Here is a 56,343-nt window from a genome sequence, read left to right as displayed (position 1 = left end):
CCAGCGTGTCCAGCGGCGGAATGTCGCCCAGGATGTAGCGCACCACCATGCCGATGCTGCCGCGCTGCCAGAACATGTTCACGCGGAAATTGCCCAGGTCGCGGCGACCGAAGGACAGGTTCAGTTCGCGCGTCTTCTCGAACCGTTCCTGCTGTTCGGGCGTGAGCATTTCGTAGGCCATGCGCTGGATGGTTTCCGGATCCATCACGCGCTGGTTGATCGGCACCGTGGTGCCCTGGATCTTGATCGCGATCGGCGCGCCCGCCGAAATGAAGATGTCGGAGGCGTTCTTGTCCGCCATCACCTGGAACAGCTTGTCGAGGATCATGTTGCCTCCGGTTGCCATCGAAGCGCCGGGCGAGCCTGACGCTTCGATATTCTGGCGTGCTTCGCGCGATCACGCATGCGATTTTGTGCCGCTCGCATGCACGAGCGGACCGCTGCCTGGCGGGGGCGCAGGGGCAGGGCAGCGGACGGGAGCGGGGGCGGGCGGCGAGCGCCGCCCGCGCGACGGCGTCAGGCGCGCAGCAGTTCGTTGATGCTGGTCTTGGCGCGCGTCTGCGCATCGACACGCTTGACGATCACCGCGCAGTAAAGGCTGTACTTGCCGTCGGCCGACGGCAGGTTGCCGGAAACGACGACCGAACCTTCGGGCACGCGGCCGTAGATGACTTCGCCGGTAGCGCGGTCATAGATCTTGGTGCTCTGGCCGATGTACACGCCCATCGAAATGACGCAGTTGTCCTCGACGATAACGCCTTCGACCACCTCCGAGCGGGCGCCAATGAAGCAGTTGTCGCCGATGATGGTCGGGTTGGCCTGTACCGGCTCCAGCACGCCGCCGATGCCGACGCCACCCGACAGGTGTACGTTCTTGCCGATCTGGGCGCAGGAACCGACGGTGGCCCAGGTGTCCACCATGGTGCCTTCGCCGACATAGGCGCCGATGTTCACGTAGGACGGCATGAGCACCGCGTTCTTCGCGATGAAGGCGCCGCGGCGCACGGTGGCGGGCGGCACGACGCGGAAACCGCCGGCGCGGAAGGCGGCCTCGTCATAGCCGGCGAACTTCATCGGCACCTTGTCGTAGTAGCGGGTTTCGGCGCCATCCATCACCACATTGTCTTCCATGCGGAAGGACAGCAGCACCGCCTTCTTGATCCACTGGTGGGTGACCCAGTCGCCGTCGATGCGCTCGGCCACGCGCAGCGCGCCGCTGTCGAGCTGGGCGAGCACGTATTCGATGGCTTCGCGCACCTCGCCGGGGAAATTGCCGGGCGAGTACTGGGTGCGGTTTTCAAAGGCGGTTTCGATGATCTGCTGAGCGGCCTGCATGAAAGGTTCCGTATCGGTTTTCAGTGGATGGAATGGGTCGTGTCCGCGCTCACAGGGCGCGGCAGAACTGTGCGATGCGTTCGGCGGCCTCGCTGCATTCGCCGGCGGGTGCCACCAGCGCAATGCGGACGAAACCGGCCCCCGGATTGATGCCGTGGGCGGTGCGGGCGAGGTAGCTGCCCGGCAGGACCGCAACATTATATTCGGCCAGCAGGCGGCGGGCGAATTCGTCGTCCGGCAGCGGTGTGCGCGCCCACAGATAGAAGCTCGCATCCGGCAGCGGCGCCGGCATGACCGCGTCGATCACCGGCTGCACCGCGGCGAACTTGGCGCGGTACTGGTCGCGGTTGTCGCGCACATGCGACTCGTCGCGCCAGGCCGCGATGCTGGCCCGCTGTACCGCCAGGCCCATGGCGCCGCCGTGATAGGTGCGGTAGAGCAGGAAGCGCTTGAGCAGGCGGGCGTCGCCGGCGACGAAGCCCGAGCGCAGGCCGGGCACGTTGGAGCGCTTGGACAGGCTGGAAAACACCACCAGACGTTCGAAACCCTGCCGCCCCAGGGCCTGGGCGGCTTCCAGACCGCCCAGCGGCGGGGCCGATTCGTCGAAATAGATTTCCGAATAGCACTCGTCGGAGGCGATCACGAAGCCGTGCCGGTCGGCCAGCTCGAACAGCGTGCGCCACTCGTCCAGCGTCATCACCTTGCCGCAGGGATTGGCCGGCGAACAGACGTAGACGAGTTGCACGCCGGCCCAGTCGGCGCTCGGGATGCGGTCGAAATTGCAGGCGAAACCGTCCTCCGGCAACTGGTTGTAGAAGCCGATCGCGGCGCCTGCCAGCAGGGCCGCGCCCTCGTAGATCTGATAGAAGGGATTGGGGGCCAGCACCTTCGCGCCCGGCCGGCTGGCGTCGATCACGCTCTGCGCGAACGAGAACAGCGCTTCGCGCGATCCATTCACCGGCAGCACCTGGGTCGCCGCATCGACGCGGGCGAGCCGGTAGCGGCGCTGCAGCCAGTCGGCGATGCATTCGCGCAGCGCGTCGATGCCGGCGGTGGTCGGATAGACCGACAGCCCGTCGAGTGCGCCGACCAGCGCATCCTTGATGAGCTGCGGCGTCGCATGCTGCGGCTCGCCGATGGACAGCCGCACCGGCGGCAGGTGCGCCGGGCCGGTCACGCCGGCGGTCAGTTCCTTCAGCCGCTCGAATGGATAGGGTTGCAGCAGGGCGAGGCGGGGTGTGGCGGGCAAGGCGTCGTTCAGCATGTGGAATCCGTCTGTCGTCCGGTGCCCGCATCCAGCGCGGTAACCGTCCAGAAGCGCGCGAGTATACGTGAGCGCGGGTTCACAGTAGATTCGCGCGCCGCTTTCCGCCTCCCTCGCATGCTCGCCTCCCGCATTCCGAAATCGCGCCGTCTGCCGTCCGCCGCCTTGCTGGCCGGCGCCGTGGTGTGGGGCCTGATCTGGTATCCCTACCGCGTGGTCGAGGCGGCCGGCATGGGCGGCGTGACCGCCACCCTCATCACCTACGGCCTGGCCTTTCTGCTGGGACTGCTTCCGCTGTGGCCGGTGCTGCGCCGCACGCGGCCCAGCATCTGGCTGTTCGCGCTCGGCCTGATGGCCGCCGGCACCAATCTGGGCTATGTGCTGGGCGCACTCGATGGCGAGGTGATGCGGGTGCTGCTGCTGTTCTACCTGTCGCCGCTGTGGACCGTGCTGCTGTCGCGCGTCATGCTGGGCGAACGCCTGAGCCGGACCGGTGCCGGCGTGATCGCGCTGTCGCTCGGCGGCGCCATGGTCATGCTGTGGCAGCCGGCGCTCGGCCTGCCCTGGCCGCAGGGCCGGGCGGAATGGCTGGGACTGATGGCGGGCGTGTGCTTCGCCGCGGTGAACGTGATGGTGCGCCGCACTGCGCACATCGCGATCGAACAGAAGGTGATGGCCGTGTTCCTGGGCGTGGTGGCGGTCGCGCCGGTCGCCGCCTGGCTGCGCGGCGAATCGCCGCTGGAACAGATGGCGCAGGCGGATGCGCACACCTGGGCCGTGCTGTTCATCCTGGGCGGCGTGCTGCTGCTGGTGAATCTGGTGGTGCAGTACGGCATCACCTTCCTCGCCGCGAATGCGGCCATCGCGCTCTTCCTGTTCGAACTGGTGGTCGCCGCGATCTCGTCCTGGTGGCTGGCGGGCGAGATGATGGGCGTCAAGGAATGGATCGGCGGCGCGATGATCATCGCCGCCAGCCTGTTTTCCGGGCATCTGGAGACGGCCACACCGGACCGCGGGTCCGCATGTTCGCGAGGAATGTGAGCGCGCAGGTAAATCCTGTGTAAATCCCGCGGGCGACCTGTACACCGGCTTGCGGCGGCCGATAAGAATCGGGACACCCCACTTGCCCCCGGACGCCATGAACCACTCACTGCGCTCGCTTCTCGCCTTCTGCGGCTCCGCCGCACTGGGTTTCCTGTCGCTGCCGGCCCATGCCATCGTGGCCAGCGACACCTTGCTCAGCGGTGATGAGGTGAGCTACCTCGATGCCATCGCCCATCTCACGCTGACGCGCAGCGACGGTACCTTCGCCTGCTCCGGCAGTCTGCTCGCCGGTGGCGCCTATGTGCTGACCGCCGCCCACTGCGTCAGCGGCGGTGACGGCGATGAAACCACGAGCAAGATCACCCTGTCGTGGAACGGCGGCGAAGTGACCGCGACCAGTTCCACCTATTACGTCGCGCCCGGCTGGGACGGAGATCTGGCCGAAGGCAACGACCTGGCACTGATCGCGCTGTCCACGCCGGTCACCGGCATCGACGGTTACCAGCTCTACCTGGACAGCGCGCTGGGCAGCACCGTGCTGGTCGCCGGTTACGGGCTGACCGGCACCGGCGAGGAGGGCGCGACCGGCAGCGCCGGCCGCCTTTACTACGGCTACAACCAGTACGACGCGGGTCTTCGCTACTACAGCAGCCGCGGCATTTCGAGCGCCGTCTATCTGTACGATTTCGACGACGGCACGCGATCGACCAGCCAGTTCGGATCGACCGGTCTCACAAGCCTGGAAGAGGTGATCATCGCGCCGGGCGATTCCGGCGGAGCCAGTCTGCTCTTCAGCGAAGAGGACTGGTATCTGGTGGGCGTGCACTCCTTCATCGCGTGCTCCGGCAACGGCTGCGCCACCGACAGCAGCTTTGGCACCTATGCTGGCGACAGTTCCGTCTATGGGCAGCTCGGTTGGCTGCAGAGCTATCTGGTCACCGCGGTGCCGGAACCGGGCAGCTATGCCATGCTGCTCGCCGGTCTGGGGCTGCTGGGTCCGTTCAGGCGCCGCCGCGCCACGGCCGTGCCGTCGCGCTGACGGGTGTGGACGGGAAGGCCCCCGCCGCGATCATGACCGCGGACGGGCGCTGGCGGTGCGACGTTCATACCGCCGGGCGGAGGCATGTGTCATGCGGTACCGGCGAAACGCTGTCCCGGCTTCTCTGCCGGTCGGGGTCGGCACACGGCCCCGGTGCTATCATTCGCCCCGTTTCTCGCCCCAACCCATCCCTTCCGCCGCCGTCCCGTGCGACTGTCCAAACTCAAACTCGCCGGTTTCAAGACCTTCGTCGATCCGACCTCGATACAGATGCCCGGCCAACTGGTGGGCATCGTGGGTCCGAACGGCTGCGGCAAATCCAACATCATCGACGCGGTGCGCTGGGTGCTCGGCGAATCCCGGGCTTCGGCGCTGCGCGGCGACGCGATGACCGACGTCATTTTCAACGGCTCCGGCACGCGCAAGCCGGTCGGGCGTGCCAGCGTGGAACTGGTGTTCGACAACGCGCAGGGCAGGGCGGCCGGACAGTGGTCGCAGTACGCCGAAATCGCGGTCAAGCGGGTGCTGGAGCGCGACGGGCAGTCGGATTACTTCATCAACAACACACGCGTTCGCCGACGCGACGTGATCGACGTGTTCCTGGGCACCGGCCTGGGCCCGCGCGCCTATGCCATCATCGAGCAGGGCATGATCACCCGCATCATCGAGGCGCGGCCGGAAGAGCTGCGCGCCTTTCTCGAAGAGGCGGCGGGCATCACCAAATACCGCGAGCGGCGCAAGGAAACCCAGGGGCGGCTCGACGATGCGCGCGACAACCTGACGCGCCTGGATGACATCGTCGGCGAGCTGGGCAACCGCATCGAACGCCTGCAGAAACAGGCCGAGGTTGCGGCGCGCTACACCGAACTGAACCGCCGCCTGGCCGAGCGCCAGGCGCTGCAATGGGCGATGAAGCAGCGCGCTGCCTCGGTCGAGGCCGAGTCGCTGGCGCAGGACGCCGCTCGTCTCGAGAACGACATCGAGCGTGACACCGCGGCGCTGCGCCATCACGAAGCGGCGCTCGAGCGGCTGCGCGCCGAGCATTACGCCAGTTCTGAGGCAGTCCATGCGGCGCAGGCCGAACTGCTCACCGCGAATGCCGAAGCCAGCCGGCTGGAGGACGATCTGCGTCGCGCCGGCGAGAACCGGCTCAAGCTGCAGGCGCGCATCGCCCAGCTCGAGGAGGACATGGCGACCTGGCGCGCGCGCATGGACGGTCTGCAGGGCGATGCCGAACGCTGGAACGAACTGGCCGAGCACGCGGCGCATCGCATCGAGCAGGCCGAGGCGCGGCACGAAACGACCAGCGCACTGCTGCCCGAGGCGGAAGCCGCCTTCCGCGAAGCGGAACAGCAGGCGGATCTGGCGCGGCGCGAACTGGCCACGGTCGAGCAGCTGCTCAAGGTCGAGGAAACGCATCGCGCCAACGCGGGGCGCACGCTGAATTCGCTGGCCGGCCGGCGCGAGCGCATTGCGCATGACGAAGCGCAACTGCTGGAGCCGGACCGCGAAGCGCTGGCGCTGGCGCAGGACAAGCTCGAATCTCTGCAGATGGCGCAGGAGGCTGCGCAGCAGCGCCTGCTTGCGGCACAGAACTCGGTACCGGCACTGCAGGGCTGCCTGCGCGAGGCGCAGGAAGCCGAGCGCACCGCGACGCGTGCACTGACCGAGCTGCGCGCACGTCGCGATGCGCTGGTCGAGCTGCAGCGCAAGACGCAGAGCGACGGCAAGCTCGCGCCCTGGCTCGCCGCACTGGGCCTGCAGGACGCCCGCCCGCTGTGGCAGGCGCTGCAGGTCGAGCCGGGCTGGGAACAGGCGGTCGAGGCGGTGCTGCGCGAGCGGCTCGGCGCGCTCGAGGTGCCTGCCGATGAGGTACTGGTGGCGGCCTGCGCAGCAGGGAATGCCCCGCAGAACATCGCGCTCGCCTTGCCCGGCCGCGACCTCCCCACAGCCGTCGTGCCGGACGACAGCCTGCGCCATCGCGTGCACACCCACGACGCACGCTGGAATGCGCTGCTCGACCTGTGGCTGGGTCCGGTCGCGGCGGTAGACAGCCTGGATTTCGCCCGCGCCGGCGCCAGCGTGGATAGGCAGGGGCGCCTGTCGCAGGGGGCCTCGCTCACGCTCTACACGCCGGATGCACGCACCCATGGCGTGCTCGAGCGTGCGCGCGACATCGAACAACTGGCGGCGGCGCTGGACGATGCCGAGGCCCGGCTGGGCGAGTCGCGCGACGCGCTGCGCGACGCGGAGGCCGCGCTCAATGCCGCGCATGAAGAACAGGCGGCGGCGCGGCGCGAACAGCAGTCGCTGACGCAGGCGGCGCACGCCGCCCAGGTCGAGCAGATCAAGCTCGCCCAGGCGGTATCGCGTTTTGACGAACAGAAGGCGGCGCTGGCGCGCGACCGCGCCGAGGTCGAACATGCGGAACAGACGGAACGGGCGCACCTCGAACGCGCCGACGCCGAGATCGAGCGCGCGCGCGAACTGATCGAGGTGCAGCGCGCGCGGCTGGATGCCGCGCTGGATGCACAGAAGAACGCCGACATGCAGTTGCGCGAGGCACGCTTCGCCGACCAGACCGCCGCGCGCGAGCTGCAGGAAGCGAATTTCTCGCAGCGCGAATGCGCCAGCCGGCTCGCCGATCTGTCCGGCAATCTCGACATGGCGCGCAGCCAGCTCGCCAACGCCGAACTCGAACACGCGCTGCGTCGCGACGAATTCGCACAGATCGACGAAGCGAGCATCGACGGCCGGCTGCAGCAGGTGCTGGACAACCGGCGCGCGCGCGAACAGGTGCTTGCCACCTGCCGCGATGCGCAGGAAGTGCTGGCGGCACAGTTGCGCGAACTCGAGTCGCAGCGCGCGCAAACCGAACAGCAGCTTGCGCCGGCGCGCGATCGTCTGGCCGAACTGAAGCTGAAACAGCAGGCGGCGGAACTGAATGCCGAACAGTATGCGCAACGACTGGCCGAAATCGAGCTGCCGGAAGGGCGGCTCGATGCGCTGCTGGCGGAGGCCGACGCCGAGCGTGTGCGCGAGGCCAGCCTGAATGCCGAGATCGGCCGGCTCGGCCGTGACATCGCGGCACTGGGCGCGGTGAATCTCGCGGCGCTGGATGAGCTGACCCAGGCCAGCGAACGCAAGGGCTATCTGGATGCGCAATCGACCGATCTGCGCGATGCCATTGCCACGCTGGAGGACGCCATCCGTCGCATGGACCGCGAAACCCGCGCGCTGCTGAAGGACACTTACGAAAAGGTGAATGCCGAATTCGGGCGCATCTTTCCTGAACTTTTCGGCGGCGGCGAGGCCCGTCTGGTGATGACCGGCGAGGAAATCCTGGATGCCGGCCTGCAGGTGTTCGCGCAGCCGCCGGGCAAGCGCAATGCATCCATCCAGTTGCTGTCCGGCGGCGAAAAGGCGCTCACCGCGACCGCGCTGGTGTTTGCCTTCTTCCAGCTCAATCCGGCGCCGTTCTGCATGCTGGACGAAGTCGACGCGCCGCTGGACGATACGAATACCGAGCGATTCTGCGAAATGGTGAAGCGCATGTCGGCTTCGACGCAGTTCGTATTCATCAGCCACAACAAGATCACGATGGAAATGGCGCAACAGCTGGTCGGCGTCACCATGCAGGAGCGGGGCTGCTCGCGCGTGGTGGAAGTCGATATGGAAGCGGCGCTCAAGCTGCGGGACGAGGCGCTCAGCGTCTGACCCGGCCATCCGTGTACAGAGGACAGCATTCATGCAACTGACAGAACTGCAGATGGGACTGATCGCGCTGGGCGTGGTGGGCGTTGGCGCGGTGATCGGCTACAACATGTGGCAGGAGCGCCGGCATCGGCGTACCGCCGAGCGTGCGCTGGGCGAGGCGCGGCCCGACGTGCTGATCGACCCGCTGGCGCCCGCAGCGAAGCGGGTGGAGCCCACGCTGGACATCGATCTGGGTGAGCCGATCGCACCGGAACTGCCGCCGGCGGTCGAGCCGCCCGCACAGGACGCGCTTGCGTCGGCACAGCGCGAACCGGTCGTGTCGCCACGGTCCGGGGATGCCGCGTCGCCCCTCAGCGTGGACCGCTGGCTGGACGAGCGCATCGACGAACGCATGGTGGTCGAGTTCGGCTCGCCGGTCGCCGCCACGGAGTTCCATCGCGCCTGGCGCGAGCTGGCGCACAACGTCGACGCGACGGTGCGCGTGCGCGGCCGCGACGAGCAGGCGGATCGCTGGCTCGATCTGGGGCCGGAGACCGCCGGCATGCTGTCGCGACTGGAACTGGCGCTGCAGTTGGCCGACCGGCGCGGCCCGGTGAGCGAGGCAACGCTGGAGGCGCTGATGCAGGCGCTGCAGGCGGTGGCCGACCGTTTCCTCGCCGTGGTGCACTTGCCCGATGCACGCGAACTGCTGAACCGTGCGCGCGAACTGGATGGGTTCGCCGCTGCGGTCGACGTACAGATCGGCCTCAATCTGGTGGCGGGCGAACAGGCCCTCAGCGGCACCAAGCTGCGTGCCCTCGCCGAGGCGCAGGGTTTGGTGCTGGACGGCGGCCAGTTCCATGCACGCGACGATGCCGGGGCCACGCTGTTCACGCTGGGCAATCTCGATGCCGCGCGCTTTTCGGCCGACACCATGAAAACCCTGCAGACCCAGGGCGTCACCCTGCTGCTCGATGTGCCCACGGTGGCCGATGGCGCGCGCCTGTTCGATCGCATGGTGCATCTGGCCGAACAGTTCGCGCACACGCTGGGCGCGCGCGTGGTCGATGACAACCGGCAGCCGCTGTCGCCGGCATCGCTCGGCCTCATCCGCAACAAGATCGCCGAATTCCAGGCGCGCATGGCCCAGTTCGGCGTGCCGCCCGGCAGTGATACGGCGCGCCGGCTGTTCAGCTGATGACGGCGGACCTTGCCGCGCGCGCGGCTGAACTGCGCGCGCTGATCACGCGTCACGACCGCCTGTATTACGAGCAGGACGCGCCGGAAATTCCGGACGCCGAGTACGACCGCCTGTTCCGCGAACTGCAGGCGCTGGAGGCAGAGCACCCGACGCTGCGCACGCCCGATTCGCCGACGCAGCGGGTGGGCGGCCGGCCACTGGACGCCTTCGCGCCGGTGCGTCACGCCGTGCCCATGCTGTCCATCCGCACCGAAACCGATACCGAGGCGAGCGGTGCCCTCAATTTCGACGCGCGCGTACGGCGGGAGCTGGCGCTGCCCGAGGATGCACCGCCGGTGGAATACGCCGCGGAACTCAAGTTCGATGGCCTGGCGATCAATCTGCGCTACGAGAACGGTGTGCTGGTGCAGGCCGCCACACGCGGCGACGGCGAGACCGGCGAGGACGTCACGCAGAACGTGCGCACGCTGCGCGACGTGCCGCTGCGCCTGAGCATGCCGCCCGGTCAGGGGGCGTTGTTCGATGCGCCGCCAGTGCCGGAGGTACTGGAAGTGCGCGGCGAGGTCTACATGCGGCGCGACGATTTCGAGGCGTTCAATGCGCGCGCCATCGCGGCAGGCGAAAAGACCCTCGTCAATCCGCGCAACGGCGCGGCGGGCAGCATACGCCAGCTCGATCCGGCGGTGGCGGCGAAACGTCCGCTCTCGTTTTTCGTCTACGGGCTGGGCGAGGTGCGCGGCTGGGCGGTGCCGGAAACGCATGCCGGCGTGCTCGATGCGCTGGCCGCCTTCGGCCTGCCGGTGTGCGCGCACCGCGAGATATGTGCCGGTGCTGAGGCGCTGGCCGCCTTCCATGCGCGCATCGCCGAAGCGCGGCCGACGCTGCCCTTCGACATCGACGGCGTGGTGTACAAGGTGAACAGCCTCGCGCTGCAGCAAAGGCTGGGCTTCGTCACGCGCGAACCGCGCTGGGCGGTGGCGCACAAATACCCGGCGCAGGAGGCGCTCACCACGGTGCAGGACATCGAGGTGCAGGTCGGCCGTACCGGCAAGCTCACGCCGGTGGCGCGGCTTGCGCCGGTGTTCGTCGGCGGCGTGACGGTCACCAATGCCACCTTGCACAATGAATCGGAAATCCGGCGCAAGGATGTGCACATCGGTGACACGGTGGTGGTGCGCCGCGCCGGCGATGTCATTCCCGAGGTCGTGTCGGTGCTGTCGGACAGACGCCCCGCCGATGCGCGGGCATTCTCAATGCCCAGCCACTGTCCGGTCTGCGCTTCCGACGTGGTGCGCGAGGAAGGCGAAGTGGATCATCGCTGTACCGGCGGGCTGTACTGCTCGGCGCAGCGCAAGCAGGCGCTGCTGCACTTCGCGCAACGGCGCGCGATGGATATCGAAGGACTGGGCGAGAAACTGGTCGATCAACTGGTGGAGGGCGGCCTGATACGCACATTGCCCGACCTGTACCGGCTGGGTGTGCTGAAGCTGGCCGAGCTGGATCGCATGGCGGAGAAATCCGCCGAGAATCTGGTGGTTTCGCTGGAAAGGTCGAAGCGGACGACGCTCGGACGTTTCGTGTTCGCGCTGGGCATACGTCATGTGGGAGAGGCGACCGCGAAGGATCTGGCGCGGCATCTGGGCAGCATGGACCGCATCATGGATGCCTCGGTCGAGGAGCTGTCGCAGGTGCCGGACGTGGGACCGGTCGTTGCCGCCAGCATCCACACTTTTTTCGCGCAAGCGCACAATCGGGAGGTGGTCGAGCAATTGCGCGCCTGCGGCATCGTCTGGGAAGAGGGCGAGGCGCGGGTGGCCAGTGGCCCGCTGGTCGGCAGGACAGTGGTGCTGACCGGTACCTTGCCGACGCTCACGCGCGATCAGGCCAAGGACCTGCTCGAGGCCGCCGGGGCAAAAGTGGCTGGAAGCGTGTCAAAAAAGACCGATTTCGTGGTGGCTGGCACGGATGCCGGTTCCAAGCTCACAAAAGCGCAAGAACTCGGCATTAATATTCTCGATGAATCCGGGCTGCTGTCGCTGCTCGGCAACAGGGAGCTGTAGAAAGATGAAATCCGTACGCAAAGCCGTGTTTCCGGTCGCCGGTCTGGGCAGCCGATTCCTGCCCGCCACCAAGGCCAACCCGAAGGAAATGCTGCCGGTGGTCGACAAGCCGCTGATCCAGTACGCCGTGGAAGAGGCGGTCGCCGCCGGCTGCACCGACCTCATTTTCATCACCGGCCGCACCAAGCGTTCGATTGCCGATCATTTCGACAAGGCCTACGAGCTCGAGCACGAGCTCGAAATGAAGAAGAAGCACGATCTGCTGGCGCTGTGCAACACGGTGCCCAAGCATGTGAACTGCATCTACATCCGCCAGTCCGAGCCGCTGGGCCTCGGACATGCCGTGCTGTGCGCGGAGCCGGTGGTGGGCGACGAACCGTTCGCGGTCGTGCTGGCCGATGACCTGATCGATGGCGAGCCCCCCATCCTGAAGCAGATGACCGACATCTTCGACCGCTTCGGCCGCTCCATCCTGGGCGTGCAGCAGGTGCCGCGCAGCCAGACCGGCAGCTACGGCATCGTCAGCACCGACGCCGACGTCGGCGGCCTGTATGGTGTGACCGGCATCGTCGAGAAACCCAAGCCCGATGTTGCGCCCTCCACGCTGGCGGTGGTCGGTCGCTATGTGCTGACCCCGCGCATCTTCGATCACCTGCGCTCGGTCAAGCCGGGTGCAGGCGGCGAACTGCAACTGACCGATGCGATCGCCGCTCTGCTCGGCGACGAAGCGGTGCTCGCCTATCCGTTCAAGGGCACGCGCTACGACTGCGGTTCCAAGCTGGGCTATCTGCAGGCCACGGTTGCGCTGGCGCGCAAGCACCCGGATGTGGGCGCGGACTTTTCCGCCTGGATGGATGCGCAGGAACAGGAAAAGAAGTCAGCCGCTCCGGCCAGGCAGAAAGCCGACGCGGCGTGAGCCAGGTGGCGCAGGCGAGGGCGCTGCTCGACCAGTCGGACCTGGTCTGCGACGCCGACGAGGTGCAGGCGGCGGTGGACCGCCTGGCCTGCGACATCACGGCGCAGCTTGGCGACAGCTATCCGCTGCTGCTCACCGTCATGGGCGGTGCCGTGGTATTCGCCGGCCAACTGCTCACCCGCCTGCCTTTCCCGCTCGACGTCGATTATCTGCATGTCACCCGCTACGGCGATGCCACGGCGGGTGGCGAGCTGCGCTGGATCAGCGAGCCGCGCACACCGTTGGCCGGACGCACCGTGCTGGTGATGGACGACATCCTGGACGAGGGCATCACGCTCGCCGCGATCCGTCAGCATGTCCTGTCCAAGGGTGCGGCGCGCTGTCTCACCGCAGTGTTCGCCGACAAGCGCATCGGGCGCGACAAGCCGATACAGGCCGATTTCACCGGCCTTGCGCTGCCCGACCGCTATGTGTTCGGCTTCGGCATGGATGTGCGCGGCGCCTGGCGCAATCTGCCGTCCATCCACGCGCTGAAGGAATGAGGACGACGCTGCCATGAGCCGATCGCTGCCGGTGTTCCTGGATGTCGAAGCTTCGGGTTTCGGTGCCGGCAGCTATCCGATCGAGATCGGCTGCGTGCTGGACGATCTGAGCGCGCACTGTTTCCTGATCCGCCCGATGGAGGGGTGGACGCGCTGGGACGACAGCGCGGAGTCGGTGCACGGCATCAGCCGCGAACTGCTGGACCAGCGTGGTCGCGATGCGCGCGAGGTGGCGCACCTGCTGAACGACCTGCTGGCAGGCCGCACGGTGTACAGCGACGCCTGGGGCCAGGACATGGCCTGGCTGAACCGGCTGTATGACGAAACCGGGGTATTGCAGCGCTTCCGCGTCGCCAGTCTGCGCGAACTGCTGGACGAAGCCCAGGCAGCGCGCTGGCATGACGCGAAATCGGCCATCCAGGCCTCGCTGCAACTGATGCGCCATCGCGCCAGTTCGGACGCCCGGGTGCTGCAAGCCACCTTCGCGCATCTTTCCGGGTTCGAGCCGCTGGCGGCCTGAGCCGCCGCGCGGGCGGCGCACCGTCACGCACGCGAAAAAAAGGCCGGCTGAGCAGCCGGCCTTCCTGTCCTTGCCTCTTCGCTGCGCGTCGATCAGGCCTCGTCGCGCGATGCCCGCTTGCGTTCGTGTTCCTTGAGGAAACGCTTGCGCAGGCGGATGTTCTTCGGCGTGATTTCCACCAGTTCGTCGTCGGCAATGAATTCGATCGCCGATTCAAGCGTGAGCGCGATCGGCGGCACCAGACGCACGGCTTCGTCGGTGCCCGATGCGCGTACATTGGTGAGCTGCTTGCCCTTGATCGGGTTCACCACCAGATCGTTGTCACGCGAATGGATGCCGATGATCATGCCTTCGTACAGCACATCGCCCGGATTGACGAACATGCGGCCGCGGTCCTGCAGATTCCACAGCGCATAGGCCACCGCCTCGCCATCGTTCTGCGAAATGAGCACGCCGTTGCGGCGCTCGGACATCGCGCCCGCCATCGGAGCGTAGTCGTCGAACACGTGACTCATCAGGCCGGTACCCCGCGTCAGCGTCAGGAACTCGCCCTGGAAGCCGATCAGGCCACGCGCCGGAATGCGATATTCGATGCGTACGCGGCCCTTGCCATCCGGCTGCATATCGACCATTTCGCCGCGACGGCGGCCCAGCTCTTCCATCACGCCGCCCTGATGGTTTTCCTCGACGTCGACCGTGAGCATTTCGTACGGCTCGCATTTCACGCCGTCGATGTCCTTGAACACCACGCGCGGACGTCCGACCGCCAGCTCGTAGCCTTCGCGACGCATGTTTTCCAGCAGGATGGTCAGGTGGAGTTCGCCGCGGCCCGACACCAGGAACACATCGGAATCGTCGGTGTATTCGACGCGCAGCGCCACGTTCTTCAGCAATTCCTTTTCCAGTCGCTCACGGATCTGGCGGCTGGTGACGAACTTGCCCTCGCGGCCCGCCAGCGGCGAACCATTCACCATGAAATTCATGGTCAGCGTGGGTTCATCCACCGCAATCGGCGGCATCGGGCTCGGGCTGTCCGGGTCGCACAGCGTGACGCCGATATTGACCTGATCGATGCCCGACACCAGCACGATGTCGCCCGCGCTGGCGGATTCGGCGGGCGTGCGATCCAGCCCCTTGAACGTGAGCACCTGGCCGACCTTGGCTTTGCCGCGGTTCTCGTCACCGTAATAGACGGCGATTTCCTGGTTCGGCTTGATGCGTCCACGCTTGATGCGTCCGATGCCGAGCTGGCCGATATAGGTGGAGTAGTCGAGCGAACAGATCTGCAACTGCAGCGGCGCGTCTTCATCCACCTCGGGCTGCGGCACATGCCTGAGGATGGCTTCGAACAGCGGGCGCATGTCCTTGCGTTCGTCGTTCTCGTTGAGCACCGCGAAACCATTCAGGCCGGATGCGTACACCACCGGAAAATCGAGCTGTTCCTCGCTGGCGCCCAGCTTGTCGAACAGATCGAAGGTCTGGTTGATCACCCAGTCCGGGCGGGCACCCGGACGGTCGATCTTGTTCACGACGACGATGGGCTTGAGGCCCTGCGCCAGCGCCTTGCGCGTGACGAAGCGGGTCTGCGGCATCGGACCTTCCTGCGCATCGACCAGAAGCAGCACGGAATCGACCATGGACAGCACGCGTTCGACCTCACCACCGAAGTCGGCGTGACCCGGGGTATCGACGATGTTGATGTGCGTGCCTTCGTACTCGATCGCGCAGTTCTTGGCGAGGATGGTGATGCCGCGTTCTTTTTCGATATCGCCGGAATCCATCACCCGCTCCGACACCTGCTGGTGCGATGCAAAGGTGCCGGACTGGCGCAGCAGCTGGTCAACCAGCGTGGTCTTGCCATGATCGACGTGGGCGATGATGGCGATGTTGCGTATGGAGCGGGACATGGTGGTTTGGCGAGATTCAGAACAAAACCCACTATCGTAACACGCAAGCCTGACGTTTTTGCTGTGTTGCACAAGGGTCATCCAGAAGGATGATTCGTCGATTTGTCATCGACATGACGCAACCATCCCCTCAGAATTCTCATATCACCTTGACCTGAAAGTACTTTCGTCGGGTGATCCAGCGTGCGGAACCGACTGTCGCAGAACAGTCCGGACACAATCCTGGCGGTCCCCGGCCACATCGTTTCGCCGGCGCGGGACGAAGCCTGAAGACTGACCCCGAACGGGCGCCGAGCCTTGTGCGGCAGCCCCGGGGACATCCTCATCCCTTGCTTCAGGAGATTTCAATGCATAAAGAGGTCAGGAAAGCACTGTGGGTCATCGCGGCGATGGCCGCATCCGGCGCTGCACAGGCCGGTTGTTCGGCCGGCGAGCTCGGCCTGAATCCGGCCGGCGGATCGGTGTACGCGCAGTTGAAGTCCGCGCTGACGGGCGCGGTGGCGGCGGAAGCCGAAGGACTGGATTTCGACATGTGGGCCACGCTGGTCGACCGCGACGGCATCGTCTGTGCGGTGGCATTCTCGGGTGGCGATCGCGGCGCGCAGTGGCCGGGAAGCCGGGTCATTTCTGCGCAGAAGGCGAATACTGCGAATGCCTTCAGCCTGAACGGGCTGGCCCTGTCCACCGCCAATCTGTATTCGGCGGTGCAACCCGGCGGCAGCCTGTACGGGCTGCAGCACAGCAATCCGGTCGATACCGAAACCGCCTATCGGGGCAATCCGGCCAGCTACGGCCAGATCAACGACCCGATGATCGGGCGTCGCATCGGCGGCGTGAACGTGTTCGGTGGCGGACTCGGGTTGTACAAGGGCAATGTGGTCAAGGGGGCGGTCGGCGTGAGCGGCGACACCTCGTGCGCCGATCACAACATCGCCTGGCGCGTGCGCGCCCTGCTGGGTCTCGACCAGCTCGCGGCCGTCGGTGGCGTGTCGGGCGACGCGACGCGACCGGACAACATCGTTTTCGACATCGATCCCGGCACCGGCAAGAGCAGTGGCGGTTTCGGTCATCCGACCTGCCTGAATACCGGCAGCAATCACACCAGCCTGCCGGTTGTCCAGTAAGACACGCCAGCACCACCTGCGGGGCGAACGGCAAGCGGTCGCCCCGCGACTGACGGAGAACGCTCATGATGAAACACAGAACGCTTATCGCAGCATGGCTGACCGGCACCCTCATCGGCGTGGCCGGAGCCGCGCAGGCCGCAACCGCGACGGCGACGCTGGACTGGTTTTCGCTCGAGTTCCAGCACCTTTCTCTCGATCCCGATTCAGGAATCACGCCGTCCTTCACCGCAGACAACTTCTACTCCTACGTCTCGACCAATATGGGTTTCATCGGCGACTGGCAGGAGTCCCACGACTGGATGTCCGATCTGTCGAGCCATACCCTCGGTGCCCATGCTTCGATCACCGGCGCAGCCTTTCCGGACAAGGCGTTGAACGATGACGGCACCGATCCGGACTGGCGCTTGATTCCGAATCCGCTCGAATCTCTGGACGCGCGGGTCGACACGTCGGGAGATATGAGTGGCGCGAACGTCTTCCGGGATTTCACGCTGGAAATCGATGCGCAGTCGGTGCTGCTCGTTTCCTTCGATTACCTGCTCACCTACGACCTGGGTCCGCTGGGCGGTATGGCTCCCTGGCTGTTCACTCGTGTCGGCATCGAGGCGCAGAACGAGGGCTTCCTGTCGTACTCCGAAGCCATTCTCTACGCTGATGAGGATGCCGGTTCTGAAATCAGGCAGGGACGCCTGGTATTCGCGCTTGTCAATGCGAGCGACGAAGCGGCGCAGTACGACGTCTCGGCCTTCGCAGGCGTATACGCAGCGGCAGTGCCGGAGCCGTCGGCGTTGGCCATGCTGCTGGCCGGTCTGGGCCTGGTGGGCCGCTGGGCGAGGCGGATTCAGGCAAGCTGAGTCGCATCGCTGGTCCCGCCCTGCCACCGGCGTATCGGGGTTTGCGCCGTATACTCCGGGTCTTTGATCCGGAGTCTTCATCGCATGCTGGCCGTCATCGGCGGAAGCGGGCTCACCCAGCTCGCCAATCTCGACATCACGCGACGGGAGGTGGTCAGGACGCCGTACGGCGAACCTTCCGGCCCGCTCACCTTCGGCCGGCTGGCCGGACGTGAGCTGGTGTTCATCGCCCGCCACGGCTATGGCCACACCATTCCGCCGCATCGGGTGAATTACCGCGCCAACATTTCCGCGCTGCGCAGCGCTGGCGTCACCCACATCGTGTCGGTGGCATCGGTCGGAGGCATTCGTGCCGACCTCGGACCGGGCGCACTCGTGGTGCCCGACCAGATCATCGATTACACCTGGGGCCGGCATTCGACCTTTTTCGATGCGCACGACGGACAGGTGCGCCACATCGATTTCACCGAACCTTATGACGCGGCGCTGCGCGAGCGCCTGATCGAAGCCGCGGCGCTGGCTGGCGAGACAGTGGTTGATGGTGCCGTCTATGCGGCAACCCAGGGGCCACGCCTGGAAACCGCAGCCGAAATCAACCGCTACGAACGGGATGGCGCCGACGTCGTGGGCATGACCGGCATGCCGGAAGCGGCGCTCGCGCGCGAGGCAGGGCTGGCCTATGCTGCACTCAATGTGGTGGTGAATCACGCCGCAGGACGCGGCGATTCCGCACACGGCATCCGCATGGCCGACATCGAAGCGATGCTCCAGGAGGCCATGGTGCGTGTGCGCCATGTGCTCGAGAAAGTGTGTGAAAGCGGGGTGTGCCGATGATCCGGGAAATTCTGCGCATGGGAGACCCGCGACTGCTGCGCATCGCCAGGCCGGTCCAGGACCTCGACAGCCCGGAGCTGCACCTGCTGGTGAGCGACCTGATCGACACCATGCGCGCCGCCAACGGTGCCGGTCTTGCGGCACCGCAGATCGGTGTTGACCTGCGTGTCGTCGTGTTCGGCGGGGCTCCGCCGACGCGCTATCCGGATGCGCCGGTCGTGCCCTTTACGGTGCTGGTGAACCCGGTGCTCAAGCCGATGGGGGACGAGCAGGAGGAGGGCTGGGAAGGCTGTCTGTCCGTGCCCGGCTTGCGGGGGATGGTGCCGCGCCATACGCGGCTGCACTACAGCGGTTTCGACCCGGAAGGTCGACCGATAGAGCGCGATGCCGAAGGCTTCCATGCGCGGGTGGTCCAGCACGAATGCGACCACCTGGATGGCGTGCTCTACCCGATGCGGGTGAAGGACTTCACCCGTTTCGGCTACACCGATGTGCTGTTCCCCGGTCTCGAGGCCTCGTCGGACGATTGACTGTCCGGCGCGCCGTCAGCTTACCGCCAGTTGATCCAGCAGTTCCTGCTCGAGCCGGATGAGGGTGCTGCTGCTGTCCAGCTCCGCGCCCGAAACCAGGAACACGTCCTCCGCACGTTCACCCAGCGTGGTGATTTTCGCCGTGTGCAGCTTGATGTGGTGAGCGGCCAGCACGCTCGCCACCGAATAGAGCAGCCCCGGTCGGTCCGCGGCGGTCACATGCATGATGTGATGCTGTTTGCGCTCATCCGGCTTGATCACCACCGTTGGCGTGATCGGAAAATGCTTCACCTCGCGTGACAGTCGTCCGGCGATCGGCTGCTCGGGCACGGACTGCTGCTGAAGCCTCTCGACCAGACCGGTTTCGATCAGCGCAATCATGTCGCGCGAATTCAGATGACCGTTCGGGTCGAGCAGCACGAAACTGTCCAGCGCGTGGCCGTCGGTCGTCGTGTGGATCTTGGCGTCGGCAATGCTGTAGCCCAGCCGTCCGAAGAACCCGCACAGCCGAACGAACAGATCGATCTGGTCCGGCGCATAGACCATCACTTGCAGGCCATCTCCCACCTGGTTGGGGCGCGCTCGGACGACAGCGGTGGCGGCATCCGGCTGGAAATAGAGCATGCGCGTGTGCCACGCGATTTCATCGGCGTCGTGGCGCATGAAGTACACGGTGTCCAGACGGGACCAGAACGCGTTCTCGACACCATCGCGCAGGCCGAAATAGCGCAGAAGCTGACGCGCTTCTTCCTGGCGGCCGCTGCTGCAGGTGGCGCCCGCGCCGTCACCCTGCAACTGGCGCAGCGTGGCGAAGTACAGATCTTCCAGTAGCTTGCCGCGCCAGGCATTCCACACCTTGGGGCTGGTGCCGCGGATATCGGCATGGGTCAGGATGTAGAGCGCGGTGAGCCTGCGCTCCGTCCGCACGATGCGGGCGAAGTCGCGGATCACGTCCGGATCGGTCAGGTCCTGCTTCTGCGCCACCGACGACATCGACAGGTGATGCTCGACCAGAAACACGACAAGCTGCGCATCCTCGCTGCTCAAACCGTGCTGCCGGCAGAACGTGCGCGCATCGCGCATGCCGAGCTGCGAATGGTCGCCGCCGCGGCCCTTCGCGATGTCATGGAACAGCGCGGACAGGTAGAGCAGCCAGCGCCGCTCGAAGCCAGTGATCAGCCGCGACAGCAACGGATATTCGTGCGCGTGTTCGGCCATGGTGAAGCGCCGCACATTGCGCATCACCTGCAGGATGTGCTGATCCACGGTATAGACATGGAACAGGTCATGCTGCATCTGGCCGACGATGCGGCCGAAGGCGGGCAGGTAACGACCCAGAATGCCGTACTGGTTCATGCGGCGGATTTCATGCACCAGTCCGCGCGTCTGCTGGAACAGCGACAGGAACAGCGCACGGTTCCTCGGATCGCGCCGGAAACGGGCATCGATCAGCCGGCGTGCACGCCACAGTGCGCGCAAGGTGCGCGCGGTCATGCCCTTCAGCTCGCCGTGCCGCTGCAGCAGCGTGAAGCACTCGATCAGCGCGCTGGGTTCGCGCTCGAACACCTGTTCATCGACCACGTCCAGCAGTTCACGACTGGACTGGAAGCGCTCGTTGATCGGCTGCGTCGCCGCATTGTCGGACGGAAAGAGCGCGGCCGAAATGTTCTGCAGAAGTATGGTGTTGAGCTGGGTGATCGTTTTCGCGCTGCGATAATACTGCTGCATGAACACTTCGGACGCCCGTCGCGTGGGCGTGGCCCGGCAACCGGACGCCGCAGCGACCGCCTCCTGGTGATCGAAAATCAGGCGATCCTCGCGGCGACGTGCGATCAGGTGCAGGCGCACGCGCGTGTCGCGCATGAAACGCTCGACCCGCGCGAGCTGGCGAGCTTCTTCCTGTGTGATCAGGCCGCGCCCGGCCAGCTCGTTCCAGCTCGAACCGAGCTGACTGGCACGCGCGATCCACTGGATCACCTGCAGGTCGCGCAATCCGCCAGGGCTTTCCTTGCAGTTCGGTTCGAGGCTGTACGGTGTTTCCTGATAGCGCTGGTGCCGCTCGTCCTGTTCCAGTCGCTTGGCCTTGAAGAACGCACGCGGGTCCCGATGCTCGGCCAGCGTGTCGCGCAATGACCGGAACAGCCGGGTCGAACCGGCAAGCAGGCGCGCTTCCAGCAACGTCGTTTCGACCGTGATGTCGCGCGCGGCCTCGTCCACACATTGCTCGACCGAGCGCACGCTGTGACCGATGTCCAGTCCCACGTCCCAGAGCAGGCCGACGAGCTGTTCCAGGCGCGCGTCCACGCCTTCGGGCGCATGCTCCGGCAGGAGGAACAACACGTCCACATCGGAGGCCGGATACAGCTCACCGCGACCGTAACCGCCTACGGCGACCAGCGCTGCGTCGCGCGGCATGCCGACGGCCGCCCACAGTCTGCGCAATGCCCCATCGACGGCCCGTGCGCGAGCGAGCAGTATGCGACGGCTGTTGCCGTCCTCCTCAAACCGGCTGCGCAGCGACTGCTGGTGGCTGACCAGCTCGGCGCGCAGCGCGCCAACCAGCACGCGCAGCGCATCCGTATCGGGAAGCGCGGACACCGCTCAGGCCACCTTGCCGAGGTCGCCGATCAATGCGGGCGGAGGCGGACAGCCGGCCGATACGGTGAGCACCTCGAAGCCCTCGGCGGTGACCAGCACCGTGTGCTCCCATTGCGCCGACAGACTGCGGTCGCGGGTCACGATGGTCCAGCCATCCGGCAGTTCGGACACGGCCGCGCGACCGGCGTTGATCATGGGCTCGATGGTGAAGATCATGCCTTCCTTCAGTTCGATGCCGGTGTTCGGCTTGCCGTAGTGCAGCACCTGGGGTTCTTCGTGGAACTTGCGACCGATGCCATGCCCGCAGAATTCGCGCACCACGGAAAAGCCGTTGCTTTCGGCGTGCCGCTGGATCGCATGACCGATGTCGCCGAGATGGGCGCCCGGTTTCACGCGGGAAATGCCCAGCCACATGCATTCGTAGGTGATCGCGCACAGGCGAGACGCCTGCTTCGTCGTCTCGCCGCCGACGATGAACATCCGGCTGGTGTCACCATGGAAACCGTCCTTGATCACCGTGATGTCCAGGTTGACGATATCGCCCTTCTTCAGCGGCCTCTCGGCCGGAACGCCATGGCACACCACATGATTGACCGAGGTGCAGATGGATTTCGGGTAGGGGCTGTAGCCCGGAGGCGCATAATTCAGGGGCGCGGGAATGGTGTGCTGCTCATTCACCATGTAGTCATGGCACAGGCGGTCCAGCTCGGCCGTGGTAACCCCTGCTTGCACATGCGGGCCGATGAAGTCGAGCACTTCCGATGCGAGCCGGCAGGCGACGCGCATGTGCTCGATCTCTTCGGGGGTCTTGATGGTGACGCTCATGAACGGTTCGGTCTGAAATGATGAAACGGGACCTGCGAGGGTAACGGAAGCGCCGCCATGCGGCAAACGGGGTTCATGTGGCTGACTTGAATTTGTTGCAATGCGGCTGATACAATCGAAGGCTGTCTGATTTCAGCGCCCGGGTGGGTGCGTCAGACAAATCCACACGCCCGGCATGCGCCGGCGCCTTGCGCGCCTGGCGACGACCGATGGGGTGCGCCGCCGGAAGTCCGGCTGCGACACGGCCGGGCGGAGGTCCAACCCTGTTCGGAGCATCAGAATGTCCGTATCCATGCGTGAAATGCTGGAAGCCGGTGTCCATTTCGGACACCAGACCCGCTTCTGGAATCCCAAGATGGCCCCTTTCATCTTCGGCCATCGCAACAAGATCCACATCATCAATCTCGAAAAGACCGTCACCAAGTACAACGAGGCGATGGCTTTCATCCGCCGCATGTCGGCCAACAAGGGCACCATCCTGATGGTCGGTACCAAGCGCCAGGCACGTGAAATCGTGGCCGAGGAAGCGCAGCGCGCCGGTGTGCCCTATGTTGACGAGCGCTGGCTCGGCGGCATGCTGACCAACTTCAAGACGCTCAAGCTTTCGGTCAAGCGCCTGAAGGATCTGGAAACCATGGTGGAAGATGGCTCGATGGAGCGTCTTCCGAAGAAGGAAGCGCTGGTTCTTCAGCGCGAACTGGTCAAGCTGCAGAAGAGCATCGGCGGCATCAAGGACATGGCGGGTCTGCCGGATGCGCTGTTCGTGATCGATGTCGGCTACCACAAGATCGCCATCACCGAAGCCAGCAAGCTGGGCATTCCGGTCATCGCTGTGGTCGATACCAACCATTCGCCGAATGGCGTCGATTACATCATTCCGGGCAACGACGACTCCAGTCGCGCGATCCGTCTGTACGCCTCCGGCGTGGCGGACGCCATCCTGGAAGGCCGCAACAGCGCAGCGGCCGATCTCGTTGCCCAGCTCAAGTCCGACGACGAATTCGTCGAGGTCGAGGGTGAAAGCGAAGGCGAAGCCCAGGCCTGATCCCAGGGATGCGGGCGCCTCGGCGCCCGCGATTGTTTTCACCGTTCGATTTTTCGAAACGCACAGATAGGCAGGAATGAGCATGGCGGAAATCACCGCAGGTATGGTCAAGGAGCTGCGCGAAAAGACCGACGCTCCGATGATGGAATGCAAGAAGGCGCTGACCGAAGCGGGTGGCGATCTGGCGAAGGCGGAAGAAATCCTCCGCGTGAAGCTGGGCAACAAGGCCAGCAAGGCGGCGGCGCGCGTGACCGCGGAAGGCGTCGTCGGCCTGTTCCTGGCGGCGGATGGCAAGACGGCCGCCATGGTCGAGGTGAACTGCGAAACCGACTTCGTCGCCAAGAACGACGATTTCCTCGCGCTGGTGAACGGCTGCGCCAGGCTGGTTGCGGAAAACAGCCCGGCCGACGTGGCCGCGCTGTCGGCATTGCCGATGGGCGAGGGCACGGTCGAATCCACCCGCGCCGCGCTGGTCGGCAAGATCGGCGAGAACATGAGCATCCGCCGCTTCGTGCGCGTGCAGGCCGAAGGCAAGGTGGCCAGCTACGTACACGGTGGTTCCAAGATCGGCGTACTGGTCGATCTGGTCGGCGGCGACGAAGCGCTCGCCAAGGACCTGGCGATGCACATTGCCGCCTCCAAGCCCAAGTCGCTGGATGCATCCGGGGTGTCGGCCGAGCTGATCGAAGCCGAGCGCCGCGTCGCCATCGAAAAGGCGCGTGAAGCGGGCAAGCCGGAAGAAATGATCACCAAGATTGCCGAAGGCTCGGTGCAGAAGTACCTGAAGGAAGTGACGCTGCTCGGTCAGGTGTTCGTAAAGGCCGAAGACGGCAAGCAGACGATCGAACAGTTGCTGAAGGCGAAGTCTGCGAAGATCGCATCGTTCACGCTGTACGTGGTCGGCGAAGGCATCGAGAAGAAGACTACCGACTTTGCCGCCGAAGTGGCCGCCCAGGCAGCCGCTGCCGCTGCCGCGCGCTGAACTCGCCCAGGGAGCCTGCATGACCGTTGCCTATCGCCGCATCCTTCTGAAGCTGTCGGGCGAAGCCCTCATGGGCGACGACGACTACGGAATCAGCCGCGACATGCTGTCGCGTGTCGTGGCTGAAATCGCCGAAATCCGCGCTTTGGGCGTGGAAGTGGGCGTTGTGATCGGCGGAGGCAACATCTTCCGCGGCGTGGCAGGAGGCGCGGCCGGCATGGATCGCGCCACCGCCGACTACATGGGCATGCTGGCAACCGTGATGAACGCGCTGGCACTGGGCGATGCGATGCGTCAGGCCGGTGTGGCGGCGCGCGTGCAGTCGGCGCTGAGCATAGAGCCGGTGGTGGAGTTCTACATCCGCGGCAAGGCCATCCGCTATCTCGAAGAAGGCAAGGTCGTCATCTTCGCGGCGGGTACCGGCAATCCCTTCTTCACCACGGACACCGCTGCAGCGCTGCGCGGGCGAGAGATCGAGGCCGAGGTGGTGCTCAAGGCCACCAAGGTCGACGGCGTGTACAACGCCGATCCGATGAAGGATGCGACGGCCACCCGCTACGATCGCGTAAGCTTCGATGAAGCCATCAGCCGTGATCTGAAGGTGATGGACGCAACAGCGCTCGCGCTGTGCCGCGATCAGCAACTGCCGATCAAGGTGTTCAGCATCTTCAAACCGGGCGCACTGAAGCGCGTGGTGCAGGGCGAAGACGAAGGAACGCTGGTCCACATCTGATCCCGGTTGCGCCGCATGGCCGCACGCTGATTTCAGACACCGGCCGCGAATGCGGCCGTACTTCCAACAAGAGGCGACGTCATGATCCCCGAGTTGAAGAAAACCACCGAACAGAAGATGCAGAAAACGCTGGAGTCGCTCAAGACCGACTTCGGCAAGGTGCGCACCGGACGTGCGCACACCGGCATCCTTGACCACATCCAGGTCGATTACTACGGTTCCATGGTGCCGCTGGCCCAGGTGGCGAACGTCACCCTGATCGATGCGCGGGCCATCGGCGTACAGCCATGGGAAAAGAAGATGCTGCCGGTGGTCGAGAAGGCCATCCGGGACTCCGATCTGGGCCTCAACCCGTCCGCCATGGGTGAAATCGTGCGCGTGCCGATGCCGCCGCTGACCGAGGAGCGCCGCAAGGAACTGATCAAGGTCGTGCGCGGCGAAGCCGAGAACGCGCGGGTCGCCGTGCGCAATCTGCGCCGCGATGCCAACAATGCGCTGAAAGACGCGGTCAAGAACAAGGAAATTTCCGAAGACGACGAACGCCGCGCTCAGGAAGACGTGCAGAAGCTGACCGATCGCTACATCGCCGAGGTCGACAAGCAGCTTGCACAAAAAGAGCAGGACCTGATGGCCGTCTGAGAGCGGGCTGCGCATCTTGTCCACCACTTCCGTACAGAACGGAGTGCCGCGGCACATCGCCATCATCATGGATGGCAATGGCCGCTGGGCACGTCGCCGTTTCATGCCGCGCGTGGCCGGGCATCGCAAGGGCGTGGAAGCGGTACGCGCCGTGGTGCGGCGCTGCGCCGAGCGCGGCGTCGGTTACCTCACGCTTTTCGCCTTCAGTTCCGAGAACTGGCGGCGCCCGGCGGACGAGGTGAACTTCCTGATGCAGCTTTTCGTACGGGCACTCGAGGACGAAGTGGCGCGTCTGCACGAGAACGGCATCCGTCTGCGCGTGATCGGCGATCTGTCGCGTTTCGAGCCACGATTGATCGAACTCATCCATAAGGCCGAAGCGCTTACCGCGGCCAACTCGGGACTCAACCTGACCATTGCCGCCAATTACGGCGGACGATGGGACATCCTGCAGGCGGCCGAGCGCATGATGAAGGCGCAGCCGGAACGTCGTGAAGGCTTCAGCGAGGACGACCTGTCCGCACATCTGTCCATGGCCTTCGCGCCGGAACCCGACCTGTTCATACGCACAGGCGGCGAACAGCGCATCAGCAATTTCCTGCTCTGGCAACTTGCCTACACCGAGCTTTACTTCACCGAGGCGCTGTGGCCGGAATTCAACGCCGAATCCATCGACGCGGCCATCGCGTCCTATCAGCAGCGCGAGCGCCGTTTCGGCCGGACCAGCGAACAGGTGCAGGCCGCCGCCTCGGGCGGACATGCTTAAGCAGCGCGTCCTGACGGCCATACTGCTGCTGGCCGGTCTGTCGGCGGCGCTCCGCTTCTTCGATCTGCACGCATGGCAGCTTCTGGTCGCCGGCATTGTCGGTCTCGCCGCCTGGGAATGGGCGAGACTGGCGGCGTGCGGTGCGGCGCGCTGTGTCGTGTGGGGCCTGGTCACCACTGCAGCGGTCGCCGCGCTGTCCCTCGTCTGTTTCGACGCGACGGGCCTCCGCCTGGAGGCCAGCTCCGTGCTGTGGTTGCTGCATGGCAGTGCCCTGCCGTTCTGGTTGCTTGCCGTGCCGCTCTGGATGCGGCATCCGTCGTCGCGCCCGCCACGCCCCATCCTGCTCGCCGTAGGCATGGTGCTCTTGCTGCCGCCCGCGCTGGCGCTCGTACAGTTGCGCGCCGCCGGCGTACAGCCCCTGCTGGCCCTCATGGCGGTGGTGTGGGTGGCCGACATTGCCGCCTATTTCACCGGGCGCGCCTTCGGACGTCACAAGCTGGCCCCGGCCATCAGTCCGGGGAAGACATGGGAGGGTGCGTTCGGCGCGGTGCTGGCGGTCCAGGCCTATGGCTTCCTGATACAGCCGCTGCTGCGCGACGCCGGTCTGTCCATCCCTTCGCCCGGCGTGTGGTCGCTGACACTCTTGCTGCTGACCGCGATCAGCATCGTCGGCGATCTGTTTGAATCCATGATGAAGCGTCAGGCCGGTCGCAAGGACAGCAGTCAGTTGCTGCCAGGGCATGGCGGCATACTCGACCGGATAGACAGCCTGACCGCGACGCTGCCGCTGGTCGGGCTGTATCTGCTGAGCTTTCATCCGCAAGGAGGCCTGTGATGCGCAGACTGACCGTGCTCGGGGCGACCGGCTCGATAGGTGTAAGCACGCTGGATGTCGTTGCCCGGCATCCCGAGCGTTTCCAGGTGGTCGCACTCGCGGGCCACCGCCAGGTGGAGCGGCTGGCCGAGCAGTGTCTCCGTTTCGAACCACGCTACGCAGTGATGGCCGACGACGCCGCGGCCCAGGCCTTGCGCGAGCGCCTGCGTGGTCAGGTGGCCACCGAGGTCCTGTCGGGTGCCGGGGCGCTGGAGCAGATCGCGGCCCTCGACGAGGTGGACACGGTCATGGCGGCCATCGTCGGCGCAGCCGGACTGCGACCGACGCTGGCGGCCGCACGTGCCGGCAAGCGCATCCTGCTCGCCAACAAGGAAGCCCTGGTGATGTCCGGTGGATTGTTCATGCAGGAAGTGCGCGCGCACGGCGCAACGCTGCTGCCGATAGACAGCGAGCACAACGCGGTCTTCCAGTGCATGCCGACAGCCGGGCAGGGCGGCGTCAGGCGCATCCTGCTGACCGCATCCGGAGGACCTTTCCGGCGCACACCACTGGCCGAGCTCGAGACCGTCACGCCGGACCAGGCCTGTGCCCACCCGAACTGGGACATGGGGCGCAAGATTTCGGTCGATTCAGCGACCATGATGAACAAGGGCCTCGAAGTGATCGAGGCGCACTGGTTGTTCGACACCCCGGCCGAACGCATCGACGTCGTGATCCATCCGCAGAGCATCGTGCATTCGATGGTCGAATACGTCGACGGGTCGGTGCTGGCGCAGATGGGAAATCCCGACATGCGCACGCCGATCGCGCACGCCCTTGCCTGGCCCGAACGCCTTGATTCCGGGGTGAGTCCACTCGATCTGGCCACCTCGCCTGCACTGGCATTCGAGCCGCCGGATCTGGACCGTTTTCCCTGCCTGCAACTGGCTTTCGACGCACTGCGGGCCGGCGGTGCGACACCTGCGGTGCTGAATGCGGCGAACGAGGTTGCGGTCGCAGCCTTCCTGGAACATCGGCTCGGTTTCCGTGCCATACACCGGGTCATCGCCGGCACACTGCACGCGCTGCCGCACCGGTCGGCCGCTTCGCTGGACGAGGTGTTCGAAGCGGATGCGGCCGCTCGCGACATCGCACGGCGCATCATCGGAGCACTCGCTTGAATTTCCTGTTCTACCTTGCGGCCTTCGCGCTCGCACTGGGTATCCTGATCACGGTGCACGAGTTCGGCCATTACATCGTTGCGCGCACGTGTGGCGTAAAGGTATTGCGCTTCTCGATCGGCTTCGGGCGGCCCCTGCTGCTGCATCGTGCGGGTGCCGATCGCACGGAATGGGTGCTCGCGGCCTTTCCGCTGGGCGGCTACGTGAAGATGCTCGACGAGCGGGAGGCCCCGGTGCCGATGCAGGAACTGCATCGCGCCTTCAACCGGCAGACGGTGGGCAAGCGCTTCGCCATCGTGTCCGCCGGTCCGATCGCCAATTTCCTGCTGGCCATCCTCGTCTACTGGGGTCTGTTCATGCACGGCATGGACGAACTGAAGCCCTTGCTGGGCACGCCGCCGGCAAACACACCGGCCGCGGTCGCCGGAATCCGCGAAGGCGACCTGGTACGCCGCATCGACGGAGACGATGTCCGTTCCGCCCAGGATCTGCGCTGGCATGTTGCCAAGGCAGCCATCGAACAGCGCACGCTGCACATCGAAACAATCAACGACAGACAGGAGATCGCCGTACACAAGGTCGATCTGGCCGGCCTGGGCGATGTCGACGCCGGATTGATGGAGCGCGCAGGCCTCGTCATTTTCCGTCCGCGCATCGACAGCGTGGTCGGCAGTGTCGAGGACGACAGCGCGGCCGCGCGCGCGGGCATCCGTCCCGACGACCGTATTGTCGCCGTCGATGGACGGCCGGTGACCGACTGGACGTCGATGGTGGATATCGTCCGCGACCGGCCCGGGCGTGAAACCGCGGTCCGGATCGAACGTGACGGGCGCGCGCTCGATCTGCCGGTCGTGATCGGGACGGCGGACGACAACGGCGAACGCATCGGGCGGCTGGGCATCACGCCGCGCCCGGATCCCGCCCTGCGCGATCGCATGTTCATCGAGGTCAGGCATGACTTCGCCGAATCCTTTGTCCTGGCGGTTCGCCAGACCTGGGATACTGCACTGTTCAGCTTCAAGGCCTTCGGCCGCATGATCACCGGCGAACTGTCGTGGAAAAACCTGAGCGGCCCGGTGACGATCGCCGACTACGCGGGTCAGTCCGCAGCCATGGGCGTCAGCCATTACATCAAGTTCATCGCACTCATCAGCATCAGTCTCGGAGTGCTGAACCTGCTCCCCATCCCGATGCTGGACGGCGGGCACTTGATGTACTATACGATCGAATTTCTGAAGGGCGGTCCGGTGTCCGAGCGCATCATGGAAATCGGACAGCAGGTGGGTCTGGCGCTGTTGCTGATGCTCATGGCCTTCGCCTTCTACAACGATATCAATCGCCTTTTCGGGTAACGCCCCGCTGAAATCCCCCATGCGCAAGTTCCTGCTGCCCGCACTGATCGCGGGTCTGATGTCGGCTCATGTCCACGCCTTCGAACCTTTCGTCGTGCGCGACATACGGGTGGAAGGCATACAGCGGACCGAGGCCGGCACCGTATTCAACTACCTGCCGGTGCGCGTCGGCGAAAGCTTCAACGAAGACAAGGCGGCGCAGGCCATCAAGGCGCTGTTCGCCACCGGTTTCTTCAAGGATGTGCGCATCGAGGTCGAGGGCGATGTCCTGGTCGTGGTGCTCGAAGAGCGGCCCGCGATCGCTTCACTCGAATTCACTGGCATGAAGGAATTCGACAAGGAAGCGATCAAGAAGGGGCTGCGCGACGTCGGCCTTGCCGAATCCCGCATTTTCGACCGCTCGGTACTTGATCGCGCCGAGCAGGAACTGAAGAGACAGTACCTGTCGCGCGGTCGCTATTCGGTCGAGGTCAAGACGGTGGTCACCCCGCTCGAACGCAACCGGGTGGCCATCAACTTCCAGATCGACGAAGGCGAGGTCGCCAAGATCCGCCAGATCAACATCGTGGGCGCGAAGTCCTTCAAGGAGAAGGACCTGCTCAAGCTGATCACGCTGACCACGCCGAACTGGCTGAGCTGGTACACGAAGAACGACCAGTATTCCAAGCAGAAGCTCAGCGCCGACGTGGAAACACTGCGCAGCTGGTATCTGGATCGCGGCTACCTTGAATTCAATGTCGATTCGACCCAGGTGTCGATCACGCCGGACAAGCAGGACATCTACATCACCATCTCGATCACCGAGGGCGAGAAATATACGGTGTCAGGCATCAAGCTGTCGGGTGAGCTGCTGCTGCCGGAAGAGGAACTGGTCAAGCTGGTGAAGCTGAAGCCGGGCGACGAGTTCTCGCGCAAGAAACTGACCGACACGACCAAGGCCATCAGCGATCGTCTCGGCAACGAGGGCTACGCTTTTGCCAACGTCAATTCCGTGCCGGAACCGGACAAGGAAAAGCGAACCGTATCCTTTACCGTGTTCATCGACCCGGGCCGCAAGGTGTACGTCCGTCGCATCAACGTGCTGGGCAACAGCAAGACGGCGGATCAGGTCGTGCGCCGTGAATTCCGCCAGATGGAAGGGGCGTGGTACGACGGCGAGAAGATCAACCGCTCTCGCTCGCGCGTCGACCGCCTCGGCTACTTCGACGCGGTGACCGTGGAAACGCCGGCCGTACCGGGCACCACGGACCAGGTCGACGTGAACCTGACGGTCAAGGAAAAACCGACCGGCAACCTCATGTTCGGTGCCGGTTTCTCCAGTTCGGAAAGTCTCATCCTGTCCACATCGGTGTCGCAGCAGAATCTGTTCGGCAGCGGCAAGTCGCTGTCGCTCAGCCTGAACAGCGGCAGCATCAACAAGACCTATTCGCTGTCCTTCACCGACCCGTACTACACGCCGGATGGCATTTCGCGCGGTTACGACCTCTATCTGCGCAATGTCAATCCGACCCGGCTCAACCTGGGCAATTACCGTACCTCGTCGGTGGGCGCCGGCTTGCGCTGGGGTTTCCCGATCCGCGAGGACGATCGCATCAATTTCGGTCTGGCGGTCGATCAGACGTCCATCGATGTGTACGAGGACAGTCCGCAGCGCTACATCGATTTCGTCAATGAATTCGGCGACAGCAATACCTCGCTGCTGGCGACCGTGGGCTGGGCACGCGATACGCGCGACAGCTTCATCTGGCCGACCACGGGTGCGGTGCGTCGCGTGAGCGGCGAAATTGCGACGCCGCCCGGCGACCTGCGCTACATGAAGGTTTCCTACCAGCATCAGCAGTTCTTCCCGCTGTGGGGTGATTTCGTGCTGATGCTGAACGGCGAATTGGGCTATGGTCGCGGTTACGGCGACAAGCCGCTGCCGTTCTACAAGAACTTCTACGTCGGCGGCATCGGATCGGTGCGCGGCTTCGAAACCGCATCCATCGGACAGCGCGACCGCGATGGCAACGGCAACCTTCTGCGCGCCACCATAGGCGGGGATCGCCGTGTCGTGATGAATGCCGAAATGCTGTTTCCGTTTCCCGGAATGGGGCAGGATAGATCGCTGCGGCTGGGTACTTTCGTCGATGCCGGCAATGTGTGGGCGACGGATGAAAGCCTGAACCTGGGCGATTTGCGCTATAGTGCCGGGCTTTCCGTGGCGTGGAGTTCGCCCATGGGTCCCTTGAAGTTCAGCATCGCCCAACCGCTGAGCAAGGAGCCCACAGACCGGCTGCAGCGCTTCCAGTTCCAGTTGGGTAATGTGTTCTGATTCCGCAACGATCCGAATGAACAGGTCGAGTATGTCCGCACGTTCCGCATTGATCGCCGTGCTTTCCGCTCTCGCGCTGCTGCCGCTCGCACCGGCTCGTGCCGAGAGCGATGTGAAGATCGGGTTCGTCGACACCGAGCGCATCCTGCGCGAGGCCGCCCCTGCCGTGCGCGCCCAGAAGAAGCTGGAAAAGGAATTCGAGAAGCGCTCGCAGGAACTGGAGCGGCTGGCCAAGCAACTGCAATCCATGCAGCAGAACATGGAAAAGAATGCGGTGACGCTGTCGGACAGCGACCGGCGCGCAAAGGAACGCGAATTCGCCGATCTCACGCGCGACATGCAGCGCCGCGAGCGCGAATATCGCGAAGATCTGAACCAGCGCCGCAACGAGGAGCTGGCCGGCGTGCTCGACAAGGCGAACAAGGCGATCAAGGTGATTGCCGAAGCCGAGAAGTACGATCTCATCCTGCAGGAAGTCGTGTACCGCAGCGCGCGCATCGACATCACCGAAAAGGTGCTGAAGGCGCTGGCCGACCCTCCCGCGGCGGCTGCGACGAAGTAAGCCGATGGCAGCCCGTCTTGGCGACATCGTCGCCCGGCTGGGCGGAGAGCTGCACGGTGATGCGGACCTGCTGATCGAGCAGGTGGCGCCGCTCGACAGTGCCGGTTCCGCCCATATTTCCTTCCTTTCCAGCCCGAAGTACCGCAGCGTGCTGGCGGCCAGCGGTGCAGGCGCAGTCATCGTGACCGAACGCGATGGACAGGGACTGGCACGCACCCACGTGCGCTGCAAGAATCCCTATCTGTATTTCGCACGCGTGGCGCAACTGCTCAATCCGGTGGCGCGCCCTGCCGCCGGCGTGCATCCCTCAGCGACCGTCCATGCGGGTGCGCAGGTGCATCCGGATGCTGCAGTGGCCGCAGGCGCGGTGATCGGCGAGGGTGCCGTCGTCGGCGCGCGTTCGGTGATCGGTGCCGGCAGCGTGCTGGGCGACGGCGTCCATCTTGGCGAGGATTGCCTGCTGCACGCGCACGTGGTGATCTATGCGGGATGCCGCGTGGGCGATCGCTGCATCCTGCACTCCGGTGCGGTGATCGGCGCCGACGGCTTCGGCTTCGCTCGCGAAGCGGATGGAAGCTGGGTCAAGATTCCGCAGATCGGCCGCGTGCTCATCGGCAACGATGTGGAAATCGGCGCCAATGCCACGGTGGATCGCGGCGCGCTCGAGGACACGGTGATCGGCGACGGCGTCAAGCTCGACAACCTGATACAGATCGCCCACAACGTGCGCATCGGTGATCACACTGCCATGGCCGGATGTTCCGGAGTCGCAGGCAGCACCACGATAGGCAAGCGCTGCATGATAGGCGGCTCGGCCCGCATCATGGGCCATATCGACATCGTCGACGATGTGGTCGTGTCCGCAGTGAGCTTCGCGACCAAGTCCATCACCGCGCCGGGTGTCTATACAGGGTCGGTGCCGTCCATGGAACACAAGGACTGGACGCGCAACTATTCGCGCCTGCGTCATCTCGATGCGATGGCCGAGCGCATCCGTGCGCTCGAAAAACAACTTGCGTCGATGCAAGAAAACAAGGATGAGTGAATTGAAATCGATGGACATCCATGCGGTGCTGAAATCGCTGCCGCACCGTTTCCCCTTCCTGCTGGTCGATCGCGTACTCGAAGTCGAGCCGGGCAAACACATCAGGGCGCTGAAGAACGTCACCATCAACGAACCGTTCTTTCCCGGCCACTTCCCCAATCATCCGGTCATGCCGGGCGTGCTCATCGTCGAGGCGCTGGCGCAGGCGGCGGCCATCCTGTCTTTCGAAACCCTGGGGACCACCCCCGACGCCGACTCGGTCTACTACCTCTGTGGCGTGGACAACACGCGCTTCAAGAAGCCGGTCATGGCCGGCGACCAGCTCATCCTTGAAGTCGATCTGCTGAAGCATTCGCGCGGCATCTGGAAGTACCAGGCGCGCGCCCGCGTCGATGGCGGCGTGGTGGCCGAATCCGAACTGCTGTGCGCGGTGCGTCCGACCTGATGGCCACGCACATCCATCCCGGCGCGCTGGTCGATCCGGCCGCCCGCATCGGCGACAACGTCGAAATCGGGGCCTTCAGCATCATCGGACCGAATGTGGAGATCGGCGACGGCACGAAGGTACATCCGCATGTGGTGATCCAGGGGCACACACGCATCGGTCGCGACAACGTGTTCCATCCCTTCTGTTCGATCGGCGGCGACCCGCAGGACAAGAAATACGACGGTGAACCGACCCGGCTCATCATCGGTGATCGCAACACGGTGCGCGAGTACGCGACCATGAACTGCGGCACCGTTCAGGATGGCGGCGTGACGCGCGTCGGCGACGACAACTGGATCATGGCCTATGTGCATGTGGCGCACGACTGCCAGGTCGGCAGCCATACCATCATGGCGAACAACACTGCATTGGCGGGGCACGTGCACGTCGGCGACTGGGCGATACTCGGCGGATTCACCGGCGTGCACCAGTTCGTGCGCGTCGGCGCGCACAGTTTCTGCGGCGTGCATTCCAGCGTGCTGCAGGACGTACCGCCCTATGTGCTCGCCAATGGTGTGCCGGCGACGCCGCATGGCATCAATGCCGAAGGTCTGCGTCGGCGCGGCTTCAGCAACGAAGCCATCATGGCGATCAAACGGGCCTACAAGACGCTGTACCGAGAGGGCCTCAAACTCGACGAAGCCAAGGCGCTGATCGCCGAAGCGGCGCAAGAAGCGCCCGAAGTGAGTCTGCTGTCTGAATTCCTCACCGCCGGCGGCCGCGGCATCATCCGCTGACATGAAGCGCATCTCCGGCTCCTGGCAGGTCTGCCGGTCCGGTCGCGGTCGGCCGTGCCGTCCGCCCGGCTTTCCCACACTGCGGCCGGCCGCGTCGCAGCCCGACGGCACCCACTGACATGGCCGACCGCATCCAGGTGGCCATGGTTGCCGGCGAGGCTTCAGGCGACCAGCTGGCGGCACATCTGATCAGGGCATTGCAGGCGTCACGGCCCGACATCGAGTTCGTGGGTATCGGCGGTCCACGCATGGTCGCCGCGGGTTTCACCGCCTGGTGGCCTTCCGAAAAGCTGGCGGTGCGCGGCTATTTCGAGGTTCTCAGGCACTACCGCGAACTGGCGGGCATACGGCGCGAACTGTGCCGACGCCTGTTGCGCGAACGGCCGGCGGCCTTCATCGGCATCGATGCGCCCGATTTCAACCTCTGGCTGGAACGGCGCATGCGCAATGCCGGCATACCGGCCATCCATTATGTCAGCCCGTCGATCTGGGCCTGGCGCGGCGGGCGCATCAAGGGCATTGCGCGCAGCGTGTCACGCATGCTGTGCCTGTTTCCGTTCGAACCGCCGCTCTATGAAAAAGCCGGCGTTCCGGTGAGCTATGTCGGCCATCCCTTCGCCGACGAGATATCGCCGGCGCCGCAGCGCTTTGCCGCACGCGAACGGCTGGCGATCCGCGCGGATGCCCGCATCGTGGCCTTGCTGCCGGGGAGCCGTCAGTCCGAACTGCAGTACAACGCGCACGCGTGGATAGGTGCCGCCAAATTGCTGCACGAACGCCATCCCGATCTGCGCTTCCTGGTGCCGCTCACCACGCGCGAAACCCGTAACCGGTTCGAGCAGGCCTTGTGGGACTGCGACGCGACGGACCTGCCGCTGTCCATCCTGTTCGGCCACGCGCGCGATGCGTTGATGGCCTGCGATGTGGCGCTGGTAGCCAGCGGCACCGCAACGCTGGAAGCCGCCCTGTGCCGCGCTCCGCATGTCGTGGCCTACCGCATCCACAAGCTGAGCTATCTGCTCATGAAGCGCATGGCGTATCAGCCCTGGATCGGTCTGCCCAACATCCTGGCCGGCAAGGACGTCGTGCCCGAGCTGCTGCAGCACGATGCGACGCCGGACAGGCTGGCTGACGCGCTCGACGCCTTGCTCGGCGACGCGGTGGCGCGACGCGCCCAGCTCGACGAATTCGAACAGATTCATCACACGCTGCGCCAGGACACGGCGGCACGCGCAGCCGAAGCCATCCTGCCGCACCTGCCACCGCCGTGAAGATCGCCGGCGTCGATGAAGCGGGCAGGGGGCCTCTGTGCGGTCCGGTCTATGCCGCCGCCGTCATCCTCGATCCGCTGCGCCCGATCGAAGGATTGGACGACTCCAAGAAACTGTCGGAAAAGAAGCGCGAACTGCTGGCGCCATTGATCCGTGAGCGGGCGCTCGCGTGGGCGGTCGGTATCGCGACAGTGGAAGAAATCGATCGGCTGAACATCCTGCACGCGAGCATGCTGGCCATGCGGCGCGCCATCGAGGGGCTGACCATCGCGCCCGACGAGGTGAGGGTGGATGGCAACCGCGTGCCGCCCGGTCTCACCGTGCCGGCGCGTGCCCTGGTCGGCGGCGACGCGCTGGATGCCGCAATCTCCGCCGCGTCGATACTGGCCAAGACCGACCGCGACCACGAAATGCTGCGCCTGGCGGTGCTGTATCCGCAGTACGGCATCGCCCGGCACAAGGGCTACCCCACGGCGGCGCATCTGGCGGCATTGCGCGAGCACGGGCCGTCGCCCATCCATCGCCGCAGCTTCGCGCCGGTTGCCCAGCACAGCCTGGATTTCGGCGAGCTGCCCGCCGACCGATCCGACACTGCTTTCCGGCGCGGTTAGACTGCGCCCCGGCACTGCCGGAATCCGTCCGCATCGCGCCTCGAGCGCGGCACCCTGTCCCGTCTCGAGCGAGACGCAAATCCCCGGCAGCCCTGTCCGATCAACATCTGCCGGAACAAGGATCCGAAATGAACCCAAGCGCGCTGGAGGTGGTCGGCACCGGTCTGTTCGTGGTCGCCGTCGCGCACACTTTCCTGACCAAGTACTTCGAACACCTCGCCCATCTTCAACCCGGCCACGCTGGAATATGGCATCTGCTCGGCGAAGTCGAGGTGGTATTCGGCTTCTGGGCCTTCGTACTGCTGGCCTGGATGGCGATCGCATCCGGCGCCGACGCCGCCGCCGGCTACCTCGAGCGACTCGATTTCACCGAGCCGGCCTTCGTGTTCGTCATCATGGTGGTGGCCGCCAGCCGTCCCATACTCGAGCTGTGCAAGGCGGGCGCCCGCGCACTGGCTCGCTACATTCCGCTCAACGACAGCCTGTCCTTCTACTTCGTCTGCCTGTCCGTGCTGCCGCTGCTCGGCTCCTTCGTCACCGAACCGGCTGCGATGACACTGGCCGCGCTGATGCTGCGCGACAACTTCTACCGCCGGAGCATTTCGCACCGCCTGAAGTACGTGACGCTGGGCGCGCTGTTCGTCAATGTATCGATAGGCGGGACGCTCACCCATTTCGCCGCACCGCCGGTACTCATGGTGGCCGGCAAGTGGAACTGGGACATGTGGTACATGCTCGGCCACTTCGGCTGGAAATCGGCACTCGCGGTGTTCGCCAACGCGGGCATCGCCACTTTCCTGTTCGCGCGCGAATTGAAGGCGCTGGACGTGAATGCGCGCGACAGCGACCGCACGGTACCGGGCGCGCTCATCCTGCTGCATGTGTTCTTCCTGGCCGGCATCGTCTATTTCGCCCACCACCCGGTCGTGTTCGTCGGTCTGTTCCTGCTCTTCCTCGGTGTGGCCGAGGGCTACAAGCATCATCACGACAGGCTCATGCTGCGCGAGGGCCTCATGGTCGGCTTTTTCCTGGCTGGCCTGGTCACGCTGGGCACGCTGCAGCAATGGTGGTTGCAGGGAGCGCTGGCCGGCATGGACAGCACGGCGCTGTATTTCGGCGCGACCGCGCTCACCGCGATCACGGACAACGCGGCGCTGACCTATCTCGGTTCGCTGGTCGACGGCACTGACGACGCGTTCCGGCATTCGCTGGTCGCCGGCGCCGTCACCGGCGGTGGCCTGACGGTGATTGCCAACGCGCCGAATCCGGCCGGGTTTTCCATCCTGCGTGGCTATTTCGACGACGAGTCGATCAATCCGCTCGGTCTGTTCGTCACCGCTGTGCCGCCCACCATCGTCGCCATTCTGGCTTTCCGCACGCTGTAAGCGGCGAGACGGCGCCGCCGTCCCGGTGCGCTTCTTCAGCGCCGCACCGTGCGAAACAAAAAGGTTCTGGCATTTATTCCAATATTCGACAATAATCGAACAATGGAAGAGAAACTTGTCATTCGTGCCCTCGCGGCGCTGGCGCAGGAAGTACGTCTGCGTGTGTTCCGCGCCCTGGTTGTCGCGGGTCCGGAGGGCATGACGCCAGGCACACTCGGCGAACAACTGGGTGTCGCGCCGACCACGCTGTCCTTCCATCTGAAGGAGCTGACCCAGGCCGGTCTGCTGCAGCAATCGCGCAGCGGCCGCAACCTGATCTATCGAGCTGATTACGCCTGCATGGGCGATCTGCTCGCCTATCTCACCGAGAACTGTTGCGCCGGTGCCCCGTGCACCGCAGCGCCGCCTTCCTGCACGCAATGTTGAACGGAGAACCACGATGAAACGCTTTCATGTCCATCTGCATGTCGACGATCTGGCCCGCAGCATCGCCTTCTACAACCGCCTGTTCGACGCCCGGCCGGCGCGGCAGGAAGCGGATTACGCGAAATGGATGCTGGATGACCCGCCGGTCAATTTCGCCATTTCCACCCGTGGCAGTCAGGCCGGCATTGATCACCTGGGCATCCAGACCGACGACCCCGAAGAGCTCGCGGCCATGAAGGCGCGCGCCGAATCGGCCGACATGGCGCTGCTGGACGAGGGCGAAACCACCTGTTGCTATGCGCGCAGCGAAAAGCACTGGGTGACCGATCCGCAAGGCATCGCCTGGGAACACTTCCACACGCTGGCCAACATTCCGGTATTCAACGAAAGCGCGCAGACGGCGGGCGAGGGCAGCGCCTGCTGCACGCCCAAGGCGCCGGTCACGCGTGGCAAGCCGCTCGCGATAGGCGTGAAGACGACAGGTACGACGGGTTCGGGTTGCTGCTGACATGAGCGCGCCCATCCACGTGCTGTTTCTGTGCACTCACAATTCCGCTCGCAGCGTGTTGGCCGAATGTCTGCTGAACCATCTGGGCGGCGAGCGCTTCCGTGCCTTTTCCGCCGGCAGTACGCCATCGGGTCGCGTCAATCCCCTGGCGCTGCAGGCGCTGAACGAACAGGGCATCGCCACTGAAAGCGTGCGCAGCAAGTCCTGGGACGAATTCGCATCTGCGGGCGCACCACGGATGGATCTCATCATCACGGTGTGCGACGCCGCCGCCGGTGAGGTATGCCCGATATGGCCGGGTCACCCGGCCACCGCGCACTGGGGCTATGCCGATCCGTCGACGACGCAGGGCAGCGAAGCCGCAAAACTCGCCGCCTTCCGCGACACGCTTGCGCTGATGCGGCGACGCATCGAAATACTGGTGGCCATGCCCGACGAACGCCTGCATGCGCTGGCCCTGCAACAGACCGCCCGCGATCTGGCGGCAGACTGAGAGCTTCGCATGGGCATGTTCGAACGCTGGCTCACCGTCTGGGTGGGTCTGGCCATTGTCGTCGGCATCGGGCTCGGCTTGACCGCACCCGGCGCCTTCGCCGTCGTCGCCGCGCTCGAAGTGGCGCATGTCAATCTGGTGGTGGCGGTGCTCATCTGGGTCATGATCTATCCGATGATGATCCAGATCGACTTCGCCTCGGTGCGCGACGTCGGGCGACGGCCGCAGGGCCTCGCGCTCACCCTGGTGGTGAACTGGCTCATCAAGCCCTTCACGATGGCCGCGCTGGGCGTACTGTTTTTCCACCACCTGTTCGCGCCCTGGGTCGATCCGGCCTCCGCCGATGAATACATCGCCGGCATGATCCTGCTCGGCGTCGCGCCATGTACCGCCATGGTATTCGTCTGGAGCCAGCTCACGCGTGGCGATCCGAACTACACCCTGGTGCAGGTTTCGGTGAACGATCTGGTCATGATTGTCGCCTTCGCACCGATCGCGGCTTTCCTGCTGGGCGTCACCGACATCGTCGTCCCCTGGCAGACGCTGCTGCTGTCCACCGTGCTCTACGTCGTGCTGCCGCTGCTTGCCGGGGTGCTGACGCGCCGCGCACTGAGTTCGCCTGGCGCTGTCGCGACTTTCGTCGCACGACTGAAGCCCGCCTCCGTCGTCGGCCTGCTGGCCACGGTACTCATGCTGTTCGCGCTGCAGGCGGAAACACTGGTCGCACAACCGGTGGTGATCGCGCTGATCGCGATTCCGCTGATCATCCAGACCTACGGCATCTTCGCGATCACCTTCGTGCTGGCCAGGCGCATGCGGCTTCCGTATCCGGTCGCCGCGCCCGCCTGCCTGATCGGCACTTCCAATTTTTTCGAACTTGCGGTCGCCGTCGCGATCTCCCTGTTCGGCCTGCATTCGGGCGCCGCGCTCGCCACCGTGGTCGGCGTGCTGGTCGAGGTCCCGGTCATGCTGTCGCTGGTGGCGTTGATGCGTCGCTTCGGCCGGCTGTTTCCGGCCTACGCATGAAATTTTTTAGATCAAGTCTAAACAAACGGCTTCTTTCGGATTATCATGAAGCTTCTTCACCCCCCCGCAACTCAACAACAGAGGACTCTGAGATGTCGATCATCAACACCGCCGTCCAGCCGTTCAAGGCCAATGCATTCCACAACGGCAAGTTCATCACCGTGACCGAAGAAAGCCTGAAGGGCAAGTGGTCGGTGATCGTGTTCATGCCGGCCGCCTTCACCTTCAACTGCCCGACCGAAGTCGAAGATGCAGCGAACAACTACGCCGAGTTCCAGAAGGCGGGCGCCGAAGTCTATATCGTCACCACCGACACCCATTTCTCCCACAAGGTGTGGCACGAAACCTCGCCGGCTGTCGGCAAGGCCCAGTTCCCGCTGGTTGGCGACCCGACCCACCAACTGACCCGTGCGTTTGACGTGCATATCGATGAAGAAGGCCTGGCGCTGCGCGGCACCTTCATCATCAACCCGGAAGGCGTGGTCAAGACCGCCGAGATCCACGACAACGCGATCGCCCGCGACATGAATGAAACGCTGCGCAAGCTGAAGGCTGCCCAGTTCGTCGCGAACAACCCGGGCCAGGTCTGCCCGGCCAAGTGGAAGGAAGGTGCCGCCACGCTGACCCCGTCGCTGGATCTGGTCGGCAAGATCTAAGAGCCTTCTCGGCTCTGCGGGGCACCGGCCGGATCACCCTCCGGCCGGCGCGTCCGCCGGGACGCCCGGGTCAGGTCGCGTACCGCGCCCGTCCCGGGCGTTTTGTTTCCCGCTTCACCTGTCTGGAAAGCTGAGCACACCATGCTGGACGATACCCTCAAGGCCCAGTTGAAGGCCTACCTCGAGAAGCTGCAGTACCCGATAGAACTGAGCGCCGCGCTCGACGACGGCGCAAGCTCGGGCGAACTGCGCGGGCTGCTGTCCGATATCGCATCGCTGTCGGACAAGATCACCGTGACCGAGCAGGCGGGCGAGGGCGTGCGTACCCCGTCGTTCGCGATCAATCGCAAGGGCGGAGACATGTCGCTGCGCTTCGCGGCGATTCCGCTCGGCCACGAATTCACGTCGCTGGTGCTCGCGCTGCTGCAGGCGGGTGGACATCCGCCGCGCGTGTCCGACGAGGTGATCGAACAGATCAAGGGGCTGGATGGCGATTTCAGCTTCGAAGTGTTCATGTCGCTGTCCTGCCACAACTGCCCCGACGTGGTGCAGGCGCTGAACCTGATGGCGGTGCTCAACCCGCGGGTGAAGGTGGTCACCATAGACGGCGCCTTGTTCCAGAAGGAAGTCGAGGAGCGTCAGGTCATGGCCGTGCCCATGGTGTTCCTGAACGGAGAACTGTTCGGCTCCGGGCGCATGACCATCGAGGAAATCCTGGCCAAGGTCGATACCGGCGCCGCGAAGCGCGACGCCGAGAAGATCAGCGCGCGCGCACCGTTCGACGTGCTGGTGGTGGGCGGTGGTCCGGCCGGTTCGGCGGCCGCGATCTACGCCGCGCGCAAGGGCATACGCACCGGCATCGTCGCGGAACGCTTCGGTGGCCAGCTCATGGATACGCTGGGCATCGAGAACTTCATTTCGGTCAAGGAAACCGAAGGCCCCAAGCTCACCGCGGCGCTGGAAGAACACGTGAAGACCTATGACGTGGACGTCATGCCGCTGCAGCGGGTCGAGAAGCTGGTGCCGGCAGAACAACCAGGCGGTCTGGTCACGCTGCAGCTCGCGAATGGCGCGCAGTTGAAGTCGCGCGCGGTCATCGTCGCCACCGGCGCGCGCTGGCGCGAAATGAATGTGCCTGGCGAACGCGAGTACCGCAACAAGGGCGTGGCCTACTGCCCGCATTGCGACGGTCCGCTGTTCAAGGGCAAGCGCGTCGCGGTGATCGGCGGCGGCAATTCGGGGGTCGAGGCCGCCATCGATCTCGCCGGCATCGTCGGTCATGTCACGCTGCTCGAATTCGACAAGCAGATGCGCGCTGATGCCGTGCTTCAGCGCAAGCTGCTGAGTCTGCCCAATGTGAAGGTGATCCTCGAGGCGCAGACGACCGAAGTGACCGGTGGTGCCGACGGCAAGGTGAATGCGCTGAAATACACCGATCGCGCGAGCGGTGAGTCGCATACCGTGGAACTCGAGGGCATTTTCGTGCAGATCGGTCTGGTGCCGAATACCGAGTGGCTCAAGGGCACGCTGGAACTCACCCGCTATGGCGAGATTCCGGTCGATGCGCGCGGCGAGACCGCGACCCACGGCGTGTTCGCCGCCGGCGACGTGACCACCGTGCCGTACAAGCAGATCATCATCGCGATGGGCGAGGGCGCGAAGGCCGCGATCTCCGCCTTCGACTATCTGATCCGCACGTCGGCACCTGACTGAGGCCGCTTATAATCGCCAGGCCCGCGTGTCCTGCGACATGCGGGCCTTCTGTCGCTCATCCTCCGCGTCCGTCCGCCTGCCATGACCGTCTCGCCCCTGCTGCTTTTCCTGCATATCGCCGGCGTCGTGATCTGGGTCGGCGGCATGTTCTTCGCGTATGTCTGCCTGCGCCCGGTGGCGGCCGCACAGCTCGAACCGCCACAGCGGCTGACGCTGTGGGCCGGCGTGTTCGCGCGCTTCCTGCCGCTGGTGTGGGGCATGGTGGCGCTCATCCTTGCATCCGGCCTGGCCATGATGCTGGCGGTCGGCATGAAGGCGGCACCGGTGCACTGGCACATCATGTTCGGTCTCGGCCTGCTCATGATGTTCATCTTCATGCACGTGTTCTTCGCGCCCTACCGGCGGCTGTCGCGCGCGGTCACGGCGAGCGACTGGCCGGCGGGCGGCGCCGCGCTCGGACAGATACGCAGTCTCGTCGGACTGAACACCGCGCTGGGCTTCGTCGTGATCGCGGTGGCGACGCTGGGCCGACTGCTGGCCGGATGAAGCACATCCAGTCGCGCGACAACGCGCAGTACAAGCAGCTCCGTCGTCTCGCAACCTCGTCCCAGGCCCGACGCGACGCCGGCGAGACCCTGATCGACGGGCCGCACCTGTTCCGCAGCGCACTCGACGCAGGAGTGCGTCCCAAGCTCGCCATCGTCGCCGAGCGGGCACTGGACAAACCGGAAGTGACGGCGCTGCGCTCGGCCGACGGCGTGACCGCATTGCTGCTGCCGGATGCACTGTTCGACGAACTGAGTCCGGCCGAGACGCCGGCCGGCTTGCTCGGACTCATCGACATTCCGCGGCCGGAGTCGACGCGGCTCGATGCGGACTGTCTGGTGCTCGACGCGGTGCAGGACACCGGTAATCTGGGCACCTTGCTGCGCGCGGCGTGGGCGACCGGCGTGCGCGACGTGCTGCTCACGCGCGGCTGCGCACAGGCGTGGAGCCCCAAGGTATTGCGCGCGGGGCAGGGCGCCCATTTCTCTCTGCGCATCGAGGAACATTGCGATGTCGCGGCACGCCTGCGCGACTATCCGGGACGCATCGTCGCCACCCGCCTGGACGCGCGCGCCAGCCTCTACGACCTGGACCTGCGCGGCCCGGTGGCCTGGCTGTTCGGCAATGAAGGCGCCGGGCTGTCTGCCGCGGTCAGCGTGCTGGCCACCGACGCGATCATCATTCCCATGCCGGGCTCGGCGGAATCGCTGAACGTGGCGATGGCCGGCACCGTGTGCCTGTTCGAACAGGCGCGCCAGCGACGCGGCTGAACATGCGGCGCCGCACCCCGGCGCGCGGGCGAGGGGTCAGTTCGTCGGCTCGCCCGGCTTGGCGGCCCAGGGCACCAGTCCGGCAGCGCTCGCCAGCCGGACCAGTTCCACATCGCTGCGCACATCGAGCTTCTGCCGGATTTCGCTCATGCGGTTGGAAATGGTTTTCGGGCTCAGCTTGAGCGCCTCGGCAATTTCCTCGAGCGTCATGCCGGCCAGCAGCAGGCGGCAGATTTCGAATTCGCGCGGCGTCAGCACATCGAGCCGGCGCTCGTCCGGCATCACATTGTGCAGCGCCAGTTGTTCGGCCACGCGCGGACTGAGCGTACGGCGCCCCTGGGCGGCCGCGAGCACCGCCTGCACGAGTGCATCCGGCTCGGTGTCCTTGGTCAGGAAGCCGATCGCGCCGGCTTCCAGCGCCTGTCGCGCGAAAGCCGGCTGCGCGTGCATCGAGAACATGAGCACGCGGGCGCGGCCGTCGAGCGCCAGCATGCGGCGGGCCGCCTCGATGCCGCTCGGCCCGGGCAGCGATATGTCCATCACCACCACGTCCGGCTTCATCAGGCGGAACAACTGGTAGGCCTCGTCCGCGGTACCGGCTTCGCCCACCACTTCCATCATGCGGCTGTGTTCGAGGAAGCGGCGGTAGCCGGCCCGCACGACGGCGTGATCGTCAACCAGCAGGACGCGGATCGGATGGTTCGATGACATGTCAATCTTCCTGTAGCGATGTTTTCAGTGGAAGCCAGGCGCTGACCCTCCAGCCGCCCTCGGCGCGCGGGCCGGCGCGGCAATCGCCGCCCAGCGCGAGCGCGCGTTCGCGCATGCCGACCAGCCCGAAGCCGCTTTCCGGCAGACTGTTCGGCATCGGTTCGCCATCGTCGGTCACCTCGAGGATGACCCGCTGTGCCGCGCGATCGATGCGCAGAGCGATGTCGATGCGGGTGCATCGCGCATGCTTGACCGTATTGGTCAGGCACTCCTGCACGATGCGATACAGCGTGATGTCGTGCATCGACGACAGCTCGCTCAGATCCGGGTCGATGCGCAGCGCCACCTGGGCCGGGTCGGAAGCGCAGCCACGCTGGGTGCACAGTTCCTGCAATGCGTGACGCAGCCCCAGTTCCTCGATGTCGGGCGGCCGCAGATGTTCCAGCAGATTGCGCACAAGGCGCAGAAGATGGCCGACCTGTTCCGACATCCAGTGCGCCGCCTCGCGATGTTCGGCCAGTTCCGGCTTGTCGGCGCAGGCGGCGGCGAGCAGCCGCGCGTGCGGATGGATGGCCACCAGATAGGGACTCAGTTCGTCGTGCAGATCGCGCGCCAGCGACTGGCGGATTTCCTCTTCGTGCGTGATGAGCTTGCGCAGCAGCCGCGCGCGCTCGGCCACGGCGATTTCCAGTTCCGCCGCCATATTGTTGAACGACGCCGACAACGGCGCCAGATCGCCCGGACCGACGTTTTCCAGGCGCGCCTCCAGCCGCCCCTCGCCGATCGAGCGCAGAGCCTGCATCACGCGGTCCAGCGGCTGCAATGCGCGGCCCACTGCCCAGAACACCATGATGCATGCGATCAGTCCGATGGCGGCCACCATGGTGGTCTGCTTGATGTAGTCGTCCCAGATCTCGGCCAGCTCGTCGTCTGCATTGGGCACCAGCAGGTAGTAACCGATCACCCGACCTGACATGTAGATGTCCTTGCGCAGCGGCGGCAGACTGCGCAGACGCTGTTCCAGCCAGCCCAGCGGAATGCTTTCGTTGCCGCTCGCGTCCGGGCGCGAGGTGAGTACCACCTGGCCGGACAGCGCGTGCACCTCGACCGTGAGATGGCGCAGATGACTGAGTTCGCGCGTGAGCTCGATGCGTCCGAGCAGGGCTTCCGCCGTCACACCCGGGGGCGCGGGCGACAGCACGCTGGGCAGCAGGGCCTGCGCCAGCCGTGCGACGGAATTGATTTCGGCCACCGCATCGTCCTGGGCGTCATACAGGCGCCGGACACTGTCGGCCACGACGAGGAGGGTCATCAGCGACCCGATGATCAGGGTGAGTCTGAAGCGCAGACTCATGCGAGCGATCCGGAAGATTGGGGATCGGGCATCGTAATGCGAAGACCATCGGGAAATCATCCCGTGCTGCGCATGCGCCCTCGCCCGGGTCGGGACGGGTTCCCATATGTTTGCGGGATTTCGCCCCTGTCAGCCGCGGGTTGCAATCACCGATAGTGTGCGCACGGTTGCCATGTGAGCGACCGGCCAAGAGGAGATGGTCACCATGAAAAGAACTGCACTGCTCTGCGCGCTCGCCCTGCTGAGCGCTCCGGTCCTGGCGGCCGATGCGAAGAAGCCCGCCTCGTCGGAAAAACCCGAACTGGCCCGCGACTGGGTCGAAATGGATGCCAACAAGGATGGTTTCATCACTCCGGACGAAATGGTGAACTGGGAAAAGAAGCGCGCCGAATCCAAGAAGTGATCGACGCGCGCAGGCCCGGCCGACCGTGCCGGGTCGCGATGAACGGCCCCGCCACGAGCGGGGCTTGTTTTTTTTCGGCGCGCGGAACCTGGCGGGACGGTCTTCGGTCAATGCGATGCGTTCATGAGTGCGCTAAGCAAAAAGCTTTTTGTCGCACCAGTGCGCGCTTTCAACCTTGTTGACCATTGAGGAGTTCGCCATGCACAAGATCGCGCCCGTGTTTGCTGCCTTCGCCCTGATGGCAGCCTCCGTCCACGCTGCAGATACCCGGAAGGCCGACGGCGGCCAGCCGGAACTGGCCCGAGACTGGGTCAAGATGGATGTGGACCGTGACGGCCATATCACCCCCGATGAAATGCTGAACTACGAGAAAGCCAAGGCATCGCAGAAGAAGTAAGCCTGCTGCCCGCTCACGCCCGCCGATACCGCAGGGCGGGCTCACGCCGGAGCGCCGGTCGGTGCTCCGGCATTTTCTCGTCCGCTGCATCTGCCTCTACACTGCAGCGATGAGCTGCATACTGATTTCCCACCCTGACTGCCTCGCCCATCAGCCCGGAGAGCGCCATCCCGAATCTCCCGCGCGCCTGGAGGCGGTCATGGCAGAGCTGGGCAGGCTGGGTCTGGACCGCAGTTGGCGCCGGGTCGACGCGCCCCGGGTGACGCGCGCCCAGCTCGAGCGCGTGCATACCGCCGCCTATCTGGACGAGGTGGAGCGCGTGGCGCCCGCCAGCGGCGTCTACCGCCTCGAGAACGACACCTATATGTCGCCTGGAAGCCTGGCGGCGGCACAGCGCGCCGCCGGTGCCGTGGTGCATGCGGTCGACCTGATCATGAGCGGGCAGGCCCGCTCGGCCTTCTGCGCCACGAGACCGCCGGGCCACCACGCGAAGCCCGGCGACGCGATGGGTTTCTGCATCTACGGCAATGTCGCGGTCGGTGCCGCGCACGCCATGGCCGCGCACGGACTGGAACGCATCGTCATCGCCGATTTCGACGTACACCGCGGCAATGGCACCGAACTCATGTTCCGGCGCGACGCCCGCGTGCTCATGGCGGACAGTTTCCAGCATCCCTACTATCCGCGCGGCGACTTTCCCGAGCGTTCCGGCTATATTCCACTGCGCTTGCAGGCGGGCGAGGGTTCCGCTGCCTTTCGCGCGCTGTGGTCAGACGCGCTGCCTCGGCTGCGCAGCTTCCGTCCGCAGATGGTGTTCGTGTCGGCGGGTTTCGATGCATTGCGCGGCGACCCGCTGGCGCAGATCGAACTGGAACCTGCGGATTACCGCTGGCTCACGCACGAACTGCGCGACGTCGCCGAAGCCCACGGGGACGGGCGCATCGTGTCGACCCTGGAAGGCGGCTACGGCCTGCCGGCCATCGGCGGCGCGGTGGCCGCTCACCTGATGGCGCTGGGCGACTGCATCGCCCGGGCCTGAACAACGCACCGCGCAAGGGAGCCGCACATGGAATGGTGGTACTGGCTGGTCATCGGCCTGGCACTGATCGCGATAGAAATTACCGCGCCCGGCATGGTGCTGCTGTGGTTCGGCGTCGGCGCGCTCGGCGTCGCCCTTTTGCTGGCGCTGATACCCGCTCTGTCACTGGTGGCCCAGCTTCTGATCTGGAGCGCCACGTCGTGCGCGCTGCTTGTGCTGTGGTTCCGCGTGTTCCGCAACAGTCGCGCGCGCACGCTGGCCGGCACCTCGTCCGGCGACGTGCTCGGCGAGATCGGGCTGCTCACGCGTGACATCGCCGCCTTCGGACGGGGCCAGGTGCGGTTCCAGAAACCTCTGCTTGGCGCCGACCTGTGGGACTGCATCGCCGACGAGCCGCTGGCCGCCGGCGAGCGCGTCAAGGTGGCGGCGATCGAAGGGTCGCTGCTCAAGGTTGCCCGCATACACCACTCCCGGGGAGAACACGCATGAATGCAGGTCTGGTCGTTGCCGTCGCGATACTGGTCTTCATCGCCATCACGCTGGCCAAGGGCCTGCGCATCGTGCCGCAGGGCGAGGAGTGGATCGTGCAGCGGCTGGGCAAGTACCAGGGCACGCTGCTGCCCGGCCTGCGCGTCATCATTCCGTATGTCGACGATGTCGCCTACAAGATGGTGACCAAGGACATCATCCTCGACGTGCAGGAGCAGGAGGTGATCACGCGCGACAACGCGGTCATCCGCACCAATGCGGTCGCCTTCATCAAGGTGACCGACCCGGTGAAGGCGGCATATGGCGTGACCGACTTTTCCGAGGCCATCCGCAATCTCATCATGACCACGCTGCGTTCCATCGTCGGCGAAATGGATCTCGACCAGGCGCTGTCCAGTCGCGACAAGATCAAGGTGCGTCTGCGCGAGAGCATCGCCGACGAGGCAATAGACTGGGGCCTGACCGTGAAGTCGGTGGAAATCCAGGACATCAATCCGTCCGATTCCATGCAGCGCGCGATGGAACAGCAGGCCAGCGCGGAGCGCGAGCGCAAGGCCATGGTGACGCGCGCCGAGGGGCAGAAGCAGTCCATGATTCTGGAAGCCGAGGCGCGGCTGGAATCGGCCAAGCGCGATGCGGCCGCGCAGGTGACGCTGGCCGAAGCCAGCGCGGAATCGATACGCCGCGTCACTGTTTCGCTCGGCGAACAGCAGTTGCCGATGATGTATTTGCTCGGCGAAAAGTACATCGCGGCGTTGAACAAGCTGGGCGAATCGCCGAACGCCAAGATCGTCGTATTGCCGGCCGATCTGCAGGACGCGGTGGCCGGCATTTTCGCGCGAGCGGGCGGCAAGTCCTGACGCACCGGCCGGCCGGGCGGAAACCCGGCGGGCACACGGCACCGGTCGAGAACCGGACGGAATCCTGTCATGCCGGCCGGCCACTGCGCGCCGGCGCGCCCGATGGGCGACAATTGCGGCTGTTTCCGGCGAACCTGCGAGGTCTCGGCCGGCCATTCTTGTCTGAAAGCAGCCCATGAACGACATCGAACGTGAATCGATGGAGGTCGACCTCCTCATCGTCGGCGCCGGCCCGGCCGGTCTGGCCGCCGCCATCCGCGCGCGCCAGCTTGCGCAGCAGTCGGGCACCGAACTGTCGGTCTGCGTGATCGAGAAGGCATCCGAAGTCGGTGCCCACATCCTGTCCGGCGCGGTGATGGATCCGCGCGCGCTGACCGAACTGCTGCCCGACTGGCAGGCGCTGGGCGCGCCGCTGGACACGCCGGTCGCGCGCGACGAGGTGCTCTTCCTGTCGGCCGAGGCCGCGCGGCCGGCGCCGCACGCACTGCTGCCTGACAGCTTCCGCAACGAAGGCAATTACATCGTGCGCCTGGGCCATGTGGTGAAGTGGCTCGGTGAGCAGGCCGAGGCGCTGGGCGTTGACGTATTTGCCGGTTTCGCCGGCGCGAACCTCATCGTCGAGGACGACCGCGTGGCCGGCGTCATCACCGGTGACATGGGTGTGGGCCGCGACGGTCAGCCCGGTCCCAATTTCCAGCCCGGCATGGCGCTGCGCGCGAAGTACACCCTGTTCGCCGAAGGCTGTCGCGGCCATCTCGGCCGCGAACTGGAAGAACGCTTCAATCTGCGCGAAGGCGTCGATCCGCAGACCTATGGCCTGGGCATCAAGGAATTGTGGGAAGTGCCGGAGGCGAACAGCGAGCCCGGCCTGGTGGTGCACACCGCGGGCTGGCCGATGGACAACGCCACCTATGGCGGCGGTTTCATCTATCACCTGAAAGACAATCTCGTCGCCCTCGGGCATGTCGTGGGGCTCGACTACAGCAACCCCTGGCTGTCGCCATTCGAGGAGTTCCAGCGCTGGAAAACCCATCCCGCCATCCGCCGCCACATCGAGGGCGGGCGCCGGCTGTCCTATGGCGCGCGTGCGATCGCGGCGGGCGGACTGCAGAGCCTGCCGCGCCTCGTGTTTCCGGGCGGCGCGCTGGTCGGCGACGACGCGGGATTCCTCAATGCCGCCCGCATCAAGGGCAGTCACGCCGCGATCAAGAGCGGCATGCTGGCTGCCGAAGCGGCGGTGGACGCGATCGCCGCCGGACGCGCCGGCGACACGCTGGACGCCTATCCAGCCGCCTTCCGCACAAGCTGGCTGCGCGAGGAACTGCATCGCACCCGCAACTTCAAGCCCTACATGAAGAAGGGCCTGCGGCTGGGCGCGTTGCTGTATGGCGCGGAACAACTGCTGTTCAAGGGCCAGGTACCCTGGACGCTGCGCAACGAAGCCGACCACACCAAGTTGAAACCGGCCGCCGCCTGTACCCCGATCGACTATCCCAAGCCGGATGGCGTGCTCACCTTCGACCGGCTGTCCTCGGTCTTCCTGTCCAATACGAATCATGAAGAGGACCAGCCCTGTCACCTGCAACTGCGGGATCCCGCCGTCGCCATCACCGTCAACCTCGCGGCCTACGACGCGCCGGAACAGCGCTACTGCCCGGCCGGCGTCTACGAAATCGTGCGCGAGGCGGAAGGCCCGCGACTGCAGATCAATGGCCAGAACTGCGTGCACTGCAAGACCTGCGACATCAAGGACCCGACGCAGAACATCCGCTGGGTGACACCGCAAGGCGGGGAAGGGCCGATCTACAACGGCATGTGAGATCGCGGAGGTGAACAGCGTCACCCGATCACGCCCGGCGCCCGGCTTTGTGGGCGCGGGCTTGCCCCGCGATGCAGCTTCGAACGAAGCCGGCGGCCCGCATCCGACGCATCGCGGCCAGAGGCCGCTCCCACGAAAGCTCGCGACAAACACGAACGGAGCCGATGTTTGGTGGGAGCGGGCTTGCCCGCGATGCGGCTTCGAACGAAGCCCACGGCCGGCATCCGACGCATCGCGGCCAGAGGCCGCTCCCACGAAAGCTCGCGACAAACACGAACGCAGCCGATGTTTAGTGGGCGCGGGCTTGCCCGCGATACGGCCTGGAACGTAGCCCGCGGCCTGCCCACGCCACATCGCGGCCAGAGGCCGCTCCCACGAAAGCTCGCGACAAACACGAACGGAGCCGATGTTTGGTGGGAGCGGGCTTGCCCGCGATGCAGCTTCAAACGAAGCCAGCGGCCCGCATCCGTCGCATCGCGGCCAGAGGCCGCTCCCACAAGAACTCGCTCAAACCGGCATCGGAGCCGGGATTTGGTGGGAGCGGGCTTGCCCGCGATACGGCTTCGAACGAAGCCCGCGGCCTGTCCACGCCGCATCGCGGCCAGAGGCTGCTCCCACGAAAGCTCGCGACAAACACGAACGCAGCCGATGTTTAGTGGGAGCGGGCTTGCCCGCGATGCAGCCTGGAACGTAGCCCGCGGCCTGCCCAATCATTCACAGGAGGGCAATGGCTCGAATCCGGCCTCGAACGGGGCGACCACCGAAATGATGCGCAGTGGCTCGGCGCTCGTGCAGCGTACGCCATGAACCTGGCCTCTTTCCGCGATCACGACATCGCCGGGCACGATGTCTATCGTGTTGCCCTGTTCATCGATCTGATACCGTCCCTGTCCGGACAGCACAGTCCATGAGTCCTGGCCATCGGGATGGATATGCGGTGCGATGACCTGCCCCCGCTCGACATGCCAGGCCACGACGACCGAATGCGTCGATTCGGTGATCACCGAGCGTATCGGCTCGGTGGGCGAAACCTGCATGTAATGGTCCGACTTGAATACACGTTGAGTGCCCATGCCCGCTCTCCCATGAATACGCGTCGCACGCAAAGACTGTTTCGTGCATCCATGGTGCCCGAGCTTCTCGATGTTGTGCACCGGCCGCCATCATCGGCCGTCAGTCCTGGATGAAGAACCATAGGGTCTGAGTGGTCGGGTGCCTCTTGCCGCACGGCCGCGGCGGGCTGCGAGCGGAGGATGGATCAGGCGGCGGCTTTGCGCGCTCGCCTTGCGTGCGCCTCCTGCGCGGCATGCGCCAGCCCGTCGCGAACGATTTCCTCGATTGGAGCGAGCGGCACTTCAGGCCGGGGAGGCACCTTCCACCAGTGAGGCATGCGCGCGCATTCGGCGTAGTGCTCCCACCCCATGGTGAATTCACCGAAGTGCTCGTTCACGCGACGCTCGATGGCCGCGGAATAGACCCCCAGATGCTGCACCCACCGCATGTTCAGGAACGCAACCCACGCCAGCGCAGCGAAGGCGACGAATGCAAACGGCAGCGAGAGCCATGGATTGACCCAGTCCTTGATCTTGTCCGCCGCCGGAAACGCGAAGGCGGCGATCGCACCGGCATAGGCCACGTGAGAGAAGGCGATCTTGAGCCTTTCCTTGATTTCGTCACGGGTGTACGCGTGCTCCTTCAACAGGACGTCCAGAGCGCCGTCGGGCAGGGAACGCTTTTCCATCGCAACTCCTGTGAATAGCGGGGCACGCCACATGGTCCACCGACGGCAAGGCGCGCACGAAAGTCATCGCTCCGGCTGCGGTCCGTTTGCGATTATTCCTCAGATCGACCGGCATGAAACGTCCGTCGTCCGGCATTCCGCCTGTCGCGTCACGGGGGCGCGCTGGCGACATCCCGGCCATGCGAGGCGCAAAAAAGGGCCGCAGCAACACCTGTGCGCCGGAGGGCGCAGCCCTCAGCCTGCCGACTGCTTTGGCGCCTTGGGCGGCAGTGCACTGACGGTCTCCTTGCAACGGCGCAGCCAGAACATGAGCTGCGCATCGCTTGCGATGCCTGGCGGATCCACATACACATAGCCGCGCATCGGCTTGCCGGTGAAATCCATCTCGCGCACATGTGCGTGACCGAGCGCCTCGTCGTGGTTCTGCTTGCCGACGCGCGCCATGAGCGTGCTGCCGGTGACCCCGACGAACATATGGCCCCGGTGAAGAAAGGCGATGCCGCCGAACATCCGTCTCTCGCTCAGATCGGCATCATCCGCCGTGGCCCGGCGGATTCGATCCGCCAGCGCATGGTCATACGCCATCGTCTGTCTCCGCGATGCGACGTGCCTGCTCGCCGCCGTCCGCCCACGGGCCGCGCGTTCGGCCCTTCGTCGCCCGCTGCATGCCGCGTGCAGGCCTCACTTCGCGGGAATGCAAGTCCCCTTCGTCATCTGCGAACTTGGCAGTCCCAGCGCCTCGCCCGGTGCGCGGTTCACCCTCGCACGGCCGCCTCGATCGCAGCGATGTCTATCCGGGTCATGCCCATCATCGCATCGAACGCCCACTTCGCCGCTGCACGGTCAGGGTGGGCGATGGCGTTCATCAGTGTCACCGGCGTGATCTGCCAGGACACACCCCATCGATCCCGGCACCAGCCGCAGGCGCTTTCCTGGCCGCCGTTGCCGACGATGGCGTTCCACAACCGGTCGGTTTCCGCCTGATCGACCGTGGCCACCTGGAACGAGAACGCCTCGGTCTGCGGAAACGCAGGACCGCCATTCAGGCCCAGGCAGGGGATGCCCATGACCGTGAATTCCACGGTCAGCACATCGCCTGCCTTGCCGGACGGATAGTCGGCCGGCGCGCGATACACCTTGCCGACGAAGGAATCGGGAAAAGTGGCCGCGTAGAAGCGTGCGGCGTCTTCCGCGCCACCGTTGAACCAGAGACACACGGTGTTCTTTGCGGGCGTGACCATGGCAGATCTCCTCCAGATTGACCGGGCCGGGACTCAGGATGTCGCGGCACGCCCGGATACGACGAATCGAAGCTCGCCGGATCGACATGCCGGCCCGCACAGGACAACGCGGGATGGCACCGGCGCTGTGGCCCGTGCCGCGCGATCGATGCGTCCTTGCTGTCGCGTTGCTGCCACACCGGGCGAAGGGCTGCGGCGCATATCGAGGCCGCGCTTCATGGCTTCAGAAGTCTGCCTGTATGGTCGACAACACAGAAGATGTGCAAAGCGGCGCACCACAAGGGGAACCGCGTTCGGGTGCCAACACTCATTCAGCACCGGGAGACAAACATGCGGGGAGCGTTCGTCGGTTTCATGGTGGCGTGCGCCGGCGGGATCAGCCCCGGCGCCCTGGCGCAGTCTGTGCCCGCACTCGACTGGTCGGGCTTCTATGTCGGCGGCCAGCTTGGCCTCACCCACGGTCGATCCGGTGTGAAAACGGAGGAGGGCGGACCGGGCAGCTATCTCAACGCGACCGATATCCGTCAACTGGACCGCGCCGGCGACAACGATCTGTCCCAGTGGCGCCCGTCGGCCGGCTTGCTGGGCGGCTATGGCAGGCAGTTCGGCAAGGTGCTGGTCGGCATCGAAGCGAGCGCCACCGCACTCCATCTCGACGACGACGAAACGGTGAGCGAGATCTATGAATCGTTGCCGGGGACTCGGTTCAGGCTCAGGCAGTCCGTCTCGGCCGACTGGATGGGCGCCGTGCGCATGCGCCTGGGCTGGGCGGAAGACAAATGGCTGGGCTATGTCACCGGTGGCTTCGCCCTGACCCGGCTGAAATTCGACACCTTGTTCACGGACGACGCCTTCAGTGCCCGCGCACAGCGTTCCGATTCGAAGACGGTGAATGGCTGGAGCATCGGGCTCGGTACCGAGTACGCCATGAGCAAGAACTGGTCGCTCAGGGGCGAATACCTCTATACCCGCTTCGACAAGGTGTCCTCATCCTTCGGCCTCACATCGACCAATGGCAGCGACACCCTGAAGCACTCCGCCGATCTCGATACCCACAGCCTGATGCTCGGCCTCAGCTATCGCTTCAAGGATTTCTGATCCGGACTCCGCCAGCGGGCGACAAGCAGGACGCTCGATCCAGCGCAACCGTCAGGCCCCGGTTTGCAGCCGCCGGCAATACCAGGCATGGATGAGCCCGGCCTGATAGAACTGCACCGGCCTGTCGAAGCCCGCAGACGATATGAGCGCTTCCACGGTCGGGACCGGCAGGATGGCGACGTCCCGATTGTAGGCCGCGCGCATTTGCTGCACGCGTTCCGGCGAGAGGTCGGTCGCCGTCATCGTGCGCAGCCACACCTCCAGCAAGCCGGTGTAATGCGGCGCCTCCGTGTCCGATGCCAGATCGGATGTGGCGAGAAGGCCGCCCGGTTTGAGCCGATCCGCAATGGCCCGGAAGAAATCCGTGCGTTCCCGTGGATCAAGCAGGAACTGCGACACAAGCAGCGAAGCGGCGCCGTCGAACGGTTCGCCGGCCGGCAGGGACTCGAGGTAACCCGTGTGGAAGGTGCAGCGGTCGGCGAAGCCGTGCCGCGCCGCGCGCGTCCTGGCAACGTCCACCATGCGCGAAGACGGCTCGACGGCCACGAATGTCCATGCCGGAAAGCGCTCCGCGAGGAAGTGGATTTCGGCACCCGTGCCCGCGCCCACACACAGCATGCGGGCGTCGTCCGGAAGCGGGCTGAAGATGGACGCCATCAGCAGATGCATGCCATCCCGAAACGGCGCAAGTTTCGCCCACTGCTGATCGTATGTCCCGGCCTGCTGGTCGAAGGTGGATTCAAGCTGATTGCGGTTCAGACGTCGACTCCCAACCCCTCAGATAGGCGCTCAATGATCGTTTGGGCACGGCTCTCTTCAAGATTTGCAGAAGTGGCG

The 56,343-nt window shown here is 65.3% G+C and carries 57 protein-coding genes (2 of these 57 running past the window's edge); 43 read left to right on the top strand and 14 right to left on the bottom strand.

What is annotated here, in order from left to right:
- The 3 genes from A3Q7_RS0104515 to dapC all read right to left on the bottom strand — a co-directional run.
- On the bottom strand, positions 1–328 hold the 5' end (the start) of the coding sequence (locus tag A3Q7_RS0104515) for a PilT/PilU family type 4a pilus ATPase (protein WP_026224484.1). Its footprint begins 854 nt before the window's first position; 328 of the gene's 1,182 nt are visible here — the first part of the coding sequence; the start codon lies at positions 326–328; its stop codon lies beyond the left edge, outside the window.
- A gap of 188 nt (positions 329–516) precedes the next feature.
- Positions 517–1,335: a 2,3,4,5-tetrahydropyridine-2,6-dicarboxylate N-succinyltransferase gene (gene dapD, locus A3Q7_RS0104510; RefSeq protein ID WP_018410665.1), complete on the bottom strand. Its 819-nt coding sequence runs from the start codon at positions 1,333–1,335 to the stop codon at positions 517–519.
- A gap of 49 nt (positions 1,336–1,384) precedes the next feature.
- Positions 1,385–2,599: a succinyldiaminopimelate transaminase gene (dapC, locus tag A3Q7_RS0104505; RefSeq protein ID WP_018410664.1), complete on the bottom strand. Its 1,215-nt coding sequence runs from the start codon at positions 2,597–2,599 to the stop codon at positions 1,385–1,387.
- 117 nt (positions 2,600–2,716) lie between these two features.
- Here dapC and A3Q7_RS0104500 point away from each other — a divergent pair, with 117 nt between their 5' ends.
- From A3Q7_RS0104500 to A3Q7_RS0104465, 8 genes are all read left to right on the top strand, one after another.
- Positions 2,717–3,640, top strand: a complete 924-nt coding sequence (locus A3Q7_RS0104500) for a DMT family transporter (RefSeq protein WP_018410663.1) — start codon at positions 2,717–2,719, stop codon at positions 3,638–3,640.
- 97 nt (positions 3,641–3,737) lie between these two features.
- Positions 3,738–4,682: a S1 family peptidase gene (locus A3Q7_RS20240; protein ID WP_018410662.1), complete on the top strand. Its 945-nt coding sequence runs from the start codon at positions 3,738–3,740 to the stop codon at positions 4,680–4,682.
- Between the two features lie 207 nt (positions 4,683–4,889).
- On the top strand, positions 4,890–8,399 hold the full coding sequence (smc, locus tag A3Q7_RS0104490; RefSeq protein ID WP_018410661.1) for a chromosome segregation protein SMC: 3,510 nt from the start codon (positions 4,890–4,892) through the stop codon (positions 8,397–8,399).
- Between the two features lie 31 nt (positions 8,400–8,430).
- Positions 8,431–9,576 (top strand): cell division protein ZipA C-terminal FtsZ-binding domain-containing protein, encoded by a 1,146-nt coding sequence (locus A3Q7_RS0104485; protein WP_018410660.1) that lies wholly within the window; start codon positions 8,431–8,433, stop codon positions 9,574–9,576.
- Positions 9,576–11,639, top strand: a complete 2,064-nt coding sequence (gene ligA, locus A3Q7_RS0104480; RefSeq protein WP_018410659.1) for an NAD-dependent DNA ligase LigA — start codon at positions 9,576–9,578, stop codon at positions 11,637–11,639. The genes A3Q7_RS0104485 and ligA overlap by 1 nt, the downstream gene beginning before the upstream one ends.
- A 4-nt stretch (positions 11,640–11,643) precedes the next feature.
- Complete coding sequence (galU, locus tag A3Q7_RS0104475; RefSeq protein WP_018410658.1) at positions 11,644–12,555, top strand: UTP--glucose-1-phosphate uridylyltransferase GalU; 912 nt, start codon at positions 11,644–11,646, stop codon at positions 12,553–12,555.
- Complete coding sequence (locus tag A3Q7_RS0104470; protein WP_018410657.1) at positions 12,552–13,097, top strand: hypoxanthine-guanine phosphoribosyltransferase; 546 nt, start codon at positions 12,552–12,554, stop codon at positions 13,095–13,097. The genes galU and A3Q7_RS0104470 overlap by 4 nt, the downstream gene beginning before the upstream one ends.
- A gap of 13 nt (positions 13,098–13,110) precedes the next feature.
- A complete protein-coding gene (locus A3Q7_RS0104465; RefSeq protein ID WP_018410656.1) occupies positions 13,111–13,617 on the top strand; it encodes a 3'-5' exonuclease in 507 nt (168 codons plus the stop codon).
- Positions 13,618–13,709: 92 nt separating this feature from the next.
- Here the strand turns inward: A3Q7_RS0104465 and typA are convergent, their stop codons facing one another.
- Positions 13,710–15,524: a translational GTPase TypA gene (gene typA, locus A3Q7_RS0104460; RefSeq protein ID WP_018410655.1), complete on the bottom strand. Its 1,815-nt coding sequence runs from the start codon at positions 15,522–15,524 to the stop codon at positions 13,710–13,712.
- A gap of 347 nt (positions 15,525–15,871) precedes the next feature.
- On the opposite strand from typA, the gene A3Q7_RS0104455 reads away from it, so the two are divergent.
- The 4 genes from A3Q7_RS0104455 (at position 15,872) to def (ending at position 18,869) form a co-directional block, all read left to right on the top strand.
- Positions 15,872–16,648, top strand: coding sequence for a GlcG/HbpS family heme-binding protein (locus A3Q7_RS0104455; RefSeq protein ID WP_018410654.1), 777 nt, complete (start codon positions 15,872–15,874; stop codon positions 16,646–16,648).
- 65 nt (positions 16,649–16,713) lie between these two features.
- Positions 16,714–17,505, top strand: coding sequence for a PEP-CTERM sorting domain-containing protein (locus A3Q7_RS0104450; RefSeq protein WP_018410653.1), 792 nt, complete (start codon positions 16,714–16,716; stop codon positions 17,503–17,505).
- Between the two features lie 84 nt (positions 17,506–17,589).
- Positions 17,590–18,339, top strand: a complete 750-nt coding sequence (locus A3Q7_RS0104445; protein WP_018410652.1) for an S-methyl-5'-thioinosine phosphorylase — start codon at positions 17,590–17,592, stop codon at positions 18,337–18,339.
- Positions 18,336–18,869 (top strand): peptide deformylase, encoded by a 534-nt coding sequence (gene def / locus A3Q7_RS0104440; RefSeq protein ID WP_018410651.1) that lies wholly within the window; start codon positions 18,336–18,338, stop codon positions 18,867–18,869. The genes A3Q7_RS0104445 and def overlap by 4 nt, the downstream gene beginning before the upstream one ends.
- 15 nt (positions 18,870–18,884) lie before the next feature.
- Here def and A3Q7_RS0104435 read toward each other — a convergent pair whose 3' ends face one another.
- Both A3Q7_RS0104435 and map read right to left on the bottom strand, forming a co-directional pair.
- On the bottom strand, positions 18,885–21,467 hold the full coding sequence (locus A3Q7_RS0104435; RefSeq protein WP_018410650.1) for a [protein-PII] uridylyltransferase: 2,583 nt from the start codon (positions 21,465–21,467) through the stop codon (positions 18,885–18,887).
- A gap of 3 nt (positions 21,468–21,470) precedes the next feature.
- Complete coding sequence (gene map, locus A3Q7_RS0104430; protein ID WP_018410649.1) at positions 21,471–22,292, bottom strand: type I methionyl aminopeptidase; 822 nt, start codon at positions 22,290–22,292, stop codon at positions 21,471–21,473.
- 280 nt (positions 22,293–22,572) lie between these two features.
- On the opposite strand from map, the gene rpsB reads away from it, so the two are divergent.
- The 24 genes from rpsB (at position 22,573) to A3Q7_RS0104310 (ending at position 44,354) form a co-directional block, all read left to right on the top strand.
- Entirely contained in the window at positions 22,573–23,337 is a 765-nt protein-coding gene (rpsB, locus tag A3Q7_RS0104425) for a 30S ribosomal protein S2 (protein WP_018410648.1), read from the top strand.
- An 82-nt stretch (positions 23,338–23,419) separates the two neighbouring features.
- Positions 23,420–24,319 carry a translation elongation factor Ts gene (gene tsf, locus A3Q7_RS0104420; RefSeq protein WP_026224481.1) on the top strand — a complete coding sequence of 300 codons (900 nt, stop codon included), beginning with the start codon at positions 23,420–23,422 and terminating at the stop codon, positions 24,317–24,319.
- Between the two features lie 19 nt (positions 24,320–24,338).
- Positions 24,339–25,052 (top strand): UMP kinase, encoded by a 714-nt coding sequence (pyrH, locus tag A3Q7_RS0104415; RefSeq protein ID WP_026224480.1) that lies wholly within the window; start codon positions 24,339–24,341, stop codon positions 25,050–25,052.
- Positions 25,053–25,133: 81 nt separating this feature from the next.
- Positions 25,134–25,691, top strand: a complete 558-nt coding sequence (frr, locus tag A3Q7_RS0104410; RefSeq protein WP_018410645.1) for a ribosome recycling factor — start codon at positions 25,134–25,136, stop codon at positions 25,689–25,691.
- Positions 25,692–25,707: 16 nt separating this feature from the next.
- Positions 25,708–26,457, top strand: a complete 750-nt coding sequence (gene uppS / locus A3Q7_RS0104405; protein WP_026224479.1) for a polyprenyl diphosphate synthase — start codon at positions 25,708–25,710, stop codon at positions 26,455–26,457.
- The gene (locus A3Q7_RS0104400; RefSeq protein WP_018410643.1) at positions 26,450–27,292 is read left to right on the top strand and encodes a phosphatidate cytidylyltransferase; all 843 of its coding nucleotides are present in this window, start codon (positions 26,450–26,452) and stop codon (positions 27,290–27,292) included. Before uppS ends, A3Q7_RS0104400 begins: the two co-directional genes overlap by 8 nt.
- Positions 27,292–28,452 carry a 1-deoxy-D-xylulose-5-phosphate reductoisomerase gene (ispC, locus tag A3Q7_RS0104395; RefSeq protein WP_018410642.1) on the top strand — a complete coding sequence of 387 codons (1,161 nt, stop codon included), beginning with the start codon at positions 27,292–27,294 and terminating at the stop codon, positions 28,450–28,452. Before A3Q7_RS0104400 ends, ispC begins: the two co-directional genes overlap by 1 nt.
- A complete protein-coding gene (gene rseP, locus A3Q7_RS0104390) occupies positions 28,449–29,804 on the top strand; it encodes an RIP metalloprotease RseP (RefSeq protein ID WP_018410641.1) in 1,356 nt (451 codons plus the stop codon). The genes ispC and rseP overlap by 4 nt, the downstream gene beginning before the upstream one ends.
- 19 nt (positions 29,805–29,823) lie before the next feature.
- On the top strand, positions 29,824–32,118 hold the full coding sequence (gene bamA / locus A3Q7_RS0104385) for an outer membrane protein assembly factor BamA (protein ID WP_018410640.1): 2,295 nt from the start codon (positions 29,824–29,826) through the stop codon (positions 32,116–32,118).
- A gap of 31 nt (positions 32,119–32,149) precedes the next feature.
- Positions 32,150–32,680: an OmpH family outer membrane protein gene (locus A3Q7_RS0104380; protein ID WP_018410639.1), complete on the top strand. Its 531-nt coding sequence runs from the start codon at positions 32,150–32,152 to the stop codon at positions 32,678–32,680.
- A 4-nt stretch (positions 32,681–32,684) separates the two neighbouring features.
- Positions 32,685–33,725, top strand: a complete 1,041-nt coding sequence (gene lpxD / locus A3Q7_RS0104375) for a UDP-3-O-(3-hydroxymyristoyl)glucosamine N-acyltransferase (protein WP_018410638.1) — start codon at positions 32,685–32,687, stop codon at positions 33,723–33,725.
- Between the two features lie 10 nt (positions 33,726–33,735).
- The gene (fabZ, locus tag A3Q7_RS0104370) at positions 33,736–34,170 is read left to right on the top strand and encodes a 3-hydroxyacyl-ACP dehydratase FabZ (RefSeq protein ID WP_026224478.1); all 435 of its coding nucleotides are present in this window, start codon (positions 33,736–33,738) and stop codon (positions 34,168–34,170) included.
- Entirely contained in the window at positions 34,170–34,949 is a 780-nt protein-coding gene (lpxA, locus tag A3Q7_RS0104365) for an acyl-ACP--UDP-N-acetylglucosamine O-acyltransferase (RefSeq protein WP_026224477.1), read from the top strand. Before fabZ ends, lpxA begins: the two co-directional genes overlap by 1 nt.
- Before the next feature lie 119 nt (positions 34,950–35,068).
- Positions 35,069–36,220, top strand: a complete 1,152-nt coding sequence (lpxB, locus tag A3Q7_RS0104360) for a lipid-A-disaccharide synthase (protein ID WP_018410635.1) — start codon at positions 35,069–35,071, stop codon at positions 36,218–36,220.
- Entirely contained in the window at positions 36,217–36,831 is a 615-nt protein-coding gene (gene rnhB / locus A3Q7_RS0104355) for a ribonuclease HII (protein WP_018410634.1), read from the top strand. The genes lpxB and rnhB overlap by 4 nt, the downstream gene beginning before the upstream one ends.
- Before the next feature lie 128 nt (positions 36,832–36,959).
- Positions 36,960–38,216 carry a putative Na+/H+ antiporter gene (locus A3Q7_RS0104350; protein ID WP_018410633.1) on the top strand — a complete coding sequence of 419 codons (1,257 nt, stop codon included), beginning with the start codon at positions 36,960–36,962 and terminating at the stop codon, positions 38,214–38,216.
- Positions 38,217–38,318: 102 nt separating this feature from the next.
- Entirely contained in the window at positions 38,319–38,642 is a 324-nt protein-coding gene (locus tag A3Q7_RS0104345) for an ArsR/SmtB family transcription factor (protein ID WP_018410632.1), read from the top strand.
- 13 nt (positions 38,643–38,655) lie between these two features.
- Entirely contained in the window at positions 38,656–39,150 is a 495-nt protein-coding gene (locus A3Q7_RS0104340) for an ArsI/CadI family heavy metal resistance metalloenzyme (protein WP_018410631.1), read from the top strand.
- Between the two features lies 1 nt (position 39,151).
- Positions 39,152–39,643, top strand: coding sequence for an arsenate reductase ArsC (locus tag A3Q7_RS0104335; protein ID WP_018410630.1), 492 nt, complete (start codon positions 39,152–39,154; stop codon positions 39,641–39,643).
- Positions 39,644–39,652: 9 nt separating this feature from the next.
- Positions 39,653–40,669 (top strand): ACR3 family arsenite efflux transporter, encoded by a 1,017-nt coding sequence (gene arsB, locus A3Q7_RS0104330; RefSeq protein WP_018410629.1) that lies wholly within the window; start codon positions 39,653–39,655, stop codon positions 40,667–40,669.
- 92 nt (positions 40,670–40,761) lie between these two features.
- Complete coding sequence (ahpC, locus tag A3Q7_RS0104325; protein WP_018410628.1) at positions 40,762–41,325, top strand: alkyl hydroperoxide reductase subunit C; 564 nt, start codon at positions 40,762–40,764, stop codon at positions 41,323–41,325.
- A 141-nt stretch (positions 41,326–41,466) separates the two neighbouring features.
- The gene (gene ahpF, locus A3Q7_RS0104320; RefSeq protein ID WP_018410627.1) at positions 41,467–43,038 is read left to right on the top strand and encodes an alkyl hydroperoxide reductase subunit F; all 1,572 of its coding nucleotides are present in this window, start codon (positions 41,467–41,469) and stop codon (positions 43,036–43,038) included.
- Positions 43,039–43,119: 81 nt separating this feature from the next.
- Positions 43,120–43,584 (top strand): CopD family protein, encoded by a 465-nt coding sequence (locus tag A3Q7_RS0104315; RefSeq protein ID WP_018410626.1) that lies wholly within the window; start codon positions 43,120–43,122, stop codon positions 43,582–43,584.
- Positions 43,581–44,354: a TrmH family RNA methyltransferase gene (locus A3Q7_RS0104310; protein ID WP_018410625.1), complete on the top strand. Its 774-nt coding sequence runs from the start codon at positions 43,581–43,583 to the stop codon at positions 44,352–44,354. Before A3Q7_RS0104315 ends, A3Q7_RS0104310 begins: the two co-directional genes overlap by 4 nt.
- Before the next feature lie 36 nt (positions 44,355–44,390).
- Here A3Q7_RS0104310 and A3Q7_RS0104305 read toward each other — a convergent pair whose 3' ends face one another.
- Positions 44,391–45,065, bottom strand: coding sequence for a response regulator (locus A3Q7_RS0104305; RefSeq protein WP_018410624.1), 675 nt, complete (start codon positions 45,063–45,065; stop codon positions 44,391–44,393).
- A gap of 1 nt (position 45,066) precedes the next feature.
- A complete protein-coding gene (locus tag A3Q7_RS0104300; protein ID WP_018410623.1) occupies positions 45,067–46,419 on the bottom strand; it encodes a sensor histidine kinase in 1,353 nt (450 codons plus the stop codon).
- 205 nt (positions 46,420–46,624) lie between these two features.
- On the opposite strand from A3Q7_RS0104300, the gene A3Q7_RS0104295 reads away from it, so the two are divergent.
- The 6 genes from A3Q7_RS0104295 (at position 46,625) to A3Q7_RS0104270 (ending at position 51,426) form a co-directional block, all read left to right on the top strand.
- A complete protein-coding gene (locus tag A3Q7_RS0104295) occupies positions 46,625–46,822 on the top strand; it encodes a hypothetical protein (RefSeq protein ID WP_026224476.1) in 198 nt (65 codons plus the stop codon).
- Between the two features lie 199 nt (positions 46,823–47,021).
- Complete coding sequence (locus tag A3Q7_RS0104290) at positions 47,022–47,219, top strand: hypothetical protein (RefSeq protein WP_026224475.1); 198 nt, start codon at positions 47,022–47,024, stop codon at positions 47,217–47,219.
- Between the two features lie 109 nt (positions 47,220–47,328).
- On the top strand, positions 47,329–48,258 hold the full coding sequence (locus A3Q7_RS0104285) for a histone deacetylase family protein (RefSeq protein ID WP_026224474.1): 930 nt from the start codon (positions 47,329–47,331) through the stop codon (positions 48,256–48,258).
- 27 nt (positions 48,259–48,285) lie between these two features.
- On the top strand, positions 48,286–48,747 hold the full coding sequence (locus tag A3Q7_RS0104280; protein WP_018410619.1) for an NfeD family protein: 462 nt from the start codon (positions 48,286–48,288) through the stop codon (positions 48,745–48,747).
- Complete coding sequence (locus tag A3Q7_RS0104275) at positions 48,744–49,607, top strand: SPFH domain-containing protein (protein WP_018410618.1); 864 nt, start codon at positions 48,744–48,746, stop codon at positions 49,605–49,607. The genes A3Q7_RS0104280 and A3Q7_RS0104275 overlap by 4 nt, the downstream gene beginning before the upstream one ends.
- A 175-nt stretch (positions 49,608–49,782) precedes the next feature.
- Positions 49,783–51,426: an electron transfer flavoprotein-ubiquinone oxidoreductase gene (locus A3Q7_RS0104270; protein WP_018410617.1), complete on the top strand. Its 1,644-nt coding sequence runs from the start codon at positions 49,783–49,785 to the stop codon at positions 51,424–51,426.
- Positions 51,427–52,136: 710 nt separating this feature from the next.
- Here A3Q7_RS0104270 and A3Q7_RS0104265 read toward each other — a convergent pair.
- From A3Q7_RS0104265 to A3Q7_RS0104250, 4 genes are all read right to left on the bottom strand, one after another.
- Positions 52,137–52,499 (bottom strand): cupin domain-containing protein, encoded by a 363-nt coding sequence (locus A3Q7_RS0104265; protein WP_018410616.1) that lies wholly within the window; start codon positions 52,497–52,499, stop codon positions 52,137–52,139.
- A 185-nt stretch (positions 52,500–52,684) separates the two neighbouring features.
- On the bottom strand, positions 52,685–53,167 hold the full coding sequence (locus A3Q7_RS0104260) for a hypothetical protein (protein WP_018410615.1): 483 nt from the start codon (positions 53,165–53,167) through the stop codon (positions 52,685–52,687).
- Between the two features lie 234 nt (positions 53,168–53,401).
- Complete coding sequence (locus A3Q7_RS0104255; RefSeq protein WP_018410614.1) at positions 53,402–53,752, bottom strand: TfoX/Sxy family protein; 351 nt, start codon at positions 53,750–53,752, stop codon at positions 53,402–53,404.
- A gap of 170 nt (positions 53,753–53,922) precedes the next feature.
- Positions 53,923–54,408 carry a VOC family protein gene (locus A3Q7_RS0104250; protein WP_018410613.1) on the bottom strand — a complete coding sequence of 162 codons (486 nt, stop codon included), beginning with the start codon at positions 54,406–54,408 and terminating at the stop codon, positions 53,923–53,925.
- A gap of 330 nt (positions 54,409–54,738) precedes the next feature.
- Here A3Q7_RS0104250 and A3Q7_RS0104245 point away from each other — a divergent pair, with 330 nt between their 5' ends.
- Positions 54,739–55,506 (top strand): outer membrane protein, encoded by a 768-nt coding sequence (locus A3Q7_RS0104245; RefSeq protein WP_018410612.1) that lies wholly within the window; start codon positions 54,739–54,741, stop codon positions 55,504–55,506.
- Positions 55,507–55,557: 51 nt separating this feature from the next.
- Here the strand turns inward: A3Q7_RS0104245 and A3Q7_RS0104240 are convergent, their stop codons facing one another.
- Together A3Q7_RS0104240 and A3Q7_RS0104235 are read right to left on the bottom strand one after the other, a co-directional pair.
- Positions 55,558–56,163 (bottom strand): SAM-dependent methyltransferase, encoded by a 606-nt coding sequence (locus A3Q7_RS0104240; protein ID WP_332309908.1) that lies wholly within the window; start codon positions 56,161–56,163, stop codon positions 55,558–55,560.
- 98 nt (positions 56,164–56,261) lie between these two features.
- Positions 56,262–56,343, bottom strand: partial view of a hypothetical protein gene (locus A3Q7_RS0104235; protein ID WP_018410610.1) — the 3' end only. 542 nt of this gene lie beyond the right edge of the window; the window shows 82 of its 624 coding nt (coding positions 543–624); its start codon lies off the right edge, out of view; it ends in the stop codon at positions 56,262–56,264.

Source organism: Methyloversatilis thermotolerans, from assembly GCF_000372885.1.
In the GTDB taxonomy this organism is placed as follows: Bacteria; Pseudomonadota; Gammaproteobacteria; order Burkholderiales; family Rhodocyclaceae; genus Methyloversatilis; species Methyloversatilis thermotolerans.
This window is presented reverse-complemented; position numbering and strand designations above follow the sequence as displayed.

Bases quoted from the DNA above. Each gene is read 5' to 3' on its own strand.
- dapD (WP_018410665.1), bottom strand. From the start codon at position 1,335: ATGCAGGCCGCTCAGCAGATCATCGAAACCGCCTTTGAAAACCGCACC.
- dapC (WP_018410664.1), bottom strand. From the start codon at position 2,599: ATGCTGAACGACGCCTTGCCCGCCACACCCCGCCTCGCCCTGCTGCAA.
- A3Q7_RS0104500 (WP_018410663.1), top strand. From the start codon at position 2,717: ATGCTCGCCTCCCGCATTCCGAAATCGCGCCGTCTGCCGTCCGCCGCC.
- A3Q7_RS20240 (WP_018410662.1), top strand. From the start codon at position 3,738: ATGAACCACTCACTGCGCTCGCTTCTCGCCTTCTGCGGCTCCGCCGCA.
- A3Q7_RS0104485 (WP_018410660.1), top strand. From the start codon at position 8,431: ATGCAACTGACAGAACTGCAGATGGGACTGATCGCGCTGGGCGTGGTG.
- ligA (WP_018410659.1), top strand. From the start codon at position 9,576: ATGACGGCGGACCTTGCCGCGCGCGCGGCTGAACTGCGCGCGCTGATC.
- galU (WP_018410658.1), top strand. From the start codon at position 11,644: ATGAAATCCGTACGCAAAGCCGTGTTTCCGGTCGCCGGTCTGGGCAGC.
- A3Q7_RS0104465 (WP_018410656.1), top strand. From the start codon at position 13,111: ATGAGCCGATCGCTGCCGGTGTTCCTGGATGTCGAAGCTTCGGGTTTC.
- typA (WP_018410655.1), bottom strand. From the start codon at position 15,524: ATGTCCCGCTCCATACGCAACATCGCCATCATCGCCCACGTCGATCAT.
- A3Q7_RS0104455 (WP_018410654.1), top strand. From the start codon at position 15,872: ATGCATAAAGAGGTCAGGAAAGCACTGTGGGTCATCGCGGCGATGGCC.
- A3Q7_RS0104450 (WP_018410653.1), top strand. From the start codon at position 16,714: ATGATGAAACACAGAACGCTTATCGCAGCATGGCTGACCGGCACCCTC.
- A3Q7_RS0104445 (WP_018410652.1), top strand. From the start codon at position 17,590: ATGCTGGCCGTCATCGGCGGAAGCGGGCTCACCCAGCTCGCCAATCTC.
- def (WP_018410651.1), top strand. From the start codon at position 18,336: ATGATCCGGGAAATTCTGCGCATGGGAGACCCGCGACTGCTGCGCATC.
- map (WP_018410649.1), bottom strand. From the start codon at position 22,292: ATGAGCGTCACCATCAAGACCCCCGAAGAGATCGAGCACATGCGCGTC.
- rpsB (WP_018410648.1), top strand. From the start codon at position 22,573: ATGTCCGTATCCATGCGTGAAATGCTGGAAGCCGGTGTCCATTTCGGA.
- tsf (WP_026224481.1), top strand. From the start codon at position 23,420: ATGGCGGAAATCACCGCAGGTATGGTCAAGGAGCTGCGCGAAAAGACC.
- pyrH (WP_026224480.1), top strand. From the start codon at position 24,339: ATGACCGTTGCCTATCGCCGCATCCTTCTGAAGCTGTCGGGCGAAGCC.
- frr (WP_018410645.1), top strand. From the start codon at position 25,134: ATGATCCCCGAGTTGAAGAAAACCACCGAACAGAAGATGCAGAAAACG.
- A3Q7_RS0104400 (WP_018410643.1), top strand. From the start codon at position 26,450: ATGCTTAAGCAGCGCGTCCTGACGGCCATACTGCTGCTGGCCGGTCTG.
- ispC (WP_018410642.1), top strand. From the start codon at position 27,292: ATGCGCAGACTGACCGTGCTCGGGGCGACCGGCTCGATAGGTGTAAGC.
- bamA (WP_018410640.1), top strand. From the start codon at position 29,824: ATGCGCAAGTTCCTGCTGCCCGCACTGATCGCGGGTCTGATGTCGGCT.
- A3Q7_RS0104380 (WP_018410639.1), top strand. From the start codon at position 32,150: ATGTCCGCACGTTCCGCATTGATCGCCGTGCTTTCCGCTCTCGCGCTG.
- lpxD (WP_018410638.1), top strand. From the start codon at position 32,685: ATGGCAGCCCGTCTTGGCGACATCGTCGCCCGGCTGGGCGGAGAGCTG.
- fabZ (WP_026224478.1), top strand. From the start codon at position 33,736: ATGGACATCCATGCGGTGCTGAAATCGCTGCCGCACCGTTTCCCCTTC.
- lpxA (WP_026224477.1), top strand. From the start codon at position 34,170: ATGGCCACGCACATCCATCCCGGCGCGCTGGTCGATCCGGCCGCCCGC.
- lpxB (WP_018410635.1), top strand. From the start codon at position 35,069: ATGGCCGACCGCATCCAGGTGGCCATGGTTGCCGGCGAGGCTTCAGGC.
- A3Q7_RS0104350 (WP_018410633.1), top strand. From the start codon at position 36,960: ATGAACCCAAGCGCGCTGGAGGTGGTCGGCACCGGTCTGTTCGTGGTC.
- A3Q7_RS0104345 (WP_018410632.1), top strand. From the start codon at position 38,319: ATGGAAGAGAAACTTGTCATTCGTGCCCTCGCGGCGCTGGCGCAGGAA.
- A3Q7_RS0104340 (WP_018410631.1), top strand. From the start codon at position 38,656: ATGAAACGCTTTCATGTCCATCTGCATGTCGACGATCTGGCCCGCAGC.
- A3Q7_RS0104335 (WP_018410630.1), top strand. From the start codon at position 39,152: ATGAGCGCGCCCATCCACGTGCTGTTTCTGTGCACTCACAATTCCGCT.
- arsB (WP_018410629.1), top strand. From the start codon at position 39,653: ATGGGCATGTTCGAACGCTGGCTCACCGTCTGGGTGGGTCTGGCCATT.
- ahpC (WP_018410628.1), top strand. From the start codon at position 40,762: ATGTCGATCATCAACACCGCCGTCCAGCCGTTCAAGGCCAATGCATTC.
- ahpF (WP_018410627.1), top strand. From the start codon at position 41,467: ATGCTGGACGATACCCTCAAGGCCCAGTTGAAGGCCTACCTCGAGAAG.
- A3Q7_RS0104315 (WP_018410626.1), top strand. From the start codon at position 43,120: ATGACCGTCTCGCCCCTGCTGCTTTTCCTGCATATCGCCGGCGTCGTG.
- A3Q7_RS0104310 (WP_018410625.1), top strand. From the start codon at position 43,581: ATGAAGCACATCCAGTCGCGCGACAACGCGCAGTACAAGCAGCTCCGT.
- A3Q7_RS0104305 (WP_018410624.1), bottom strand. From the start codon at position 45,065: ATGTCATCGAACCATCCGATCCGCGTCCTGCTGGTTGACGATCACGCC.
- A3Q7_RS0104300 (WP_018410623.1), bottom strand. From the start codon at position 46,419: ATGAGTCTGCGCTTCAGACTCACCCTGATCATCGGGTCGCTGATGACC.
- A3Q7_RS0104295 (WP_026224476.1), top strand. From the start codon at position 46,625: ATGAAAAGAACTGCACTGCTCTGCGCGCTCGCCCTGCTGAGCGCTCCG.
- A3Q7_RS0104290 (WP_026224475.1), top strand. From the start codon at position 47,022: ATGCACAAGATCGCGCCCGTGTTTGCTGCCTTCGCCCTGATGGCAGCC.
- A3Q7_RS0104285 (WP_026224474.1), top strand. From the start codon at position 47,329: ATGAGCTGCATACTGATTTCCCACCCTGACTGCCTCGCCCATCAGCCC.
- A3Q7_RS0104280 (WP_018410619.1), top strand. From the start codon at position 48,286: ATGGAATGGTGGTACTGGCTGGTCATCGGCCTGGCACTGATCGCGATA.
- A3Q7_RS0104275 (WP_018410618.1), top strand. From the start codon at position 48,744: ATGAATGCAGGTCTGGTCGTTGCCGTCGCGATACTGGTCTTCATCGCC.
- A3Q7_RS0104270 (WP_018410617.1), top strand. From the start codon at position 49,783: ATGAACGACATCGAACGTGAATCGATGGAGGTCGACCTCCTCATCGTC.
- A3Q7_RS0104265 (WP_018410616.1), bottom strand. From the start codon at position 52,499: ATGGGCACTCAACGTGTATTCAAGTCGGACCATTACATGCAGGTTTCG.
- A3Q7_RS0104260 (WP_018410615.1), bottom strand. From the start codon at position 53,167: ATGGAAAAGCGTTCCCTGCCCGACGGCGCTCTGGACGTCCTGTTGAAG.
- A3Q7_RS0104255 (WP_018410614.1), bottom strand. From the start codon at position 53,752: ATGGCGTATGACCATGCGCTGGCGGATCGAATCCGCCGGGCCACGGCG.
- A3Q7_RS0104250 (WP_018410613.1), bottom strand. From the start codon at position 54,408: ATGGTCACGCCCGCAAAGAACACCGTGTGTCTCTGGTTCAACGGTGGC.
- A3Q7_RS0104245 (WP_018410612.1), top strand. From the start codon at position 54,739: ATGCGGGGAGCGTTCGTCGGTTTCATGGTGGCGTGCGCCGGCGGGATC.
- A3Q7_RS0104240 (WP_332309908.1), bottom strand. From the start codon at position 56,163: ATGGCGTCCATCTTCAGCCCGCTTCCGGACGACGCCCGCATGCTGTGT.